This window comes from Hymenobacter sp. 102 (genome assembly GCF_049949205.1).
Taxonomy (GTDB): domain Bacteria; phylum Bacteroidota; class Bacteroidia; order Cytophagales; family Hymenobacteraceae; genus Hymenobacter.
In genome coordinates, this window is the sequence record NZ_CP188172.1 from 3447501 (window position 1) to 3504971 (window position 57471).

The 57471-nt window shown below is 59.8% G+C and carries 48 protein-coding genes and 2 rRNA genes (2 of these 50 running past the window's edge); 29 read left to right on the forward strand and 21 right to left on the reverse strand.

Going from position 1 to position 57471, the window contains the following annotated elements; genetic code table 11:
- A 23S ribosomal RNA gene (locus tag ACN19L_RS14800) occupies nt 1-2254 on the forward strand (it extends 653 nt beyond the left edge of the window).
- A 92-nt stretch (nt 2255-2346) separates the two neighbouring features.
- A 5S ribosomal RNA gene (rrf, locus tag ACN19L_RS14805) occupies nt 2347-2458 on the forward strand.
- 386 nt (nt 2459-2844) lie between these two features.
- On the opposite strand, the gene ACN19L_RS14810 is transcribed toward rrf, so the two are convergent.
- The 5 genes from ACN19L_RS14810 to ACN19L_RS14830 all read right to left on the reverse strand — a co-directional run bounded on the left by ACN19L_RS14810 (nt 2845) and on the right by ACN19L_RS14830 (nt 10883).
- Nucleotides 2845-4125, reverse strand: coding sequence for a M16 family metallopeptidase (locus ACN19L_RS14810; RefSeq protein ID WP_426490261.1), 1281 nt, complete (start codon nt 4123-4125; stop codon nt 2845-2847).
- A gap of 13 nt (nt 4126-4138) precedes the next feature.
- Nucleotides 4139-5344 carry a type IX secretion system outer membrane channel protein PorV gene (gene porV / locus ACN19L_RS14815; RefSeq protein WP_426490262.1) on the reverse strand — a complete coding sequence of 402 codons (1206 nt, stop codon included), beginning with the start codon at nt 5342-5344 and terminating at the stop codon, nt 4139-4141.
- A gap of 46 nt (nt 5345-5390) precedes the next feature.
- Nucleotides 5391-9320, reverse strand: a complete 3930-nt coding sequence (gene porU, locus ACN19L_RS14820; protein WP_426490263.1) for a type IX secretion system sortase PorU — start codon at nt 9318-9320, stop codon at nt 5391-5393.
- A gap of 156 nt (nt 9321-9476) precedes the next feature.
- Nucleotides 9477-10178, reverse strand: a complete 702-nt coding sequence (gene pssA / locus ACN19L_RS14825) for a CDP-diacylglycerol--serine O-phosphatidyltransferase (RefSeq protein WP_426490264.1) — start codon at nt 10176-10178, stop codon at nt 9477-9479.
- A gap of 69 nt (nt 10179-10247) precedes the next feature.
- Nucleotides 10248-10883, reverse strand: coding sequence for an MBL fold metallo-hydrolase (locus tag ACN19L_RS14830; RefSeq protein WP_426490265.1), 636 nt, complete (start codon nt 10881-10883; stop codon nt 10248-10250).
- A gap of 156 nt (nt 10884-11039) precedes the next feature.
- Between ACN19L_RS14830 and ACN19L_RS14835 the strand changes: the two genes are divergently transcribed.
- The 7 genes from ACN19L_RS14835 to ccsA all read left to right on the forward strand — a co-directional run bounded on the left by ACN19L_RS14835 (nt 11040) and on the right by ccsA (nt 20525).
- Nucleotides 11040-12155, forward strand: a complete 1116-nt coding sequence (locus tag ACN19L_RS14835; protein ID WP_426490266.1) for an NAD(P)/FAD-dependent oxidoreductase — start codon at nt 11040-11042, stop codon at nt 12153-12155.
- Nucleotides 12156-12165: 10 nt separating this feature from the next.
- Nucleotides 12166-15468: a hypothetical protein gene (locus ACN19L_RS14840; protein ID WP_426490267.1), complete on the forward strand. Its 3303-nt coding sequence runs from the start codon at nt 12166-12168 to the stop codon at nt 15466-15468.
- Nucleotides 15469-15658: 190 nt separating this feature from the next.
- Nucleotides 15659-16300, forward strand: coding sequence for a heme exporter protein CcmB (locus tag ACN19L_RS14845; RefSeq protein WP_426493591.1), 642 nt, complete (start codon nt 15659-15661; stop codon nt 16298-16300).
- 83 nt (nt 16301-16383) lie between these two features.
- Entirely contained in the window at nt 16384-17055 is a 672-nt protein-coding gene (locus ACN19L_RS14850; protein ID WP_426490268.1) for a cytochrome c biogenesis protein, read from the forward strand.
- Nucleotides 17036-17275 (forward strand): CcmD family protein, encoded by a 240-nt coding sequence (locus ACN19L_RS14855; RefSeq protein WP_426490269.1) that lies wholly within the window; start codon nt 17036-17038, stop codon nt 17273-17275. Before ACN19L_RS14850 ends, ACN19L_RS14855 begins: the two co-directional genes overlap by 20 nt.
- A 111-nt stretch (nt 17276-17386) precedes the next feature.
- A complete protein-coding gene (locus tag ACN19L_RS14860; protein ID WP_426490270.1) occupies nt 17387-17815 on the forward strand; it encodes a cytochrome c maturation protein CcmE in 429 nt (142 codons plus the stop codon).
- Between the two features lie 118 nt (nt 17816-17933).
- Nucleotides 17934-20525 (forward strand): cytochrome c biogenesis protein CcsA, encoded by a 2592-nt coding sequence (gene ccsA, locus ACN19L_RS14865; RefSeq protein ID WP_426490271.1) that lies wholly within the window; start codon nt 17934-17936, stop codon nt 20523-20525.
- Between the two features lie 389 nt (nt 20526-20914).
- On the opposite strand, the gene ACN19L_RS14870 is transcribed toward ccsA, so the two are convergent.
- Nucleotides 20915-23692 carry a T9SS type A sorting domain-containing protein gene (locus ACN19L_RS14870; RefSeq protein WP_426490272.1) on the reverse strand — a complete coding sequence of 926 codons (2778 nt, stop codon included), beginning with the start codon at nt 23690-23692 and terminating at the stop codon, nt 20915-20917.
- A 159-nt stretch (nt 23693-23851) separates the two neighbouring features.
- Here ACN19L_RS14870 and ACN19L_RS14875 point away from each other — a divergent pair, with 159 nt between their 5' ends.
- The 8 genes from ACN19L_RS14875 to ACN19L_RS14910 all read left to right on the forward strand — a co-directional run bounded on the left by ACN19L_RS14875 (nt 23852) and on the right by ACN19L_RS14910 (nt 30104).
- Nucleotides 23852-24679, forward strand: coding sequence for a Rossmann-like and DUF2520 domain-containing protein (locus ACN19L_RS14875; RefSeq protein WP_426490273.1), 828 nt, complete (start codon nt 23852-23854; stop codon nt 24677-24679).
- A 64-nt stretch (nt 24680-24743) separates the two neighbouring features.
- Nucleotides 24744-25073 carry a 2Fe-2S iron-sulfur cluster-binding protein gene (locus ACN19L_RS14880; protein ID WP_426490274.1) on the forward strand — a complete coding sequence of 110 codons (330 nt, stop codon included), beginning with the start codon at nt 24744-24746 and terminating at the stop codon, nt 25071-25073.
- Between the two features lie 109 nt (nt 25074-25182).
- Entirely contained in the window at nt 25183-25419 is a 237-nt protein-coding gene (gene iscX, locus ACN19L_RS14885) for a Fe-S cluster assembly protein IscX (protein ID WP_125421745.1), read from the forward strand.
- A gap of 84 nt (nt 25420-25503) precedes the next feature.
- Nucleotides 25504-26007, forward strand: a complete 504-nt coding sequence (locus ACN19L_RS14890) for a KdsC family phosphatase (RefSeq protein WP_426490275.1) — start codon at nt 25504-25506, stop codon at nt 26005-26007.
- A 138-nt stretch (nt 26008-26145) separates the two neighbouring features.
- Nucleotides 26146-26340 (forward strand): cold-shock protein, encoded by a 195-nt coding sequence (locus ACN19L_RS14895; RefSeq protein WP_044511773.1) that lies wholly within the window; start codon nt 26146-26148, stop codon nt 26338-26340.
- 129 nt (nt 26341-26469) lie between these two features.
- The gene (locus tag ACN19L_RS14900; RefSeq protein ID WP_426490276.1) at nt 26470-27396 is read left to right on the forward strand and encodes a geranylgeranylglycerol-phosphate geranylgeranyltransferase; all 927 of its coding nucleotides are present in this window, start codon (nt 26470-26472) and stop codon (nt 27394-27396) included.
- A gap of 153 nt (nt 27397-27549) precedes the next feature.
- Entirely contained in the window at nt 27550-28818 is a 1269-nt protein-coding gene (locus ACN19L_RS14905) for a BamA/TamA family outer membrane protein (RefSeq protein WP_426490277.1), read from the forward strand.
- Nucleotides 28819-28955: 137 nt separating this feature from the next.
- Nucleotides 28956-30104, forward strand: a complete 1149-nt coding sequence (locus ACN19L_RS14910; protein ID WP_426490278.1) for a glycosyltransferase — start codon at nt 28956-28958, stop codon at nt 30102-30104.
- A gap of 1 nt (nt 30105) precedes the next feature.
- Here ACN19L_RS14910 and ACN19L_RS14915 read toward each other — a convergent pair whose 3' ends face one another.
- Genes ACN19L_RS14915 through ACN19L_RS14925 form a run of 3 tightly spaced genes read right to left on the reverse strand, consistent with a single transcriptional unit; the run spans nt 30106 to nt 32684 of the window.
- Complete coding sequence (locus ACN19L_RS14915) at nt 30106-30711, reverse strand: SAM-dependent methyltransferase (RefSeq protein WP_426490279.1); 606 nt, start codon at nt 30709-30711, stop codon at nt 30106-30108.
- Nucleotides 30712-30728: 17 nt separating this feature from the next.
- Nucleotides 30729-31472 carry a PIG-L deacetylase family protein gene (locus tag ACN19L_RS14920; protein ID WP_426490280.1) on the reverse strand — a complete coding sequence of 248 codons (744 nt, stop codon included), beginning with the start codon at nt 31470-31472 and terminating at the stop codon, nt 30729-30731.
- A gap of 48 nt (nt 31473-31520) precedes the next feature.
- The gene (locus ACN19L_RS14925) at nt 31521-32684 is read right to left on the reverse strand and encodes an acyl-CoA dehydrogenase family protein (protein ID WP_426490281.1); all 1164 of its coding nucleotides are present in this window, start codon (nt 32682-32684) and stop codon (nt 31521-31523) included.
- Between the two features lie 160 nt (nt 32685-32844).
- Here ACN19L_RS14925 and purH point away from each other — a divergent pair, with 160 nt between their 5' ends.
- On the forward strand, nt 32845-34380 hold the full coding sequence (purH, locus tag ACN19L_RS14930) for a bifunctional phosphoribosylaminoimidazolecarboxamide formyltransferase/IMP cyclohydrolase (RefSeq protein ID WP_426490282.1): 1536 nt from the start codon (nt 32845-32847) through the stop codon (nt 34378-34380).
- A gap of 98 nt (nt 34381-34478) precedes the next feature.
- Here purH and ACN19L_RS14935 read toward each other — a convergent pair whose 3' ends face one another.
- A complete protein-coding gene (locus tag ACN19L_RS14935) occupies nt 34479-34799 on the reverse strand; it encodes a PKD domain-containing protein (RefSeq protein WP_426490283.1) in 321 nt (106 codons plus the stop codon).
- A 368-nt stretch (nt 34800-35167) separates the two neighbouring features.
- Between ACN19L_RS14935 and ACN19L_RS14940 the strand changes: the two genes are divergently transcribed.
- The 5 genes from ACN19L_RS14940 to rodA all read left to right on the forward strand — a co-directional run bounded on the left by ACN19L_RS14940 (nt 35168) and on the right by rodA (nt 41080).
- The gene (locus tag ACN19L_RS14940; RefSeq protein WP_426490284.1) at nt 35168-36193 is read left to right on the forward strand and encodes a rod shape-determining protein; all 1026 of its coding nucleotides are present in this window, start codon (nt 35168-35170) and stop codon (nt 36191-36193) included.
- Between the two features lie 89 nt (nt 36194-36282).
- Nucleotides 36283-37209, forward strand: coding sequence for a rod shape-determining protein MreC (gene mreC, locus ACN19L_RS14945; RefSeq protein WP_426490285.1), 927 nt, complete (start codon nt 36283-36285; stop codon nt 37207-37209).
- Entirely contained in the window at nt 37206-37742 is a 537-nt protein-coding gene (locus ACN19L_RS14950) for a hypothetical protein (protein WP_426490286.1), read from the forward strand. Before mreC ends, ACN19L_RS14950 begins: the two co-directional genes overlap by 4 nt.
- Before the next feature lie 77 nt (nt 37743-37819).
- Nucleotides 37820-39658: a penicillin-binding protein 2 gene (gene mrdA, locus ACN19L_RS14955; protein WP_426490287.1), complete on the forward strand. Its 1839-nt coding sequence runs from the start codon at nt 37820-37822 to the stop codon at nt 39656-39658.
- A gap of 123 nt (nt 39659-39781) precedes the next feature.
- Nucleotides 39782-41080: a rod shape-determining protein RodA gene (gene rodA / locus ACN19L_RS14960; protein WP_426490288.1), complete on the forward strand. Its 1299-nt coding sequence runs from the start codon at nt 39782-39784 to the stop codon at nt 41078-41080.
- Between the two features lie 87 nt (nt 41081-41167).
- On the opposite strand, the gene ACN19L_RS14965 is transcribed toward rodA, so the two are convergent.
- Together ACN19L_RS14965 and ACN19L_RS14970 are read right to left on the reverse strand one after the other, a co-directional pair.
- On the reverse strand, nt 41168-42220 hold the full coding sequence (locus ACN19L_RS14965) for a hypothetical protein (RefSeq protein WP_426490289.1): 1053 nt from the start codon (nt 42218-42220) through the stop codon (nt 41168-41170).
- Nucleotides 42221-42303: 83 nt separating this feature from the next.
- Nucleotides 42304-43512, reverse strand: coding sequence for a hypothetical protein (locus tag ACN19L_RS14970; protein ID WP_426490290.1), 1209 nt, complete (start codon nt 43510-43512; stop codon nt 42304-42306).
- Nucleotides 43513-43547: 35 nt separating this feature from the next.
- On the opposite strand from ACN19L_RS14970, the gene ACN19L_RS14975 reads away from it, so the two are divergent.
- The 5 genes from ACN19L_RS14975 to recO all read left to right on the forward strand — a co-directional run bounded on the left by ACN19L_RS14975 (nt 43548) and on the right by recO (nt 48451).
- A complete protein-coding gene (locus tag ACN19L_RS14975; protein WP_426490291.1) occupies nt 43548-43868 on the forward strand; it encodes a 2Fe-2S iron-sulfur cluster-binding protein in 321 nt (106 codons plus the stop codon).
- A 305-nt stretch (nt 43869-44173) separates the two neighbouring features.
- Nucleotides 44174-44356 carry a hypothetical protein gene (locus tag ACN19L_RS14980; protein WP_426490292.1) on the forward strand — a complete coding sequence of 61 codons (183 nt, stop codon included), beginning with the start codon at nt 44174-44176 and terminating at the stop codon, nt 44354-44356.
- Between the two features lie 107 nt (nt 44357-44463).
- Nucleotides 44464-45093 (forward strand): thymidine kinase, encoded by a 630-nt coding sequence (locus ACN19L_RS14985; protein WP_426490293.1) that lies wholly within the window; start codon nt 44464-44466, stop codon nt 45091-45093.
- A 162-nt stretch (nt 45094-45255) separates the two neighbouring features.
- On the forward strand, nt 45256-47604 hold the full coding sequence (locus ACN19L_RS14990) for a T9SS type A sorting domain-containing protein (RefSeq protein ID WP_426490294.1): 2349 nt from the start codon (nt 45256-45258) through the stop codon (nt 47602-47604).
- Between the two features lie 121 nt (nt 47605-47725).
- Nucleotides 47726-48451, forward strand: a complete 726-nt coding sequence (recO, locus tag ACN19L_RS14995) for a DNA repair protein RecO (RefSeq protein WP_426490295.1) — start codon at nt 47726-47728, stop codon at nt 48449-48451.
- Between the two features lie 70 nt (nt 48452-48521).
- Here recO and ACN19L_RS15000 read toward each other — a convergent pair whose 3' ends face one another.
- The 7 genes from ACN19L_RS15000 to ACN19L_RS15030 form a co-directional block, all read right to left on the reverse strand.
- Nucleotides 48522-49496, reverse strand: a complete 975-nt coding sequence (locus ACN19L_RS15000) for an FKBP-type peptidyl-prolyl cis-trans isomerase (RefSeq protein WP_426490296.1) — start codon at nt 49494-49496, stop codon at nt 48522-48524.
- Nucleotides 49497-49614: 118 nt separating this feature from the next.
- Nucleotides 49615-50061 carry an FKBP-type peptidyl-prolyl cis-trans isomerase gene (locus ACN19L_RS15005; protein ID WP_426493592.1) on the reverse strand — a complete coding sequence of 149 codons (447 nt, stop codon included), beginning with the start codon at nt 50059-50061 and terminating at the stop codon, nt 49615-49617.
- Between the two features lie 59 nt (nt 50062-50120).
- A complete protein-coding gene (locus ACN19L_RS15010; protein WP_426490297.1) occupies nt 50121-50666 on the reverse strand; it encodes an FKBP-type peptidyl-prolyl cis-trans isomerase in 546 nt (181 codons plus the stop codon).
- Nucleotides 50667-50702: 36 nt separating this feature from the next.
- Complete coding sequence (locus tag ACN19L_RS15015; protein ID WP_426490298.1) at nt 50703-51188, reverse strand: FKBP-type peptidyl-prolyl cis-trans isomerase; 486 nt, start codon at nt 51186-51188, stop codon at nt 50703-50705.
- 30 nt (nt 51189-51218) lie between these two features.
- Nucleotides 51219-51740: an FKBP-type peptidyl-prolyl cis-trans isomerase gene (locus ACN19L_RS15020; protein ID WP_426490299.1), complete on the reverse strand. Its 522-nt coding sequence runs from the start codon at nt 51738-51740 to the stop codon at nt 51219-51221.
- 106 nt (nt 51741-51846) lie between these two features.
- Nucleotides 51847-52896 carry an FKBP-type peptidyl-prolyl cis-trans isomerase gene (locus tag ACN19L_RS15025; protein ID WP_426490300.1) on the reverse strand — a complete coding sequence of 350 codons (1050 nt, stop codon included), beginning with the start codon at nt 52894-52896 and terminating at the stop codon, nt 51847-51849.
- 50 nt (nt 52897-52946) lie between these two features.
- A complete protein-coding gene (locus tag ACN19L_RS15030) occupies nt 52947-53990 on the reverse strand; it encodes a DHH family phosphoesterase (protein ID WP_426490301.1) in 1044 nt (347 codons plus the stop codon).
- Nucleotides 53991-54350: 360 nt separating this feature from the next.
- Here ACN19L_RS15030 and ACN19L_RS15035 point away from each other — a divergent pair, with 360 nt between their 5' ends.
- The gene (locus ACN19L_RS15035; RefSeq protein ID WP_125421833.1) at nt 54351-54770 is read left to right on the forward strand and encodes a nucleoside-diphosphate kinase; all 420 of its coding nucleotides are present in this window, start codon (nt 54351-54353) and stop codon (nt 54768-54770) included.
- 215 nt (nt 54771-54985) lie between these two features.
- On the opposite strand, the gene ACN19L_RS15040 is transcribed toward ACN19L_RS15035, so the two are convergent.
- A complete protein-coding gene (locus tag ACN19L_RS15040; RefSeq protein WP_426490302.1) occupies nt 54986-56281 on the reverse strand; it encodes a nucleoside permease in 1296 nt (431 codons plus the stop codon).
- 166 nt (nt 56282-56447) lie between these two features.
- Nucleotides 56448-57471, reverse strand: the 3' portion of a protein-coding gene (locus ACN19L_RS15045) for an alkene reductase (RefSeq protein WP_426490303.1). The gene runs 86 nt beyond the window's last position; 1024 of the gene's 1110 nt are visible here — the last part of the coding sequence; its start codon lies off the right edge, out of view — the gene reads right to left on this strand; it ends in the stop codon at nt 56448-56450.

Below are 57471 nucleotides of genomic sequence, written 5' to 3' on the forward strand. Positions count from 1 at the left end.
AGTCATGGAGCCGCAGCGAAAGCGAGTCTGAATAGGGCGCAGAGTCAGAGGGGGTAGACGCGAAACTTTGTGATCTACCCATGAGCAGGTTGAAGGTTGGGTAACACCAACTGGAGGACCGAACCAGTTTCCGTTGAAAAGGATTTGGATGACTTGTGGGTAGGGGTGAAAGGCCAATCAAACTGAGAAATAGCTCGTACTCCCCGAAATGTATTTAGGTACAGCGTCGAGGTGGAGTCAGCGGGAGGTAGAGCTACCGATAGGACTAGGGGGTGTCACAGCCTACCGAATCCTGACGAACTCCGAATGCCCGTTGATATACTCGGCAGTGAGGCTTGGGGTGCTAAGGTCCCAGGCCGAGAGGGAAAGAACCCAGACCATCCGCTAAGGTCCCTAAATTCGGACTAAGTTGAACAAAGGAGGTCCACTTGCTTTGACAGCCAGGAGGTTGGCTTGGAAGCAGCCATTCCTTTAAAGAGTGCGTAACAGCTCACTGGTCGAGCGAGAGGGCATCGATAATACACGGGCATCAAGTCCGGTACCGAAGCGATGGATTTGCCTTATGGGCAAGTGGTAGGGGAGCATTCTCATCAGCGGTGAAGGTGCGTCGTCAGGCGAGCTGGAGCGGTGAGAAAAGCAAATGTAGGCATGAGTAACGATAAGGCGGGTGAGAAACCCGCCCCCCGATAGACTAAGGTTTCCTGCTCAACGCTAATCGGAGCAGGGTTAGTCGGGACCTAAGGCTACGCCGAGAGGCTACGTCGATGGACAGCTGGTTGATATTCCAGCACCTAGTATTTGGAGTGATGCAGTGACGCAGAAGTGAAAGCACCGCGGGCGGACGGAAGTGCCCGTTAAAGCGTGTAGGTATAGCTAGAGTAGTTAAGTACGCTCTGGTTGCTGAAACGTGATAGTACCTAGCGGCCTCGGCCAATGGGATAGTGTGCCTAATCAGACTGCCAAGAAAACCTGCTAAGCGTTTACTGAATGCTAGCCCGTACCGCAAACCGACACAGGTAGTCAAGGAGAGTATCCTGAGGGGCTCGAGTGAATCATGGCCAAGGAACTCGGCAAAATGGTCCTGTAACTTCGGGAGAAGGGACGCTTCCTTGCAGCAATGCAAGAAGCCGCAGTGAAAAGGCCCAGGCGACTGTTTAACAAAAACACATGGCTTTGCGAACGCGTAAGCGGAAGTATAAGGCCTGACACCTGCCCGGTGCCGGAAGGTTAAGAGGGGAACTTAGCGCAAGCGAAGGTTTGAATCGAAGCCCCGGTAAACGGCGGCCGTAACTATAACGGTCCTAAGGTAGCGAAATTCCTTGTCGGGTAAGTTCCGACCTGCACGAATGGTGTAACGATCTGGGCGCTGTCTCAGCCATGAGCTCGGTGAAATTGTAGTCTCGGTGAAGATGCCGAGTACCCGCCACGGGACGGAAAGACCCCGTGCACCTTTACTATAGGTTGACATTGATGCTGGACAACACATGTGTAGGATAGGTGGGAGACTGTGAGCCCGGGCCGCCAGGTCTGGGGGAGTCAACGTTGAAATACCACCCTTGTGTTGTTTGGCACCTAATCTGGAAAACGGAGACAGTGTCTGCTGGGTAGTTTGACTGGGGTGGTCGCCTCCAAAAAAGTATCGGAGGCTTTCAAAGGTCTGCTCAATCCGCTTGGTAACCGGATGTAGAGCGCAATAGCAGAAGCAGGCTTGACTGTGAGGCCTACAAGCCGAGCAGGGTCGAAAGACGGATATAGTGATCCGGTGGTTCCGCATGGAAGGGCCATCGCTCAAAGGATAAAAGGTACGCCGGGGATAACAGGCTGATCTCCCCCAAGAGCTCATATCGACGGGGAGGTTTGGCACCTCGATGTCGGCTCGTCACGTCCTGGGGCTGGAGAAGGTCCCAAGGGTTCGGCTGTTCGCCGATTAAAGTGGCACGCGAGCTGGGTTCAGAACGTCGTGAGACAGTTCGGTCCCTATCTGTGGTGGGCGTGGGAAATTTGACAGGACCTGACTTTAGTACGAGAGGACCGAGTTGGACCAGCCGCTCGTGCACCGGTTGTGACGCCAGTTGCAGCGCCGGGTAGCGACGCTGGGATGAGATAAGCGCTGAAAGCATCTAAGTGCGAAACTCACCTGAAGATGAGATTTCCGATTATAAGAGCCGTTCGAGACGAGGACGTTGATAGGCCCCAGGTGTAGAGCGCGGAATCGCACAGCCGAGGGGTACTAAGGGCTCGAACACTTCTGCAGGATACAGCTCACTACCGCTGCTTTGTTTGTCTCGCCCTCTATGTTGAATATGACAGCCGTGTTCAGGTAACTGAACAGTGTGCTGCGCTGCTAATGGTGGCTTTAGCCCGGGTGTTCACCTCTTTCCATTCCGAACAGAGTCGTTAAGCCCCGGAGCGCCTATGGTACTGCCTTCACCGGTGGGAGAGTCGGTCGCCGCCAACCTTTTAGCACACGCGAGCCCCGCGCATTGCTGGTCCCCCTCGGGCCCCGCAACTGCTGCGGGGCTCGCTGCGTTTACCCCCCCCCTGCCGCACCCCAACACCCCGAATATGGTAGGAATAGGTTTGTGGCCATGATAAGGCGGATGCCGTAGTCGGCTTGAGATCAGACCACTGACTCAAGTGGTCTGACAGGAGCTTAAGGGCCGTATAGTATTTGACAGAGGCTCCTTACATAGAGTTTCTGACAAAACCAGATGCCAGCATCTTAAGAGATGCTTCAGCCACGTAATGCAGCGTTGTGTTGAAGCTTTATTAGAAGCATTTAACAAGAAGCCCGCGCAGTACAGACTGCGCGGGCTTCTTGTTAAGTGGGGTGCCTCTATCTGGTTAGTTAGCCGGGCCAGCAATTACCTGAGTCATCACCGTTGGTGTTAAGTATTGCTGCGCTAGGCGACGGAGTGTTTCGGCATCGACATGCTGAATATTGGTTAAGAAGTCGGTATAGTAGGTTGGGGTGAGGTTGAGAAAAAGTAAATTTTTGTATTTGTCGCATTGCTCAAATACAGTGCTCAGTTCATTGGCAAACTTTCCAGCCATATAGTTCTTGACGGTTCGCAGTTCGGCTTCGGGGATGAGCTCTTGCTGTAGCCGGTACAACTCATGGTGTATTTCTTGAATGGCTGCCTCTGCACTAGCGCCGTTCACATCAGACCCAATAACAAAGCTGGTGGCGTGCTCACGCGGGCCGATGCTGGCGTAGATACCGTACGTGAGACCTTTGTCTTCCCGGATATTTTTCATCAGCCGGGAGCCAAAATATCCACCTAGCACTTTCACTAGTACCTGAAGGTGGTGGGCGTGCTCATCCGTCAGAGGGGGCCAGAGCCGGCCAATGCGAAGTGAGGCCTGCAGGCTGCCATCAACCGGTACGTAGGTGGTGCGCACTGCGGGTACAAGAGAGGGAGTATCCACTTCCAACGCTGGCAGCGTAAGTGGCGGCACGGCCCCGAAGAATTTCTGCAACAACTCTTCATCAGCTACATTGATATCACCGCAGAGGAATAGTTCAGCACTGCTGAGCTGGTAGGCCAACTGGTGGAAATTCTGCAGCTGTAGGGAAGTTATTTGCTGGAATGTCTCTTCGTTGAACTTCTGCCCATACGGGTGATGCGCACCAAATACATCCGCCGAGAACTGTTCAGCAGCCAAGTAGCTTGTTTTCTGCCGCTCTACGCGCACGTTCTGAATGGTGCGGGTTTTGAGCTGGGACAGCTCGGCTTCGGGAAAGGTAGGTTCGGTGAGCACATCCATAACCAGTGGCAGCAGACTGGCCAGATGCCGGGTCAGGCAATAGAGCGTGAGCGTAGCCCGATCAAAGCCCTGTTCACATTCCAACGAGGCCCCGTAGAAGGCTACCTCATCGGCAATCTGGCGGGCGGTGCGGTTACGGGTGCCTTCCAGCAGCATACGGGCAGTAAGTAGAGAAATACCGGAGGCTGGCTCAGCCCATTTTCCAGCTTTCACTACTACCTGTAGCCGAACGACCGGCTGGGCGTTGTTGCGAAGAACATGCAGGCGGGCTCCATTCGGGAGCAAAAACACGTCAGCCGCGGGCAGCGTAACGCTGGCCAGCGGCTGAACGGGAGGAGCGACTGTGCGGTCGAGCATCAATAAGGAGGAGTTAATTGGTCGGGCTGTCGGAGCCACCAAAGGCTTCGCTAAGCTCGTTGAAGTTAAAGTGCAGTGATACGCGTAATGTTTGCGCGAGAGGATTGGCTTTGGAGTTGGGCACCAGATAGGTGCCATCGATACCGAACACCTGATATCGTACGCCAGCCCCAAAGCTCAGGTATTGCCGGTCACCCTTCATCGGGTTTTCGTAGAAATAGCCCGCGCGAACCATCAGCAGGTCGTTGTAGGAATACTCAACACCCGCGGAAAGGTTGATTTCCTTCAACTCTTCCTTAAAGCCCCCGGGGGCGTCGCTGAAGGAGCTGGTGATGCCGCGCACGATGCCGTAGCCTGCGCGCCTCTCGTTTTCCTCTACCACCGCAGGCCGCGTGCGGTCATCGGTGGGGTCGTTTTTATCATAGTATGGCGACGGTACAAGCAGCTTATTAGCGTCCACCGTCAGGGTGAGCTTATTGTAGGCGTCCAACTCTTTGGTAATAGCCGTGCCCAGCTTCAGGTTAGTGGGTAAAAAGTCAGCCTGGTTAGGATCAGTATAGGTAATCTTGTTGCCGATATTGGACACGGCTGCGCCGAAGGCCAAGCCGTAGTCACCAGCACCAATGCTCAAGTCAGTATTATAGTAGGCGCCAAGGTCAACGGCAATGGCGTTGGCCGGATTAGAATCGACGTTGGCGGCCCCGCCGGTAAGATTGGAGCGAATGTAGCGGGCGTTGATGCCTACCCCGAATTTGTCGCTGAGCTTCTGGCCGTAACCAATAGTCAGAGCGTATTCCTTGGGGTTGAAAGTGCCGTTAGGCGCGTTGTTCGCATCACGGTAATCAATCTGACCCAAATCAAAGTACATCAGGTTGGCCGACAAGGTAGCCCGCTCTCCGATTTTGCTGGTGCCGCTGAGGTATGCCAAGCCCATGTCGTTGGAAATGCTGGCCAGCCAGGGCGTGTACGATACGGCCGCGCTGTGCTGGTAGCGCACGAAGCCCAGCTTGCCGGGGTTGTAATAGCCGGCATTGGCGTCGGGGCTAATGGCTACACCGGCCTCGCCCAATGCCGAGGAGCGACCATCGGGGCTGATCGTGAGAATGGGCACGGCGGTGGTAATGGCATTGACCCGGCTCTGAGCATGAGTGGCAGTAGCTGCGAGACCAAGCAGGCCAGGTAGCAGAACAGAGCGCAAGGACAGTTTCGGCAGTGTCATAGACGGGAAAAAGGGTTGGAGGCGGAAGGTAGGCGAAAAGCTGCAGTTAATTCAGCAGCACTAGTTTTTCGTATTTGGAGGTAGTGGATGTGGCCCCGCCGTTGAGGGAGAGAGTGCGTACGCTCACGCGGTACACGTACACGCCCCGGGCCAGCTGGTCCTGGTATTCGTCGCGGCCGTCCCAGCTGATGGCGGACACGTGCGAGCCGCTACCGAGGGCCGTAGCCTGCAGGGTGCGTACCAGCTTACCAGAAACGGTAAAAATCTGCACTTGGATGTCGAGGTCTTCGCCCTGGCGGTTATGGTCGAAATGAAAGGTGGTATTCCGGGCGAATGGGTTGGGGTAATTCAGTACGTGCTGCAAGGCCAGTTTCTCGGTGGGAGCGGCCACAAACTCAATGGTGTGCTCCGCCGAATTGTTCCACGTATCCCAAGCCTTCACGCGCAGCTCGTGGGGGCCGGCGGTCAGGTCCTTGAACTTATACTCCACGCGGCCCACCTGAAAGCTGTCGGTTTTGGCCGTGTAGAAAGAGTTCAGGATGGTGACCTTGCTGGCATCCCCATCAAGGGTGGCCGTCAGGTCGTGGCCGATGCCGGTACCGGCGGTATTGATGCCGCTTTCGTCGCGCAGGGTGCCCAGCAGCGTGGTAGTCAGGCCCGTCATTCCCCCAAATACAAACTGCTCATTATCCATAAACAGCCGGATGCGGGGCGGAATGGTGTCGCGGAAGGCGAGGGGGGAAGCGTCGCCCACACCCACCAGCTGCTGCCCGTGGGCGTCGGTGCGGGTGGTGTTGTCAGCGGCGTAAAGGCTGATTTTGCCCAGCCCCACGTTGTAGTTGATGTCCTTGGGTACTACAAACTGCACCTTAAACTGCCCGTTACGCACGGTAGCCGGGCCATCGTACAGCACGTTTTCCCGGAGCGTTACCGGCACCGGATCCGATTCGTTGCCCAGCGTGCGGGTGGTAATTTTCTTCTCAAACACCTGCACGTTGGCCGTGCCGTTGAATGTGGTATTCACCCGGCCCGCCCGGCGAATTTCCCCGCGCAACTCCACCTGCTGCAAGGCCTTCAGCGTATCGGTTTGGGTGGCCGCTTTGCCATTAATGGCTGTTACCGCGGCTTCCTGCTCCGGGTACGCCAGCCGCATGGACGGGTCGCCGAGCAGGGCGTAGTTGCGGTTGTTGTCGCCGGCCACGGCAATATTTTTGGCCATGCGGCAGATGTCGCCGATGCGGGGCATGGAACCGTCGGCGCGGGGCTTGAACAGGTCGTTGAAGAACTCGATGGCCAGGGCCTGGTTTTTATCGGCGTACACCACGCGGGTGGTGGTCAGCAAGCCAATAGCCCCGCCGCTGATGTCCGTCAGGGCAATTTCCCCGGCTGAGGTAAACTCGGGGTTATCATAGGTGCTGAAGTCGCAGGTGCCCGTGAACAGAAAAGGCAGCGAAGTCGAATTCTGCAACCGTAAAATAGAGGTGTTGGTCAGAATAGACTCATCGGCCCACTTGGCGGGGCCACCATGCCCGATGTAATTAATGAGTAGGGAGCCTTTTTCGAAGGCCTCATCCACGGCTTTTTCTGCGGCGGGCGAACTGGCACCGGAAGCAACAATGGTTTGCGGAAACAGGTCGAGGTACTGCTTGTACACGTTGTAGCTGCGGGCCGTGCGTAGGGTATCCAGCGGATTAGCCAGCTGGTCGCTGTAATACGTGAACAGGTTGCCGTCGCCATCATCGGCCACGAACGAAAGGCGGTTGCGCCACTTCCCGAAGCCGGCTACAGCATCGTAGCCAATGAGCTTATCCACGGTGTTCAGGGCCATGGCGGCGGTGCGCACCGGCAGGCGACCCACGGCCACATCCATCAGCTCGGAGCTGGTGTTGGGCAGCCACGCACCCTCGTTATCATCGAGCAGGCCATAGTAGTCGTCGGAGGAATACGTAAGACCCAGGCTACTCGGGCGGGTACCCATCACTAGGTCAAAGCCTTCCACCGACTCATATACCGGCACGAAGTTCTGGTTGATTTTATCGGCGTTACGGGGGAACCGGTCCTTCCACCAGGCGGGCAGCTGGGTGAGGTCATTGGTCGGGTCGGCCTTATAATCGTAGGAGGCGTCGCCGAACAGCAGCAGATACTGGCGTCGGCCGGCGGTGTTCCGGTCATACACCATCTTCATCAAGTCGCGGATGGCGGACACATCCTGCCCGCCCGAGCCGAACTCATTGTACACCTGGGAGGTGGTTACTACCTGCACCGTCAGCCCATCGTGGGCGGCCCGGTGGGCTGCCAGCTTGTTGGCAGCGGCCAGAAAAGCGGGATGCGTGAGAATTACCAGCTCCAGCTTCCCATCCAGGTTGAGGGCGTGCAGATTCTGGTTGGGCACCCGGCCGAAGCCCCGGGGGGCCAGGAAGCTGTTGCCCGCAAACGCCACGTACTCGCGCACCGAGTCGGTACGAGCCAGGAAGGTGCCGGCCGCGTGCTGCACCAGGGTCGGGCGGCGCGGGTTGGTAACGTCCCAGATGGTCGTGCCGGCCGCTGCGTTGCCCAGTTCAAACTGACTAACCGCGCCGGGAGCCACGTTGCTTAATGAGCGGAATTCCAGCTGACTACCACTAAAACGAAGCTGCCGCAAAGCATTCAACTCCAGATAATCCAGGAAGCCCGTAGAAGCCGGGTCGGAGCCGGGAGTGTACGTCAGGCTGACTTTGACATCAGTTGGCGCGGTAGCCGGGACCGGGTAGGTAAGCTCCGACAGATTGGTATTGGCTTTCTCGGGGTAGCAACCGAAGCCGCCGGTACAGGAAAAGCCGGGCACTACCTGCGTGGCGGTGCCCTGGCCGTTGATGCTGGTTTGGAACGTAGTGGCGTTGGGGGAGGCCGCCACTACTGAGGAAGTAACGCGGGCCAACGAACCGGGCACCAGATCGGCCACCGGAAACGAAAAATCCCGCTGGAGGCCGGCGGTCGTGGAGAACTGCTCTCCCACCCATACCCGGCCCGACTTAGCAACGTTCAGCAATTCCCGCTCATAGAACTGCCGCTCAGCAAACGTGGTAATCCGGGCCGAAGCCGCGCCACTCACGGTGGCGGCGGGCACTACGCGGCGGCCGGGGCCTGTACCCACGGTTACAAAGTAGTAGGCCGTGTCGGCGTACGGGTTCTGCTGGTGGCGAAAAAAAGCCGACTGGCCTTCCCGGGCCCAGGTGTGCGGGCCCCGGGCATAAAACAGGAAATACTCGTTCTCGTCGAAGGTGGGGTTGGCGTCGCCGACGAACTGGATGGAATTTTCCACCAAATCATCGGGGCGGTAGGCACTGTTGGCCTGGGGCAGGGTCCCCATGGCATTGCCGTATAGCCGCAGGCGGCTGGGGTCGAGACTCTGCACATTCAGGCCCAGGCTGCTGAGAACAGCCCGGTCAAGCTTATAAATTCCGCTGCTGGCCACGCCCAGCTTAAACCACTCGCCTTGGCTAAGGACGGAGGCGCGGGCGTAGCTGCGGCTGGCCGTGCTTCGGAAAGCAGTCGGCAAATAGGCGTAGCTAAAGGAAACCAGCTTCTCGGGCTGACCGGTCTGGGGGTTGCGACGCAGAGGACGGAGGGAGAGTAGCGTGACAGGCTGCCGATTTTCCTGGCCGGTAATCAGCTCCACAGCCGGCGTGGTCGGCAGGGCCGCCAGGTCCAGCTGCCGGGCTTCGGCGGTGGGCACAGCCTCGTACACGGCATCCTGCAACTGGCCCTCGGCGGCGGCGCTGGGTAGCCGCATCTGGAAGGTACCCACCTGTTGCCCGGTGCGGAAAGAGGCCCCGCGGAACGACGGTACCCGGCGCTGCTGACCCCGGATGGCTACCGGCTCAGTGCCCGTCCAGGTGATGCGCGCCCGAACCACCTGCGTTGACTGTGCCTGCGCGCCTAAACCGGCCACACTGAGTGCCCATAGCGCAAGTAACCGGAACGTAGAAAAACGCATACGCAATACAGCAACGGAAAAACAACAGGTCAGAGGCGTAACAGACAGCTACGCCGCACAGTTCAGCCCTTGGTATGTAACTGCCAAAACCAGGGATTATTGCTGCCTGCAGCACAAAAAAACACCGGTTCGGCAGCCAGGGCCAGCCCGCATGGGTTAGGACTTAATAATCGGCTTGGCCGGGTTCAGCACCGAAAGCAGCACGTACAGCAGAATAATTACCGGAATGGCCGCCGCCCACAGCCCCAGTAGCAGGCCCAGGCTCAGCAACAGGAAGATAAACCGCACCTGATTATCCTGCCAGCGAAAAGATTTGAATTTCAGTGCGAACAGTGGCAGCTCGGCCACCAATAGCCCCGACAACCCCAGCGTGAGTGCCAGCAGCACCCAGGGAGTGAGAATAAAAGGGCTGAGGGCAAACCGGTCGTTGGCCAGAATCAGGGGTAGAGAAGCTACCACCAGCGTGCAGGCTGGGGTAGGTAACCCAATAAACGACTCCGACTGGCGGGTATCGTTGTTGAACTTTGCCAGGCGCAGGGCTGAGAATACCGTTACGATAAAGCCAGCATAAGGTAGCCAGGTGGGCAGGTCGGCACCGCTTTGCGTGAGCAGGGCGTACAGGAAAGCGCCTGGCACTACCCCAAACGATACTACGTCGGCCAGGGAGTCCAAGTCCTTGCCGATGGGAGAGGACACGTGCAGGGCCCGGGCCAGCAGCCCATCGAAAAAATCAAATACGGCGGACAGTACTACAAAGTAGGCCCCCAGCTCCAGGTTGCCGGCGAAAATCTGACACAGCGCCACGCAGCCTGAAAACAGGTTCAGGCAGGTAACAGCATTCGGAAGATGTTTTTTCAAGGATAGAAGCGTTAACGGCTCAGATTAAGAAGAAAACCCGGCGGCGGGATATGGCGGCAGCCTGGGGCGTTACTGCAGAAACGGGTTGCTGCGCCGCTCCTCGCCTACGGTAGTGGCCGGGCCGTGGCCGGGATACACCACCGTTTCGTCGGGTAGAGTAAATAGCGCCGTCCGGATGCTGCGGATGAGCGTGGCGTAGTCGCCGCCGGGCAGGTCGGTGCGGCCGATGCTGCCCCGGAACAGCACGTCGCCCCCGATGACTACCCCGGAGGGCGCGTGGTAGAACACCACGTGGCCAGGAGCGTGGCCGGGGGCAAACCGCACTTCCAGCTCCGTTTCGCCGAACCGCACCGGTTCTCCGGCCGTCAGAAAGCCCGTGGGCTCAGCCGGCGTGTAGTGTGGAAAGCCGTAGCTGGGCGCGTAGGCCGGTACCGAGCGGAGCGTGCTCAAATCAGCCTCATGAATCAGAAAAGGCACTTGATAAGTATCCAGCACAAACTGATTGCCAAATACGTGGTCGATGTGGCAGTGCGTGTTCAGCAGTAGCACTACCTGCAGCCCTTGGTCGGTAATGAACTGCCGCAGGGCCTGCTGCTCGGCTTTCTCGTAGCAACCGGGGTCTACCACCACGCACTGCCCGGTGGCATCGTGCAGCAGGTAGGTGTTTTCAGAAAAGGCGTTGAAGGTAAATCCGGAAACCGTCATAAAAAGAAAGAAACGAAGAACGGGCACCGCCCGCCCGCAATTGCGTGGGTAAGTTACGCAACACTACCGACGTGGGGCCGCCCCGGTTCCGACAGCGGCGGCCACCGCCCGCGAGGCCGCTACCATGCGTGCCACCAAATCCCTACCTTGCCTCCCATGATGCGCGTTGATTACATTCTGGTGGGCTACGGAATTGCGGGAGCCGCGCTGGCGGCCGAGCTACGGGCGCGCCACCGGCAGGTGCTGGTGCTGGATGCGCCCCAGCCCGATTCGGCCTCCCGGGTAGCGGCCGGCCTCATGAATCCGGTGGCTGGTAAGCGGTTTGCTCTGGCCTGGCGGGCTGAGGAGTTGCTGGCGGCGGCTATACCCTTCTACCGGGCGCAAGAGGAGCGGCTGCGGGTGCCCATTCTGCAAGAGCTGCCCATTCTGAAGCTGTTCTCTTCGGTGCAGGAGCAGAACTCCGTGCTGGCCCGCAGCGCCGACCAGCCCTGGCGGCCGTTTGTGCAGGAAGCCACCGGTGAGCTGCCGGTGCTGCCCGGCGTAGAACAGGAATTTGGCGGCCTCTGCATTCGGGGTGGGGGCTACGTGCTGGTGGAAGAGCTGCTGACCCGGCTTACCGCCCTGGGCCGGCAGGAAGGATGGCTCCGGCACGAAACTTTTGACTGGGGCCGGCTTGTTGCCGATGCATCCGGTGGCTTCCTCTATAACGGGCATGACGGGCAGATACACGCCCGCCACGTCATCAGCTGTGAGGGAGCAGCAGCCGTACACAATCCTTATTTTAACTGGTTGCCCCTCACCCCCAACCAGGGCGAGGTGCTGACGGTAGAATGTCCGGAGATGCCGGCAGGTGCCGTGCTCAACAAAGGCGCGTACGTGGTGCCGCTGGCTGGCGGGCAGCTGCGGGTAGGGGCCACCTACCGCTGGCCGCCCTTCGCAGCGGGTACCACGCCCGAAGCCCGCGCCGAGCTGGTGCAGCGCCTGCAGGCCATTACCCGCTTGCCCTTCCGTGTAACGGAGCAGCGTGCGGGCGTGCGGCCCGCCGTGCGCGACCGGAAACCGCTGCTGGGTACCCACCCGGAAACGCCGGGCGTACATATTTTCAACGGGTTCGGCTCAAAAGGAGTGATGATGGCTCCCCGGCTGGCCCAACTAATGGCCGACTGGCTGGAAAATGACGTAGAGCCCTGGCCCGAAGTCAATATCCGGCGTTATTTTTCGTTGTATCCGTCCGCGCCGGCGGCGGCTGATTCCTCCGTATTTCGCTCCTGACTTTCTGTATATGAGGCACGTGTCCTTTCTTTTCCGGCCCCGCGTGAGTGGGCCGGCTGGCCTGGCGGCTTTGCTGCTGAGCGGGTTGCTGGTGGGTGGTCGGGCGCAGGCCCAAACGGCGCAGGAGCCGTTCGGGCGGGTGCGCATTCAGTACAAGGAGTTTCAGTGGCAGCAGCTGAGCACCCAGAACTTCAACATCTACTACTACGCCGGGGGCGAAAGTAATGCCCGGCACGCGGCGGAATATGCCGAGAAAGAGCTGCAGCGTATTACCGGGCTCATTGGCTACTACCCCTATTCTAAAACCACCATCATGCTCTACAACTCCGTCGGCGACCTGCGGCAGAGCAACGTGGGGCTTTCGGCGGATAAGTACGAAACCGGTGGCGAAACCTCGCTGCTACGCCTGACCAAGGTGCAGATTGCCTTCCAGGGCCAACAGACCCGCTTCAAGCAGGATTTGAGCAACCGCATCACGCAGGTATTGCTCAACGACATGATGTACGGGGGCTCCCTGAAAGAAGTAATTCAGAGTACCTACCTGCTGCAGCTGCCCAACTGGTTTATCAGCGGAGCCTCGGCGTACGCCGCGCAGGGCTGGAGCGTGGAGATGGACAACTACATGCGCACCATGACCAAAGAGTACGAGGGCAACCGGACGGCTCCGTTCTTTTTGCGCAACCCGGAGTTGGCCGGCCAAAGCATGTGGAACTACATTGCAGAGCGCTACGGCTATACCAGCATTCAGAACATTCTGAATCTGACGCGCATCACCCGCGACGTGGAAGTGGGCATCAGTTCCTCGCTGAATGTGCCCTATAAAGTATTCCTGAAGGACTGGCTGGGCTACTACCGCCAGCTGAACGCCCAACCCCAGACGCCCTACCAGGAGTTTGCCGACAATACCAGCGTAACCAGCCGCAACCGCCGGGCAGTGGTGTACAGCCAGCCGGTACTGAGCCCCAACGGGCAGCACCTGGCTTTTGTGCAGAACGACCAGGGCCGCTACCGGGTGCTGGTAATGGATAAGAATGGAAAAGACCGCACCAAAATTCACCGGGGCGGCTACAAAACCCCCGACCAGCAGGTGGAAACCCGCCTGCCGGTGCTGGCGTGGCGCGGCAACGGGCAGGTGGCGGTGGTGGAGGAAAGCAAGGGCCAGCTGACTCTGCAGCTCCGGGAGGCTAACGGGGGCGTGCCCAACATGCTGGCCCGCCTGAAAAGCCTGCTGCCAACCTTCGGGCGAAGCAACTCCCTGTTCGGGCAGTTCTCGCAGGTGACGGATATCAGCTACTCGCCCGATGGCAAGTCGTTGGTATTTAGTGGGGTGCGCAACGGGCAGAACGATATCTACCTGCTGCGGGCCGGTACCCGCACACCCGAAAAGCTCACGAACGACGTGTTTGATGACGTGGAGCCAACCTTCCTGCCGGGCGGGGCGGGCATCGTGTTCAGCTCCAACCGCTGGCTGGATTCGGCCGGTACGGCCAAGGGCAGCTTCAGCGCCGTAGTCAATAATTTTGACCTGTATCTGTATCACCTGGACGGGCGGGCTCAGCCGATAGAAATGCTGGCCAACACCATTTCCAACGAAGGGCGGCCCCGGGCGCTGTCCGATTCGGAAGTGCTGTACGTGAGTGAGGAAAGCGGGGTCCGGAGCCTGTACCGCCTCCCGCTGGCCACCCGGCAGCAGCAGCCAGTAACCAGCTTCCTGGCTGACATCAAGGATTACGACTACAACGCAACCAGCGGAACCCTGGCCGTGGTGGGGACGGAAGACGGGCGCGAAAATGTGTACCTCTACCCCAGCTACCCGCTGCCCACTGACCTAAAACTGTACAAAACGGCCCGTCAGGAAACCCTGGAAGACCGCTCGAAGCCGGCTAAAGCGGCAGCACCCAACCGACCGGGACCTACCGTGGCCAATGCGGCCCAGCAGGAAGGCCAGCCCGCTGCCGCTCCGGCACCCGCTCCGGCCCGGCGGCCGGATACCCGCGCTGTGGATACCAACGAGTACCAGTTTGACGAGGACATCCCGGCTTCCCGGGCCACGCCTGCCACGCCCAAGCGGCGTCCAGCCACCGTAGTAGCCCTGCCCCAGGCTGCTCCTGCCGAAGCGGCTACTCTCAGCGGCCCCTACCGCTACGATACGCGCTTCAGCATCGATAATGTAGTGTCCACGCTCTACTCCGACCCCTTGCTGGGCCTGGGCCTGCTAGGGCAGGTGAACATGTCGGATATGATGGAAAATCACCGGATTCAGGCCGGTATCTTCGCTCTCACCGACCTGCGCACCAGCAATATATTTGCTGAGTACACGAACCTGAAACACCGCTACGACTGGAGCGTCCGGTACCAGAAGCAGGCTTACTTTGTGCAGGGCCAGCAGGCAAACCGGGTGCGTTACGGTCGCCATGAGATTTCGCCCACGCTGGCTTATCCGCTTACTCACAACCTGAGCGTGCGCCTGGGGCCCCGCTTCGTAACAGTAAGCCGTAAAGATTACGGTGACCTGACCAATTCCCAGGACCAGACCAACAACTACCTGGGCGGGGAGGGCGAACTGGTATTTGACAACTCCGTTTCGACGGGCGTGAACATGTTGCAGGGTACCCGCATGAAAGCCGGCATCACGCGCCTGAACGATATATCGGGCAATAACACCAGCTTCACCAAGATCTTCATTGATCTGCGCCACTACCAGAAAATACACCGGCAGCTGATCTGGGCCAACCGAGCCAGCTTCGGGCAGTATATCGGGGGCGGCACTGCCCAGCCGTTCTTCCGCCTGGGCGGCATGGATAACTGGCTGAATTACGACTACAACGACAGTCAGTTCATTACGGCTGATAAAGCCCCGGCAGTAGATCCTACTCAGCTGGACCCCACGCAGATGTTTTACCAGCAGTTTGTGACCAACCTGCGCGGTTTTGATTACAGCAAGCGGATCGGACAGAAATACGTGCTGTTCAACTCAGAGCTGCGCCTGCCTATCGTGCAGTACCTTTCCCGGCGGCCAATCGAGTCCGGCTTCTTTCGTAATCTGCAGCTGACGGCCTTCGGGGATATGGGTACCACGTATTCGGGGGCCAACCCGTTCAGCGTGAACAATTCCAACAACACCCGGCCCGTGTCGGAGGGGGCTTTCAACGTCACCGTCATCAACTTTACCAATCCTATGCTGTACGGCTACGGAGTGGGCATGCGCACCACCATGCTGGGCTTCTACGCGAAGGGCGACCTGGCCTGGGGCCGGGAGCAATACAGCACCAAAGGTCCTAAGCTGTATGTAACTCTGGGCTACGATTTCTAACTGTCCGACCCGCGTCAGACGTGCACTCAGCCGGTTTCCCTGCCAGGAAAACCGGCTGAATTGTTTCAGAACCATGAGTTGCAGACTATTCCGGTTGGGGTAGGGGCTAATCCGGGAGTTGGGTTGTATCTTTGCGGTCCTGTTTACCAGCCGTGTTGCCGTGACGCTTCTGAGCGAAATTTGGGTACTGATACAGAAGGACTTCCGCCTGGAGTGGCGGCAGCGTGCGGCCCTGAACGGGATGCTCCTGTACGTAAGCAGCACCGTATTCGTGTGTTACCTGAGCTTCTCCTCGCGCGGGGGGCAGCTGCCGGCCCCGGCCTGGAATGCCCTGTTCTGGATTGTACTGCTGTTTTCGGCCGTAAATGCCGTGGCCAAGGGCTTTCTGCAGGAAAGCCGGGGCCGGATGCTGTATTACTACACGCTGGTGCGGCCTCAGGCCGTTATTCTGGCCAAAATAGCCTATAACGCGCTGTTGCTGCTGGGGCTGGCGCTGGTGGCACTGCTGCTGTACTCGGTAGTACTGGGCAACCCGGTGCATAACGTGCCGCTGTTTGTGGGCAACGTGCTGCTGGGCGCGCTGGGCTTTGCCAGCACGCTCACGCTGGTATCGGGCATTGCGGCCAAAGCCACCAACAGCAGCACGCTGATGGCGGTGCTGGGCTTCCCGCTGATGGTGCCCATGCTGCTGCTGCTCATCAAAGTATCAAAAAACGCGCTGGATGGTTTAGAGTTTGAAGCCAGCCAAAGTGCGTTGCTGACCCTGGTAGCCCTGAACATGATTGTTGGGGCGGTATCCTACCTGTTGTTTCCTTTTCTATGGAGGAGCTAGAAGTCAGAAGCTGGAAGATAGGGGATGTATATCGACTCCTGACTCCCGGCTCTTAGCTCCTAGCTCCTAACTCCTAACTCCTCATGAAAAAAAACTGGTGGAAAGCCCTGAGTGTGGTGCTGCTGCTGTACGTGGCAGTGGCGGGCCTGCTTATGCCGGTGCCCCGACTGGCTATCCTGAACGAGAGTATCCGGAATCTGTACTTCCATGTGCCTATGTGGTTTGGGATGACATTCATCCTGTTGGCCTCGGTGTACTACTCGGTACGTTACCTGCGTACCCCCACGCCGGAATTGGATATTCAGGCCCACGAATCGGCCCGCACGGGTATTCTGATGGGGTTTGTGGGCTTGGCTACCGGCAGCATCTGGGCCAAGTACACCTGGGGCGAGTGGTGGACCAACGACCCCAAGCTGAACGGAGCGGCCATTGCCATGCTCATCTACGGGGCTTATCTGGTGCTGCGCTCCTCCTTCACCGATGAGCAGCAGCGGGCCCGGGTATCGGCCATCTACAACATTTTTGCCTTTGCTACGGCCATGCCGCTGTTTTACATTTTGCCCCGCCTGACGGATTCGTTGCACCCCGGGGCGGGCGGCAACCCGGCCTTCGCCAAATACGACCTTGATAGCAACATGCGGCTGGTATTCTACCCGGCCGTGATTGGCTGGACGCTGCTGGCGTTCTGGCTGGCCCAGCTGGCCAGTCGCGTTTCCCTGCTCAAACTCAAAGTATATGAAAAACAGCTTGCGTAAGCTTCGGCCCCTGCTGGCCCTGCTGGTGGCTCTGGTGCTGCCCGTACTGCGCGTAGCGGCCCAACCGGCTGACCAGCCCGAAATGGCCGATGCCCTGCGCCAAAACGGTAAAATTTACGTGGTGGTGGCCGTTATTGCCGTGGTATTAGGGGGCCTGCTGTTCTTCCTGATTTCGCTGGACCGGCGCTTGTCGCGCCTGGAAAAGGAGGTACAGGAATAATGCCATGTAACGCCGTCAATTCCTGCTGAAAGAACGGCACCTTTCCGGCGCATCTTGTTGTTCTAAATGACCTTTGGCCCTGAAACTTGGGCCGCCCGTTGCAGTACCGACATGAAAAAAGCACACATTTTCGTCATGGCCATTATTGCCATGGCAATCAGCATCATCGTGAGTACCGCCGGTGATGCCAGCGTGTACGTTTCTTTTAAAGAAGCCCGGGAACGGGCCGCTGATGGCAACCTCACCAAGGTGCACGTGGTAGGCCGCCTGCCCCGCGACGGGGCCCAAAACATTCTGGGCCTGGAATACAACCCCACCGTCGACCCCAACTATTTTGCTTTCACGCTGGTGGATACTAACCGGATTGCCCAGCGTGTGGTGTACTTCAACCCCAAGCCCCAGGATTTCGACAAGTCGGAGCAGGTGGTCATTACCGGAGCCATGCGCAACAACACCTTCGTAGCCGACAAGATTCTGCTGAAGTGCCCCTCCAAATACGTGGAGAAGGATATCAAAGGCGCTACGGCCTCGGTAAATTAGGCTGCGGCCTGCTTGCTCCAACTTCCCGTTTTTCTTCTGCGGCCTCCCCTCATGCGCAGTTCAAACATTTTCAGCAGAGAAGCATTGTAGGCTTAGCTGGTGATTTAACTGAAAATCAATGCTTAACACCCTTATCGGCGACGCGGGGCACCTGAGTGTCATAGTAGCGTTTGTGGCGGCCACGGTGGCAGCGTATTCCTATTACAAAGCCGGCCAGGGCCGCGCCCTCGGCGATACTGACGCCGGTTGGCTGCGGCTGGGCCGGGGTGCCTTTCTGGTGCACAGCCTGGCGGTAGTATCCGTTATTGCCTGCCTGTTCGGCATCATCCACGGCCACCGCTACGAGTACTACTACGCCTGGAGCCACAGCAGCAACCACCTGCCGGTGTACTACATGATTTCCTGCTTCTGGGAAGGGCAGGAGGGCAGTTTTCTGCTCTGGATTTTCTGGCATGTGTGCATTGGCCTGGTGCTGATGCGCTACGGCCGCCGCTGGGAAGCTCCGGTCATGGCCGTGTTTGCCGGCGTGCAGCTGTTCCTCACGTCCATGATTCTGGGCGTAGTGCTGGGCGACCTGAAAATTGGTTCCTCGCCGTTTATCCTGCTGCGCGACTTCATGCCTGACCTGCCGGTGTGGAAAACCAACCCCAACTTCGTACCCAAGGATGGTACCGGCCTGAACGCTTTGCTCCAGAACTACTGGATGGTGATTCACCCGCCTACCTTGTTCCTGGGTTTCGCCCTTACGCTGGTACCCTTTGCCTATGCCGTAGCCGGCCTCTGGAAGGGTGAGCTGACCAAGTGGACCAAGCCGGCGCTGCGCTGGTCGTTGTGGGGCGGCATGGTGCTGGGCGTGGGTATCGTAATGGGTGCGTACTGGGCCTACGAAACGCTGAACTTTGGTGGCTACTGGAACTGGGACCCGGTAGAAAACGCCGTGTACATTCCGTGGCTGGTGCTGGTAGCCTCCCTGCACGGGCTGGTGCTCTGGCAGCGTAGCCGCACGGCTTTGCGTACCAGCTTCGTGCTGGTTATTGCCACCTTCCTGTTGGTACTCTACGCTACGTTCCTTACCCGCTCAGGCGTGCTGGGCAATGCCTCCGTACACTCGTTTACCGACCTGGGCCTGTCGGGCCAGCTGATCATCTACCTGGGGGCCTTCGTGGTGCTGGCTATTGGGCTGCTGGTGTGGCGCTGGAAGCAGATTCCGGTGTCGGAAAAAGAGTTAACTACCTACAACGCCGAGCTGTGGGTGTTTGTGGGGGCTACGGTGCTATGCCTGGGCGCGTTTCAGGTACTGTTCACTACCAGCATTCCGGTGTACAACGCTTTCATGGGCTTCCTGGGCGTGAAAACCAATATTGCTCTGCCCGCCGACCAGATTGCCCACTACACCAAGTTCCAGCTGTGGATGGGCGTGGGTGTGGCCTTCTTTTCGGGCCTGGCCCAGCTGATGTGGTGGCAGAAAAACGACAAATCCAGTCTGTCCAACACGCTTACGGTTCCGGCCATCCTGTCCTTACTCATTGCGGCCCTCGTGATTCTGCTGGTGCAATATTTTGGTCACAAAATGAGCATTACGTACATCGTGCTGCTGACCACGGCCCTGTTTGGGGTGCTGGCCAACCTGAGCATGGTGTTTACGCTGGTAAAGCGCAAGGCCAGTCTTTCGGGCGGGGGGGTAGCCCACATGGGTATTGCCCTGATGCTGCTGGGTGTGCTGGCCTCGGCCGGTTACTCCAACATCATCAGCCAGAACGTATCGGGCCTGCTGTACTCCCGCGAGTTCGACCAGACTACCAACCAGGATAACGTGCTGCTGTGGCGCAACGACCCCGCCCCGATGGGCAAGTACGAGGTGCGCTATACCGGCCAGTTCTGGGACGTTCCCGGCGTGCCCGGTTACGTGGATAAGCAACTGCTCTACCGCACCGCCGACGAGTACAAGACCCTGGCCCGCGCCGACATCAAGCGCGGCGACAAAGTGTACTACAAAGCCGGCGACACGGTAGAAATTAACCCCGAAAACACTTACTACCGCGTCGAGTACAAGGATAAGAAGTCGGGCGACACGTTTACGCTGTATCCCCGGGCGCAGGTGAACGAGGAAATGGGCGGCCTGCTGGCCTCGCCCGATATCAAGAAGTTTGCTGACCACGACATTTACTCCCACATCAGCGCGGTGCCGCCGGTGGACCAGGAGAAAGACTGGAGTGAGGTAAAAGAGCACGTGCTGAGCGTGGGGGACACCATCTACCTCAACGACTACTTTGCCGTGTTCCGGGCCGTGGAGCCCGCCCACCAGACGGCCGGGCTGGGCCTACAGAAGGGCGACCTGGCCATTCAGGGCGACTTCCTGGTGTACGGGGAGAAGAAGCAGTACCACGTACACCCCGTGTTTGTAGTGCGCAACCGCATGATTGGCCGCGTGCCCGATGAGGTAGAAGACCTGGGCCTGCGTCTGAGCTTCCTGAACGTGGATACCCAGAAAGCCAAGTTCACCTTCGGCGTGAGCACCACCCAAAAGGACTACATCATCCTAAAGGCCGTGGAGAAACCCTTCATCAACCTGCTCTGGAGCGGTACGCTGCTCATGGCCCTGGGATTCGGCATGGCCCTCTACAAGCGTCGCCACGAAGCGGAAGGGGCGGAAGCTGCTCCGGCTGCGCCGCAGAAAGTGCAAAAAGCAAAGCCCCGGCAGGTAGCGTAAACTAGCGTTGCTGCAATACAAAAAAGCTCTGACGCCTGCGTTAGAGCTTTTTTTATGCGAGGCTATTGAGTCAGGGAGTTGTGAAAAGTAGCATACTGTCACGCGGAGGCGAAACCGAATTATCCCGCGCACTGACGTTGTAATGGTAATTCAGTGTCAGCGTACCGAATGCTTTGGCTACGCCTCCGGCTGATATATCTCTGCTTTCTGAACTGATATCTGGCTCCGACTGGTAGGGTCGTCAAACGGCGGGCATGACGAATGCTCAGCTACACTGCGGATGCAGGCTTTCATGTCGAATACACCTCAGGCCAATGGATCGTGCAATCCATCAAACAATAAAAAAAGGGCAGCCAAGTGGCTGCCCTTTTTCGTGGAAGAAGTAGTGCTTACTTCTGGATGGCGATGTTGCGCATCATGTACTCGGCACCGTTTTTCACCTTCACCATGTACATGCCGTTCGACAGCTTCGACAGATCCAGCTGGTTGGTCATGTTGTCGCGGATGGTGGCGGTGTGCACGCGCTGACCCAGCGTATTATACACTTCTACCAGCAGGCCGCCTTTTGCGTTGGCCCCGTTTACCTCCACCGTCAGGCTACCGGCCGTGGGGTTCGGGAACAGGCTGATGGCGCGTACCATAGCCGGCGAAGAAGCCGTAACCGTGGAAATGCTGATGTCGTCGAGGTACATATTGAACTGGTCGGCGGCGCTGTACACGTGGAAGCCAACGTAGTAGTTACCCGTGGTAGCCGGCGTGATGGGCAGCACCTGACCAGCGGCCGTGCCACCCGTAGAGAGGGTGAACGTGGTGTTGGTGATGTTCTCGTTTCTCCAGAGCGTGTTGGTCTGGCTGGCGGCGTTGGCGGCAGTGCCGTATTTCACTTCCAGTTTCTCTGAGGTGCCATCAACGGCGGCCTTGTATTTGAAGGAGAGCTGGTATGTGGAGCCCGCCCGCAGGAACAGGGCCGGCGTGTACACCCAGTCATCGGCGGCGGCGGCAGCGTTGTACACGTAGCGCAGCTGGTTGGGGGCCGAAGCCGCGGCTCCGCTGTTCGCATCGGAGCCAATTACTGCCCAGGTGCGGTTGTCGTTGTTGTCGTTGGATACGGTAATGCCGCAGGGCAGGGTACCGGCCGTTACGCCGTCAAACCCTTCCGAATAGGGGAAAGCCGTGATGATGGGGGGCTGGCACACGGTGGTGAACTGCGTGGGGCCCGACAACGAGCTTTGGTCCGTAGCGCCGCAGTTGGAGCGGATGTACACGTCGTACGTCACGCCTGAAGTAAGGCCGGTGAGGTTGATGGGCGACGTGGCAGCCGATATGCTGGTGCCGCCAGTTGCGGGGTTGAAGCCGCGCGGGCCGTAGATAACCGTGTAGCCGGTGCCGTTGGCAACGCCCGTGAAGGATACAGCGGCGCTGGTGGCCGTAACGCTGCCCACAGAAATAGCCGTAGGGGCAAAGCAGGTAGGTACCGGGGCCAGCGTAGCATCAAGCGCTAGGCGAGTACGCAGGGTAGTGGCATTGACGGGCGTCCACGCTCCGCCGCTGGTCTGGAAATAAAATGTATTGGTGCGCAGCGGTTCTTCAAACTGATAAGCCACGCCCACGCTGCCGGATACTTCCTGCAGAGCTACGTAAAAATCACCCGATACCAAGGGGTTCGGTACCGGAATGGTCACGGTGCCGGCAGTGGCCGGGCGGCTTAGCACGCCCGAGGTGTAGAGTACCGCGCCCGGTGCGCCGTTGGCGCCGGTAGCATCCAGCACCACTACCCGGTAGGTAGAGGTAGTACCGGCACTGGCCAGGAAGGTTGCTCTCACCTGGCTGAGGCTGGCGGCCTGAGCGTTTTTGTACTTAACAGCCAGACTGCCGCCGGGATTAGCAGCTGATACACCTACTGACCCAAAAAATGCTTGGGTAGCATCAACGTACGCTACCTGGTCGGTGGTTACCTGCTGGGTGTAGGGCAGGGAGTTGTTGCTGTTGTCGTCGTCGGCCGGTACGCTTACCGTCAGGTTGTTGGTACCCTGGGCCAGCGTGCTGGGGTAGGCATCAAACGTAACCAGTTGCGTGGCCCCGGGAGCCAGCGTGGCAATGGTTTTGGTGCTGGTGAAGGTGTTAGCGCCGCTTACCGTTAGGGTTACCGGTATGTTGGTGAGGGCATTGGTGCCGCTGTTGGTTACGGCTGTGGCAACCGTGTGCGGCAGCGAGTTGGGAACGGCCAGCTTGCCCAGCGTATGAATGGTAGCTACCGAGGCATCGTTAGGCTGCGCCGCCCGGAAGCGGTACGTGCGGCCGGCGTCGGGCAGAACGGCATTTTGGGCAGCGTGGGCGGCGTAGTACCCAGTATTATTTATTACTACGACATTCTGGAATACGGTAGAACTCCAGGCCGCCGTACCATTTTTAGAGGTCAGGCTCAAATCAGCCGGGTCATTGGAGCTGCCTTTAAGACCTGTTAGAAAGAACTGAGTAGTGGCCGGGTTGCCGGAGCTGGTCCAGGTACCGTACACAAACTCAATGTTGTTGGTGCCCTCATACAGCTTCACCTGAAACTGCATGGTCCGGAACTGCGACGGTACCGGATTCGCGCCGGTGATGGCCTTGTCGCTCAGGTTCTCGAATTGAATTGTGCAGACCCGGCTGCCGGCCGCGCCGGTGGTGGACACCCGAAACTCAGTGGGGGAAGCCGTTTGGTCGGCCGCGCCCGTAAGGTCAACCCCGGTGGCGGGTCCGATTACGTTCTGATCAGTGTTGTTGATCAGGATATTCACATCATTAGCTGCGGTGGCTGGCGTAGCTCCCAGCTTAATGAAGCCGTTGGTGTTGAGCGTAAACTGCGTGAACGTGGCCCCGTTGTAAGAAAACGAAAATCCGATGTCCTGCGCGGCCGAGCTGGCATCATCCAGGTTGGCCGTGGAAATGACGGTGCCCGCAGTGCCCAGGTCGGTGTAGGTACCAGCCACATTTTGCGCCCGGCCCGAGGTATAGGGCAGTGCCGTAATGCGTTGCGCCACCGGAGGGGCACTCAGTTCCAGCTGCTGGTGCTGCCGCGAAACAACGGGGCGCTGCTGGGCGTGTGCAGTCCAGCTGAGCCCCAGTAGCCCGGCCAAACCAAGCAGGCGCCAGTGGTTGCCAGTGGGAGTAGGGTAAGCGTGCTTCATAGAGAAAAAAAGAAAAATGTAGGTTCGCACTGAACGGGCTGGTAATCCAGTCCGGGAAGAAGGCAACAATATGGCAAACATTGGTGGGATTAGTTGTAAAATTTGCACAAAATCAAAGAAACAGCTCTTTCTTCTTCAGCTTAACAGCCAATCCGGGATATGAATAGACAACCCGTTAAACCGGTCGGGGTAGTGCTGTTGGGCACCGGTAAAGTGGCCTGGCATTTGGTGCCCGCGCTGCAGAGCGGGGGGCACCGGGTACTGGGCGTCTGGAGCCGAACACCAGCCTCCGCTGAAGCACTGGGGGCAGCCTTCGGGGTACCCGTACTGCCCGACTTAAACTCCCTGCCCCCCGCCGACATGTATCTACTGCCCCTGCCCGATGCGGCGGTACCGGAAGTAGTGGCGGCGGCCCGGTTCCCAGTGAGGGCGTTGGTGGTGCATACGGCCGGGGCACTGCCCCTGAGTGTATTTGCCGCTTACCCAACTATCCGGGGCGGGGTACTGTACCCCTTGCAGACTTTCAGTCCTGGCCGGCAGATTCATTGGGCTACCGTGCCACTGTGCCTGGAAGCAGCCGACCCGACCGGGCTGACCATGCTTCGGCAGGTGGCCGCCTCGCTGAGCCAGGATGTGCGGGAACTTACCTCCGCGCAACGGCTGCAGCTGCACATAGCGGCCGTGTGGGCCAGCAACTTTCCCAACCACCTGCTGGGTATCAGCCACGCCTTGCTGGCGGAGGCGGGCCTGCCCTGGGAGCTGCTGCACCCACTCATCCGCGAAACCGTGGAAAAAGCCCTGGTCCAACCGCCTTTCACGGCCCAGACCGGGCCCGCGCTGCGCCAAGATGCGGGCACCCTGGCCCGGCACGAAGCGGGGTTGGCTGACCACGCCCAATGGCAACTGCTCTATCAGCAGCTCAGCGCCAGTATTCAGCGTACCGCTCAGGAAACACGCGGAAACAATCCGCCCGGCAAGCAGCTTTGATTCGGGGGGGCGCGTGCTTACCTTTGCACCCGCATTTTTGCCCCGTTCTACCTAGTATTCCGACGTGAAAGCCGTAAACATCACCTTCAAGTTTCAGGACGGTCAGCCCGACCAGACGCACGTGGCCGCCGAAGGCGAATCGGTGCTGGACGTGGCCCTCAACAACGACATTCAGCTGCAGCACAACTGCGGCGGCGTATGTGGCTGCAGCACCTGTCACGTGTATATTCTGCAGGGCGAAGACGACCTGCCCGAAATTTCGGACAAGGAAGAGGATTTCATTGACCGGGCAGTTAATCCCCGCATCAACTCCCGGCTGGGCTGTCAGTGCGTAGTGCAGGGCAACCAGGATATTGTGGTGCAGATTCCGCCGCAGGAGTTTCTGGGTCACTAATTTTTAAATGTGCTGAATGTGAGCAATGTGGTAGATGTGATAAATCTGTTTTGCCCGTTGAAGCCCCGCACATTCACCGCATTATTCACATTCCACACATTGAATCAGAATGAATCATTTCGAGCCCCCCATCAAGTGGAGCGACCATGAGGATATTGCCATGGCGCTGTACGAGAAGTTCGGCGACGACTTCAACGAAGCAAAAATTTATCGTATCCGCTTCACCGAGTTGCTGGAGTGGGTGCTGAGCCTGCCCAACTTTGAGGGTACCCGCGAGCAGGCCAACGAGGGCCACCTGGAGCAGATCCAGGCTAAATGGGTGTACGAGTGGCGCGACAACCAATAGTCTGACGTAGTATTCCTTCCTGGCTGAGTAGCTACGCGCCCCACATCGGGGCTGCGCGGTTACTCAGCCGCGTTTTCATTGCCTATGCCTTCCATACTGCCCACGCCCGACTTATCCGCCATTAAAGTGTTCATCTTCGATGTAGATGGCGTGCTGACTGATGGGACGCTGCTGGCCCTGAACTCCGGCGAGCAGGCCCGTACGTTCCATATCCGCGACGGGTACGCCGTGCGCCATGCACTGCGTAAGGGGTACCGGGTGGCTATTATATCGGGTCGGGAAGAGGAAGGCGTGCGCAAGCGGCTGGAGTCGCTGGACGTGCGCGACATTTACCTGGGTGTGGATGACAAGATGAAAATCTTCAACAACTACCTCAACACCTATCACCTGGAGCCCGCCGCCATAGCCTACATGGGCGACGATATGCCCGATATAGAGGTAATGTGCCGCTGTGCCGTGGCTGCCTGCCCTGCCGATGCTGCCACTGATGTGCGCGCCATCAGCAACTACACCGCTGCGCTTCCTGGGGGGCATGGTGCCGTACGCGAGCTGATTGAAGCCGTTATGAAGCAGCAGCAAACCTGGTAGCTCCACAGCCAACGGCTGGAGCCGCCCGGTACAGGGCGGCTGCTGACCCCGCTTGCGCACCGCGTGAGCGGGGTTGTGCTTTTCTAAAATCCCTCTATATTTACCCCAACCATCATCAACTCCATTTCTTTCACTTTCATGAAAACAGGAACCGTAAAATTCTATAATGAGTCGAAGGGCTACGGCTTCATTACGGAAGACGGCACGAAGGAAGATTTCTTCGTCCATGTTACCGGCCTTAACGGGGGCCAGATTCAGCAGAATGACCGCGTGGAGTTTGACACTCAGGAAGGCCGTAAAGGTGTTAATGCGGTAAATGTGAAGAAACTGTAAGCTATAGGTTTACGCAGGTTTTTTAGCACAACAAGAAAGCCTCTTCCGATATCGGGAGAGGCTTTCTTGTGCTGGCTGCGGCCAGGTAATGCATCTTTGCAGGCGCTGCCGCTTAGTGATTTCTCCCTCATGTCTCACCCGCCCGAGTTTCCTGCTGATACCCACCCTGCTCCCGGGGGCGGAACGGCCGCGCCGGAGGCGGGCAACTGGCGGAGCCTGGCCCGGCTGATTCGGCTGCCCAACCTGCTTATCATGGCCCTGTGTCTCCTGCTGGTGCGGGCTTGCCTGCTGCTGCCGGGTGCTCCGGGGCGGCAGGTGCTGGCCCCTGGTTTTGGGGCACTGGTGCTGGCCGCGCTGTGTATCGGGGCCGCTGGCTACATCATCAATGATTATTACGATGTGAAGATTGACGCCATCAACCGGCCGGGCAAGCTGGTAGTGGGCCGGGCCGTGAACCGCCGCCACGCCATGCTGGCGCATCTGGTACTGTCGGGGGTAGGCGTGGGGCTGAGCGGGCTGCTGTCGCCGTTGCTGGGCGTGGTCAATCTGGCGTCGGCGGTGCTGCTGTGGGGCTATTCCGTGCGGTTTAAGCGGGTGGCGCTGGTGGGCAACGTAAGCATTGCGCTGCTCACGGCTGCTCTGGTGCTGCTACCCGAGCTACAGGCCCGCACCGGGCATCAGGCCGTGTGGGGCTACGCGCTGGCTGCCTTTTTGCTAACCGTGGTGCGGGAAATTGTGAAGGATGTGGAGGATATGCGCGGGGATGCCCAGCACGACTGCCGCACGCTGCCCATTGTGTGGGGCGTACCGCGCACCAAATGGGTAGCCGGATTTTTTCTGGCGTGTTTGGTGCTGCTGGTTGCCGGGGCCGCGTACCGGCTGGCACTGGACCACCGCTGGCTGCCCGCCGGCTGGCTGCTGGTGCTGGTGCTGGCACCGCTGGTGGGGCTGGGGTACCGCCTGCGCCGCGCCGACCGCCGCCGGCACTTTGCCCATCTTAGTGCCTGGTGCAAATGGGTGATGCTGGCCGGGGTACTGTCGATGCTGTGGCTGTAGCCGCTGGTGGGAGTGGCCATTCGACAACCGTAGGCTCAACTGTTGCGTTAGGGGGCTACGGGGCCGCGCCCTGCGGAAGGCACTGTTCCTTTGCGCCAAGAGCGGCGGCCACCGGCACCTCCATCCACCATTCTGTCCCCAAGCCATCAACGTATGCGCTTCTTCTACCCGCTGCTGGCGCTAGGTGCGCTGGCTGCTCCGGCTGCCCAGGCGCAGTCGGCCGCTCCGGCCTCGCCCGAGCCCGCCGAGTTAGTCGCTTCGGCTGCTCCGCTTACCACCTCCGACGCCGAAACCCCCACGGCCGGCGCCCCGCTCGGCCTCACCAGGGCCCTGGCTCCCAAAGCCGCCAAGTTCAAGCTCACCCCTTCTGACCCGGATAAGCCCAGCTTTATTCCGGTACCCATTGCCTTTTACCAGCAGGAAACTGGGTTTGCCGGTGGAGCAGCTATTCTGCCGGTGTGGCGTTTTGGCACAGATACCACCGTGCGCAAGTCCAACGCCCGTCTCATTGCCTGGATTTCGCAGAAAAAGCAGACCACCGTGCAGCTCACGCACACCATCTTCACCAAGGAGGAGAAATTCTACTTCTCGGGTGAGCTGAGCTACTATGATCTGGCCTTTAACTATTACGGCCGGGGTAATGAAACCAGCAAGGCCGATGAATCACACATCCAGTATCCACTATGGGTGTTTGATGAAAAAGTGCTGAAAAAAGTAGTGCCCAATCTGTTTGTAGGGGTACGTTACCGCCTCACCGATTTGGGCGAGGTAAAGCTTAAAGACCAGGAAGGCAACCCCGCTTCCTACTATACCATTCCGGAAAAGCAGCGCGCCGGCTACACCACCTCGGGCGTGGGGCCGGCCCTGCTCTACGACGGCCGCGACAACGTGCTGGCTACCTACCGGGGTAACTTTGTGGATGCGCACGTGCTGTTTGCGGGGAAAGGCCTGGGCAGTGACTATAATTTCACGCGCTACATGGTGGATGCTCGTCACTTCAACCCGCTGTTTGGCTCCAACAATACCATTCTGGCGCTGCAGTTTCTGGGTCAGTACCATACCGGCTCAGTACCATTCCGGGAGTGGGGCGGCATGGGGGCCACGCTGGGCGGCTCGCTTTATAACAACGCTTACCTGATGCGGGGCATATACGAAGCCCGCTACCGGGACCGGCAGTTTACCACGGCCCAGGCTGAAATTCGGCAGAAACTGTTCTGGCGCATTGATGGGGCGGTGTTCGGGGCCGTGGGCGAGGTAGCCCCAGCCCTGAGCGACTACACTTTCGACGGGCTGAAATATGCCGGTGGGGTAGGGGCCCGGTTCCGCTTCAACCGCCGCGACCGGCTCAACATCCGCCTCGACTACGGGGTGGGCTCCGGGGGTAACTCGGGTATCATCTTCGCCGTGGGTGAGGCATTCTAGCCCGCGTTTTCTCGTTCTCTTCACGCAGTTCCCCAAAGCTATTCGCTTTGGGGAATTGTGCTTTTTAAGCTCGTCAGTGCGGTTTTTTTTGGCGGTGTCTTGTCTGATACCGTGGCGTTATGCGTAGGAAGCTCTGCATGTCCCACGCCGCTCCCCTTCGTTTTCACTCTACCTCGTCTGCAGGCTCTGCCAGCAGCTCCTTGTGGCAACTGGCACCGCCACCGGCTCCCCAACTGTTTGCCAGTGTTATTATTCCGGCCAAGGACGAAGCCGCGACAATCCTCGCGGCTCTGGCGGCCCTGGCCGCGCAGGTTGATGAGCAGGGGCACCCGTTGCCTCCGGATAATTTTGAGGTGCTGGTGCTAGCCAATAACTGCCAGGATGCCACGGCCCAACTGGCCCGGGAGTTTGGGGCGCGCCACCCACAACTTGCGCTGCACGTAGCCGAAACAACATTGCCCAAAACAGAAGCTCACGTGGGTAGAGCCCGGCAGTTGTTGATGGATGAGGCCTGTCGGCGGCTGGAGCAGGCCGGGCAACCTACCTGCTTTATTGCCAGCACCGATGCCGATACGCAGGTAGCCCCTACCTGGCTAACTGCCACGAAAACCGCACTAGCTGCCGGGGCCGATGCCGTTGGCGGCCGGATTCTGATGCGTGATGCCGTGCCGGGCTGCCCGGTGCGTCGGCGACAATTGCAGGATGCTACCTACCAGCTGCTGCAAACCCAGTTGGAAGAAGTTCTTGACCCCATCCCGCATGACCCCTGGCCCCGGCACCACCAGCACTTCGGAGCAAGTATTGCCATAACTACGGCAGCCTACCGCCGGGTAGGAGGACTGCCGGCAGTGCCTTACCTGGAGGATGAGGCGCTGTATCAGGCACTTCTTCAGCACGATTTGCGAGTGCGCCACAGTGCCGCTGTACGGGTGCATACCTCCGCCCGGCAGCAGGGCCGGGTAGCAGTGGGGCTTTCCTGGCAGTTGCAGGAATGGGGGCGAATGGGCCAGCAGGAGCCGTTAGTACCCCACCCGGCTGGAGTGGCAGCCGAGCTCCGCCGCAGGCGTAGCTTGCGAATCGCCTGGCAATGTGCGCATGGGTTAGATACAAATATGCAGGCCGTTCCCGAGGAGTGCCGGGAGTTGGTTCAGGCCGCCACTGGCTACTCCACCTTCGGGGCATTCTGGAATTGGGCCAAGCAGCAAAGCCTCACCGAACACGTAGTGTTGCCCCTGAGTCAGGCAACGCAGGAGTTGCGGCGGCTGCTGACCGCATTGCGGAACTGAATCATGCATTCCGTTCCAGTACATCCAGCCGGTAAGTAGCCGCGCGCTGGCTAATCAACTGGCGGAATGGGCCGGTGGGCTGCGCTTGGCTTAGAAAAAACTCGTGCACGTCATCCCCGGTGAGGGGATAGTCGTGCACGGGCGGGGTCCAGTGAACCAGCACCACGTGTCCGCCGGGGCGTACCGCTGCCAGAATCTTCTCGCGGGCCGTTTGCAGATCTTCAGGGCTCCAATAGTACCCGACTTCCGACACCACCAGCAAATCAAACTGCTGAGCCGGAAATTCTTCAGGCACCCGCATCAACTCAAAGGTTACCTGGGGCAAGTGCGCGCACCGTTGACGGGCCTTATCGAGGGCGGCGGCGGCTACATCCACGGCCAGCAAGTGCGCGCAATAGGGAGCCAGTTGCGCCGTGAGTACGCCCAACGAGCAGCCAATTTCAAATGCATGGGTATAGTGAGCCCGCGGCAGAGCGGCTACGGTTGCGGCGTATTTTTCCTGCTCGTACTCGCTGGTTTCAAAATTCCAGGGGTCCTCATTCGCTCGGTACACCTCATCGAAATAGGTAGGCGGAAGCGTATGCGGTTGATTGGGATTCGGCTGCATGGAGCAAATAAAAAGGGTTAAGCAGGGGCAGTTTCCAGGTACACTTCCTGCGGGCGGGCGAAGTGAGCCAGCATAGAGGGAGTCAGCGTGAAACCAGTGGGGTCGTCATCAATGGGCGAGCCGGGCAGTTGAGAATGGTGCGCAGCAATGGCCAGCTGCTTTTGAGCCAGCACCGGGCTGATATCGAGTTGCCAGCCCTCCACTTCGCCCGGCTGGGGCAGGTCGGCGGGGGCAGCCCGTTCCCAGGCCCACACCACGTACTCCAGCACCCGGGGCGCAGGGCGCAGGGTATCCACGGCCGCCTGCACCAGCGCCGTCGTGGCGCGGTGGTCGGGGTGCGGGTCGCGGCGCCAGGGTACCAGCACGGTGGCCGGTTGGGTAGCCGTCAGAAACTCGGTGAGGGCCTGAACGGCCGCCTGCCCGGCGGTATCGGTGGGCAGGGGTACCGCGCCGTCGGGCAAATCGAGGCATAGCAGTGCCTCAGCTGGTATGTGCAACGCGGTGAGGGCCGTACGCAGCTCCTGCTGGCGCAGCTGCCGCCGGGCCTCCGCCGGAAACCGGCGGGAATTGGGGTGCGACATGGTGCCGTCGCTCATCAGCACGCACCACACGGGCTGGCCCGCCTGCCGCAGCAGAGCCAGCAGTCCCCCGCAGCCCAACGATTCGTCATCGGGGTGCGGGGCTACCACCACGGTGGAACCCAGGCTGGCAGCTGCGGCCGGGGGCAATACGGGGTAATCGGTTACGGCAAAAGCAGACATGAGGGCAGACAAGGTGTGGTACTTCCTACGCAGCGCCGGCGGGAGCGGCTACATTTCCCACAATTGACAGGCCGGCCCGGGGCGCTCCAGCACGTAGCGGCCGGCGTCGGCCAGGGCGGCATCGGGGGCGGGCTGGCGCAGGTAGTGCGTCAGGTCGCGGTGCAGGCGCTCAAAGGGCTCGGGCCGCAACAGCCCCCGGGCGCCCACGCACCGCTCGGCCAGTGGCAGCACCTGCAAACAGATGGCCTCCAGGGCCGAGCGCACGAGGTTGGCGTGGGCCACGGTAGTATCGGCGTCGAGTTCGGCGGAAGGGCGGGCGGCTACGTCGGCGGCAGCGCGCAGCCAGTGCTGGCCGCTGGCCACCAGCAGCCCCATTTCTCCCAGACGCTGGCGTTGGTAAGGGTCGTCGGTGCGGCCCAGCTGCTGCAAAAAACGGCGGGTTTCGTCGAACACGGCTTCGGCCCCACCCAGCTGCACGGCCGCAAACCGGATGGCCCCGCCGCTAAACCAGGGCTGCCGGTAGTAGTCGCCGGGCTGGCCCAGCAGGTCGTCGTCGGTTACTTCGAGGCCAGTAAAATCAACTCCGAAGCTGGCCGACGCCCGCATGCCCAGCGGCTGCCAGAACTCGGGCTGGTACTGCGGCACCTGCTCGTCGGCGGGCAGAATCAGCATCTGCCAGCCCCCATCGGGTCGCGCCGCCGTGAGCAATGGGCGCGTAACGGAGCCGGCCCCGGAGGCAAAGGTTTTGCGCCCGTGCAGGCGGTAGCGCCCTTCGCCCAGCGGCTCCAGGTGAACCCCGTCCTGCGCCTGCGTATTCCACACCCCAAACAAATGCCCCTGCCGGGCGTCGTCGGCCCAGCGGCGCACCTGCGCCGCCTGCCCAAAGCGCTGCAGCAGCTGCAGGGCATTCACGTGGCCCTCGTACAGGCGGCCCACGGCCAGGTTGCCCCGCCCAATGTGGCGCAGCGTGCTCAGCAGGGCCTGCGTGGCCGCCGGCTCGTGGAGGCCCGCGCCGCCCAGCGCCGCGGGCAGCGGGGCCGTGAGCAGCCCGGCCGCGCGCAGCCAGCTGAACTCCTGGGTAGGGAAGTGGCCTTCCACATCGGTGGCGGGAGCCTGGGCAAAGAGGCGCGGGGCCAGGGCAGCAGCAGCCGTTTCGGCCGTGGCCGGGGTAGCAGGGAGTGGGAGGACCGGAGCGGGGTAGGGCAGGGGCATAGCAAGGAGAAAAAGGACGGACGCCAGCCGGCTATACGGCGGGCGGCGGGCCGGGGCTGCCTGGGCGGGTAGCGCGTCAGTTAATAATTCCGTAACAACGGCCCGGCGGGTGGTGCCTACCTTCGCGCAGCATTACACTTTCCACGTAGCCCCGTTTGCCATGTCGCAGCCCATTCGCTCCGCCCTTGTTTCCGTGTATTACAAAGACCGTCTGGAACCGTTGGTAGCACTGCTGAAGGAGCACGGCGTAACCATCTACTCCACCGGCGGCACCCAGCAGTTTATTGAGGAACAGGGCGCACCCGTAACCGCCGTTGAAAGCCTCACGGGCTTCCCGGCCGTGTTCGGGGGCCGCGTCAAAACCCTGCACCCTACCGTATTCGGCGGTATTCTCCACCGCCGTCACGAAGCCGGCGACCTGCAGGAAGCCGAGCAGCACCAAATTCCGCCCATCGACCTGGTGATTGTGGACCTGTACCCCTTCGAGGAAACCGTGGCCTCGGGTGCCCCCGAGCAGGATGTTATCGAGAAGATTGACATCGGCGGTATCTCCCTGCTGCGGGCTGCGGCCAAAAACTTCCGCGACGTGCTGGTAGTCAGCTCCCGCGACCAGTACGCGGCCGTAACCGAGCTACTGCGGGCCAAAGGCTGCGCCACCGACCTGGAGGACCGCCGCCACTACGCTGCCGCCGCCTTCGAGGCCACCTCGCACTACGACACCCACATTTTCCGGTACATGGCCCAGGGTACCGAGCTGAGCGGCACGGCCCTGAAGCTCTCCGAAAAGCCCGCCACCCCGCTGCGCTACGGCGAAAACCCCCACCAGGCCGGCACTTTCTACGGCGACCTGTCGGCCCTGTTCGACCAGCTCCACGGCAAGCAGCTCAGCTACAATAACCTGGTGGATGTGGACGCGGCCGTGCTGCTGATGCAGGAGTTTCAGGCCGACGGCCCCGCCGCCTGCGCCATTCTCAAGCACACCAACGCCTGCGGCGTGGCCCAGGCCGACAGCCTGCACCAGGCCTACCTCAACGCCCTCAGCTGCGACCCGGTATCGGCGTTTGGTGGGGTGATTATCGTGAACAAGCCAGTGGATGCCGCCACGGCCGAGGAGCTGAACAAGCTGTTCTTCGAGGTGCTGATTGCCCCGGAGTTTGAGGCGGATGCCCTGCCCATTCTGCAAAGCAAGAAAAACCGCATCCTGCTGCGCCAAAAGCCAGTGCAGTTCCCCACCAAGCAAGTGAAAACCCTGCTGAACGGCGTGATTGAGCAGGATTTTGATAAAGTAGTGGAAGGCGCCGCCGATTTCCGCACCGTGACCTCGTCGGCCCCCTCCGCCGACGAGGTAGCCGCCCTGGAGTTTGCCCTGAAAGTGTGCAAGCACACCAAGAGCAACACCATCGTGCTGGCCCGGGCCGGCCAGCTGCTCGCCTCGGGGGTGGGCCAGACCTCCCGCGTGGATGCCCTGCGCCAGGCCATCGAAAAAGCCCGCAGCTTCGGCTTCGACCTGCAAGGAGCCGTTATGGCCTCCGATGCCTTCTTCCCCTTCCCCGACTGCGTGGAAATTGCCGGCGAAGCCGGCATCCGCGCCGTGGTGCAGCCCGGCGGCTCCATTAAGGACCAGGACAGCATCGACGCCTGCAACCGTTTGGGCATGGCCATGGTGCTCACCGGGGTACGGCACTTCAAGCACTAACCTGCGGGCACCGTAAGCAAACAGCAACGGCCGGCTACCCAATCCAAGGTAGCCGGCCGTTGCTGTTTGCTTACGGTGCCCGCAGGCAGTTCTGGCCGTTACTGAACAATAACCACCTGTTTGGTGGTGCTGGCCGAGTTATCGTCGTTTTTGGCCGTAAGCTTAATGGTGAACGTACCGGCGGCGTTGTATTTATGGTTGGTCTTGATGCCCGTGTCGCTCGAGCCATCTCCCCACTCCCACACAAAAGAGGTGGCTTCCGTGCTGCAGCCGGCATTCACCTCCACAGTTTCATTGACTTTGGAGCTGGGAATTCCTTTCTCAATGGTGAAGCAGGCTTCGGGTTTTTTGCCGCAGCTTGCCAGCCCCAGGCCGATGACCAAAGATCCGAAGGCGTAGGCGAGGAAATGAGCTTTCATGAAAAAATCAAAAATGGTGAGCAGTAAAGCTACCAACTTTTTTCTTTGGACAAACCCCAGATAATCTCCACTATGGTCAGTGGGAATAGAGTGGGTTGATTAGTATATAGTACCAGTTGATGACGTGTTGTTTAAAAATGTTGAAATATGATTTAAGAAATAAAACTGGAGGCATTATGAGCAGCTGGCAACTGGCTGTACACTAAATAAGAGTGAGAAATATCATATACGGCACTGAGTAGCGTTATAGCAGCCGACGGCGTGGCAGCGCGCAGAAACTCAGGCTGCAGCTTCGCCGAAACTTGCTTACTTTTGCCCCACTTTTAACGGGTGCAACCAGCCCGTTCTCATCCACTTGCCGTTACTCGATGGGTTTCTTCAATTTTCTGACCAGCGACATAGCCATTGACCTGGGCACGGCCAACACGCTCATCATTCACAACGATAAAATCGTGGTGGATGAGCCGAGCATCATTGCAAAAGACCGCACTACCAATAAAGTAATTGCCGTGGGTCGGCAGGCGCAGCAGATGCACGAGAAGACCCACGACAATATCAAAACCATTCGCCCGCTGAAGGACGGCGTAATTGCCGACTTCCATGCCGCGGAGGAGATGATTAAGGGGCTCATCAAGATGATTGATACCCGCACCCGCCTGTTTCAGCCCTCCCACCGCATGGTTATCTGCATTCCGAGCGGCATTACGGAGGTAGAAAAGCGCGCCGTGCGTGACTCGGCTGAACACGCCGGGGCCAAGGAGGTGTGGATGATTCAGGAGCCGATGGCCGCCGCCATTGGCATCGGTATCGACGTAGAGCAGCCCGTGGGCTCCATGATTATCGACATCGGAGGGGGTACCACCGAAATTGCGGTAATTGCCCTGTCGGGTATCGTGTGCGACCAGAGCATCAAAACCGCCGGCGACGTATTCAACCAGGATATTCTGGACTACATGCGCCGCCAGCACAATCTGCTCATTGGCGAGCGTTCTGCCGAGCGCATCAAGATTGAAGTAGGCGCGGCCCTCACCGAGCTGGAGCAGACCCCGCCCGATTTCGAGGTGCGCGGCCGCGACCTGATGACCGGTATTCCGAAGGTTATCAAAGTAACCTCCTCCGAAATCGCCATTGCCCTGGATAAGTCGGTAGCCAAGATTGAGGAAGCCGTCCTGAAGGCCCTGGAGATTTCGCCGCCCGAGCTGTCGGCCGACATCTACGAAAACGGGATTCATCTGACCGGTGGTGGCGCCTTGCTGCGCGGGCTGGACAAGCGCCTGGCCGCTAAAACCAAGCTGCCCATTCACATTGCCGAGGACCCGCTGCGCGCCGTAGTGCGCGGCACCGGGGCCGCCATCAAAAACATCCAGGCCTTCCGCAGCGTCCTGCTGACGTAAGGAGTTATGAGTGATGAATGATGAGTTATGACCCGGTTTCAGCCAATTCATAACTCATCATTCATCACTTATAACTCACAATTCCCCACATGAATAACCTGCTCAATTTTCTGTTTCGCTACCGGGGCATTCTGGTATTTGCGATGCTGGAAGTAGTGAGCTTGTACCTGCTGGTGCGCAACAGCTCCTACCAGCGGGCGGCCTTCTTCAACTCAGCTAATGCCTACGTGGGACAGGTGCTGGATTGGCGCACGCAGGTGCAGGAGTATTTCCGGCTGGTTGATGTGAACCGGGAGCTGATGAACGAAAATGCCCGCCTGCGCCAGCAGCTATACCCCCCCGACCTGAGCCGCCGCCAGGCCGATTCCCTGCCCGTGAGCAAGGACAGCGTAACGCAGGCCCGCCTGGCTTTGCTGGGCCGCCCCGATTCGCTGCTGCTGGGCCTGCGCCAACTGGCCGCCCACGACCCGGATTACCCGCTGATTCCGGCCCGGGTGGTGAGCAGCACCCAGCGCCGGGTAGATAATTACCTGACGTTGAATGTGGGCACCGTCAACGGGATAAAGCCCGGTATGGGGGTCGTTTCGGCCGAGGGTGTGGTGGGCCGCGTAAAGGTAGCCTCGGAGCACTACACTACTATTACCTCGGTATTGCACTCTAAAACGGCCATTTCAGCCCGCATTCAGCGCGACGGTACCATTGGCACTATCCGCTGGCTGGGCGACGACCCTACTCATGTATTGCTCGATAATGTGCCCCGCCAGAACAAGCTGGTGCGCGGCGATACGGTGGTGACCTCCGGCTACAACGCTGTATTTCCCGAGGGAGTGCGCATCGGCACCATTGAGTCGTTTGTGAAGGAGCCGGACAAGAACTTCTGGACGGTGCAGGTGCGGCTGGCCGTGGATTTCTCGCGCCTCACCTACGTGTACCTGGTAACCAGCCGCCCTAAGGCCGAGCGGGATACGGTAGAAGCCCGCGCTGGTATCAAACCTGAAGCGGAGGAACGACCATGAGAGGCGGCGTACTGGAAATACTGTGGCAGGCCATCCAGGGCATCGTGTACCTGGCCCTGTACGTGCTGCTCATCAGCGGCACCGACTTCGTGCTGTTCAACCTGGGCTGGTGCCTGATTTACCTGGGTTTCCTGCTGTTTCTGCCCATCAACACGCCCGTGGTGGTGCAACTGCTGCTGGGCTTTCTCACGGGCATTACCCTGGATACCGTATTTGATACCGGCGGCGTACACGCTGCCGCTGCTGTGCTGCTCATGTATCTGCGGCCTTGGGTGTTGCGCCTGCTCACCCCCCGCGACGGGTACGACGCTCAGGATTCGGTGAACATTCATCAGATGGGCTGGCAATGGATGGTGGTGTACCTGGCCATGCTGGTAACTATGCACCACGTGGCATTTTTTCTGCTCGAACTGGGTTCTTTCCGCGTGCCGGGCATTACGCTGGCCAAAATTGTGGTGAGCACGCTCTACACTGGCCTCACGCTGCTGATTATTCAGTTGGTGTTCTTTCCCACGCGGCGGCGGAGCCGGTAGGTGCTCAGCACTTCCTGAAGTATCTTTGTAGTTCCGATGAGAGCATCGGAACTCATTTCTTTTCAGACTTTTCCGCTTTGCAATACCTTGAAGGCCGCAAGTACGTAGTTCAGGCAATCTTCCTGACCGTCGCGCTGGTGTTTGCGGCACGCCTTTTCTACATCCAGGTGCTGGATGGCAGCTACAAGCTGGCCGCCGACCGCAACACGCTTCAGCGGATTGTGCAGACGCCCTATCGGGGGCTGATTTACGACCGCAAAGGCCAAATTCTGGTGCAGAACACCCCGGTGTACGACCTGATGGTGGTGCCCCGCGAGGTGAAGCAGCTGGATACCACCCGTTTTTGCCAGCTGCTACAATTGCCCGTAGAGGAAGTGCGCGAGGCCCTGAAGGCCGCCAAAGCCTTCAGCCGCGTGAAAGCCTCCCCGCTGGTGCAGAACCTGAGCACGCCCGAGTTGGCCGCCATTCAGGACAACCTCATTGATTTTCCGGGCTTCAGCGTGAAGGCCCGCATGGCGCGCTCCTACAACACCCACAGCATGGCTCACGCCCTGGGCTACGTGGGGGCCATCACGCCGGCCTTTCTGGAGAAGCCCAAGTTTGCCAAGTACCAGCCCGGCGAGTTTCTGGGCATTACGGGGCTGGAATCCTACTACGAGGATAAGCTCATGGGCCGGCGCGGCGTGCAGTACCGCATGGTGAACGTGCGCGGTATTGAGAAGGGCGCGTTCCGGGGCGGCGAGTTCGATACGCTGTCGGTAGCCGGGCAGGATTTGCACCTGAGTCTCGACTCGGAACTGCAGGAATACGCTGAGAAGCTGATGGCCGGCAAGCGGGGCTCGGTGGTAGCCCTCGACCCTAAAACCGGCGAAATCCTGGTGTTTGTGTCGGCCCCGATGTTCGACCCCGCCACGCTGTCGGGCAAGGGCATGGGCAACCGCTACATGGAGCTGCTGAATAACCCCGAGCGGCCCCTGTTCAACCGGCCCCTGATGGCCACCTACCCGCCCGGCTCTACCTTTAAGCTGGTGAACGAGCTGGTGGCCCTGCAGATGGGCGTGGTAACGCCGCAAACCCCGTTTCCGTGCAACTGGAAGCTGGTGCGCTGCACCCACCGCCACGAGTACCCCAGCAACGTGGGCATTGCCATCAAGAACAGCTGCAACCCCTACTTCTACCAGGTGATGCGCACCGCCGTGATGCGGGGCCGCTCTACCAACCGCTTCGAAGATGCCCGCCTGGGCCTGGCCGAGTGGCGGCGGCAGGTGATGAAGTTTGGGCTGGGGGAAAAGCTGGGCGTAGATATGAGCCAGGAAAAAAAGGGCCTGATTCCGTCATCTGACTTCTACGACAAGCGTAACGGCTACCACCGCTGGAACTTCCGCACAGTGTACTCACTCAGCATTGGGCAGGGCGAGGTAGGGATTACGGGCCTGCAGATGGCCAACGTAATGGCTACCATTGCCAACCGGGGCTGGTACTATACGCCGCACTTTGTGAAGGGCATCGGGCAGGGTGGGCCGCTGCCGCAGTTTCAGGTAAAGCACACCGTAGGTGTTGATCCTATTCATTTCGAGGAAATTATTCCGGGTATGCAGGGCGTGGTGGATGGCCGCGGCGGCACTGGTAGCGCCGCCAGTCTGCTCGACGTGGGTATTTCGGTGGCGGGCAAAACCGGTACCGTGCAAAATCCCCACGGCGACGACCACGCCACCTTCGCCGCCTTTGCCCCGGCCGAAGACCCCAAGATTGCCATTGTCGTGTTCATCGAAAACGCCGGATTCGGGGGCAGCTCGGCTGCTCCGCTGGCTTCGCTGGTCATGGAAAAATACCTGCGCGGCAAAGTGGCCCCCTGGCGGCACCGCTGGGAAGAGTGGCTGCCCGGCCCCGCCGAACGATTTGTGAAACACCATTGAGTTGTTTGAGAACGTCATGCTGAGCGGAGCCGAAGCATCTCTACCTCTGGCTAATTTTTTTGATTACCTCCGGTAGAGATGCTTCGGCTTCGCTCAGCATGACGCGCCACTTTTATCTCTTTTATGTCAACTTCTCCTGCCCGTTATAGCCGCAGCATTGATTGGGTAACGGTACTCATCTACCTACTTATGGTGGGAGTGGGCTGGCTGAACGTGTATGCAGCTAGTTATTCGCCCGATGCCCCGGCTAACCCGTTGAGCAGCCTGGGCTTTTCGGAGCTCATGGCTTATGACTGGTTTAAACAGATACTGTGGGTGGCTACGGCCGTGGTGCTCATTGTAATCTTGTTGGTTATCAATTATAAAGCCTACGATACCTTCGCCTTCGTGCTCTACGGCGGCATGATTGTGCTGCTGATTATCACGCCGTTTATTGCCCGGCCAATCGGGGGCTCCCGCTCTTGGCTGGAGCTGGGGCCGATGCGCCTGCAACCGGCCGAGTTTGCCAAGTTTATAACGGCGCTGGCGGCCTCACGCTACATGGCCAGCATCAACCTGCGCCAACAGAACTTCCGCGACCAGCTGGTGCTGGCGGGCCTGACGCTGCTGCCCCCGCTGCTCATCCTGGCCGCCAACGAAACGGGCCAGGCCCTGGTGTTTGCCGCTTTCCTGCTGGCGTATTTTCGGGAAGGCATGTCGCCGCTGATTCTGGTAATTCTGGCTGCCGGTGGCATTATCCTGATTCTGGCGCTGCTGGTGCCCAAGCTGTGGCTGGTAGGAACGTTTACCGCAATGCTGGTGGGGGCGTTTGCGTTCAACTCCAAGCTCTGGCGCCACCATTTGCCCTTGTCGCTGAGCGTGTGGGCGGTGGTGATTGGCATGGTGTTCGGCGTGGATTTTTTCTTCAACAACGTACTGCAGCCTCACCAGCGCAAGCGCATCGAAGTACTCATCAACCCCTCCGCCGACCCGTTGGGCGTGGGCTGGAACGTCACGCAGTCGAAAATTGCCATTGGCTCGGGCGGTTTTGCGGGTAAAGGATTCCTGCAGGGCACGCAAACCAAATTCGACTTCGTGCCGGCCCAGAGCACCGATTTCATCTTCTGCACGGTAGGAGAGGAATGGGGCTGGCTGGGTACCACGGTTACCATCGTGCTGTTTATGGTGCTGCTGGCGCGCATCGTGTACGTGGCCGAGCGGCAGAAATCGGTGTTCGGGCGCACGTACGGGTACTGCGTGGCCAGCATCATCTTCTTCCACTTCTGCGTGAACATCGGCATGACGATTGGGCTGGCGCCGGTGGTGGGCATTCCGCTGCCCTTCTTCAGCTACGGCGGCTCTTCCCTCTGGTCGTTTACTACGCTGCTGTTCATTCTGCTGGCCATTGATGCCTACCGCAAGCAGGACCTGGAGCGGTATTAGGAGGAATAAACAACGGGCGGATAAACAATTGGCCTGCCCGTTCCGCGCACCGAGCGGGGGTGCATTGCCTTACTCAGCCGGTGTGCTTCACTCGTGGGGGCTAAGATCTTTCGTCCCGCTTAGCCAGCTCAGCCAGGGGTCGAAGGTAAGGAGCCGGGCAAGGGCCACGGCCGCCACGGGAGCCGCCAGGTAGCCCATCCGGCCCAAGTCGCCGGAGAGCAGCATGTGGATGGCTACAATTAGTATCAGCCAGCCAGCCGGCCAGCCCAAGGCCGGCAGCCACTGCCGCCGGCTGGCCGCGCTGCGCAGCCCCGCCAGCAGCACCAAGCTGAAAAACCCAAAAATGCTGAAGATTTCGCCCAGTCCCTTTACTGACAGCAGCCGCCGTAAAGAGTACACCAGGTTCTCAATGTGAGCCAGGGCATTGTGCACGCTGGCGGTAGCTGGTACCCCGAGGCGGGCATCAATCCAGGAGCGAAGGGCCAGGGCCCCCGCCGCGCCGGCCAACAGCCACGCCAGCTGAGCGGGCCACTTCAGAGCCGCCCGCCCGTAGAGCAGCAGCCAGGGCACCAAAAAAACAAACGACTCCTTGGCCTGGAAGCCCAGCAGCAGGGCCACTGCCACTGCCGGCCCCGAGTGGCTGCGGACTCCATAAAATGCCAGCGCAAATACCAGCATATACAGGCTGTCTACCAGCGGTAAGCCGGCCATGTACACGGCCCAGCGGCTGACCAGCACGGCCGCTACGGCCAACGCCGCCGCCGCCGGAGCAGCCCCGTAGAGCAGGCACGTCCGAAACAGGAGCAGCCCCACGCCGGCCATCAGTAAGCAGTTTACCACGTAGAAAGCCAGCCGGAGTGGCCACTCAGAAGCAGCACGCTGGGGCCAGATGCGGGCATAGGCCTGTTCCAGCGGCCAGGCTGCTACGGCGGCCACGGCGGGTACCAGCACCCGGTAGCGCCGCGTAATGTTTACCCCCTCAAACTCGCCCCGCGCCAGGCTCAGGTAGCTGCGGGTATCCAGGGAGTGTGAGTAATCATAGTGCACGTACATGGTGTAGGCCGGGCCGGCCACCAGCCCCAGTGCCAGCACGTACACCACCAGCCACCGGGGCCAGCGCAGCGAAAAAGCAGTTGACATAGGCTGCAAGGTAGGGCCTAAACGCAACGCCGCCGACTGCGAAGAGGGCAGTCGGCGGCAGAGAATCACGAATGCAGAGTCGGTTACCCGTTAAACTTCCGGTCGATAAGCTTGACGAGCTTGGCCACGTGCTCATCCTTGCGCACCCACTGGTATTTATCGGCCAGGTCCTCCGTCACGTAGCGCCGGGCCAGCTCGGCGCTGGGCAGCGTATCGAGGTGCTGAATGGCGGCGTGGTATTCCATATTCTCTCCGTTGAACAGCTCATTGATGAAGCTGAACCGCTGGTTAATGGAAATTGCCTCCCGCAACGACTCCACCCGGGGTGCTTTGTCGGCCAGGGTAGCGGCCCGATCCTGGCGGAGGGTTTCGCTGAGGCTGGGGGCAGCCGTTTGTTCCGCTTTCAGCTTCTGGTACAGCGGCACGCTGCCGGCTACCGGCTCAGCAGCGGGCGGTGCTGGCTGCACCGGGGCCGCTGCCCGCTCCGCCGGGGCGGCTGGCTGCGCTGGCGGAAGCGGGGTGGGCGCCGGGACAGCGGAAGCGGGGCTTACTTCTTCCGAAATCAACTCCGGAGCGGGTGCCGGGCCGGCCGGCTCCGGAGCTGGTTCTGGAACTGGTTCCGGAGCGGGAGCGGCGGCCGGGGCCGGCTCCTCGTCAGGTCGGGCCTCGTGAAGTTCAGCTTCGGTAAGCGGGAGCAGGGCGTTGAACTGATCTACTACGCCAGCTACTGGGTGTAGCTGGGGCTGATTAGACTCGCAATGCAGCCGGAACCGGCTGAGAAGGTAATCCCGCTCCTGTTCCTGGCCGGCTGGCAGCGTGCCCAGGAATGCTTCAAATACCGGCTTGTTGAAATCGAGGTAACGCAGGGCCTCCCGCAGCTTCTCGGGCGTGCAGGCATTCTGCTCACCGAGCAGCTTGCGGGCAAAGGTTTCGGTGGGGTCGAGGCAGCCGGTGAGCGTGTCCGTAATGGCGGTAGCCAGTAGGGGCTCGAAAGCCGGCCGGCTGATTTTAATGCGGCGTGACAGGACGTTCATGAACTGCGTGAGAGCCTGACGCACATCGGCATCCTCGAAATCAAAGTACGGGCTGCGCAGCTGGGCCATTTCCTCCGTCCACTGATGCAGTAGCTGCTGCACCACAAACAGGTTTACCTGCCGGATGGGTGTGAAGCGCAGCACCGCCGGGCCATCGAGTGTAGCAGTAGGGCGGGCACCGAAGTACTGGTCGCAGAGCAGGGCGGCCAGCAGCCGGCCGTATTGTTCACGCTTGGCGTAACTATATTGGGTCTTCATTGAAAGCCTGTTTCCAGCGGGCAAGTTAGGGAAAGATGCCCACTCTACTGATTGAAAATCTGCCCTCCGGTGCTATTACGGCACCCTCCGGCGCCACGCTGCTGGCCGCCATTCAGGCTGCCGGCCACGATTGGCTGCACGCCTGCGGGGCCCGGGGGCGCTGCACTACCTGCCGGGTGCAGGTGCTCGGCGGATTCGACCTCCTAACGCCCCTTACCGCCGCTGAGTTGCGTTACCGGGAAGCTGGCCGCCTGCTGCCCGATGAGCGCCTCACCTGCCAGGCCCGGCTGTCTGAGGGCTTCGTTACGGCCCGCGTACCCCAGGCCACCCAACTCCCGCATGTGCAGTACCTATGAGGCTCCCGCGCCAGCATCGGCACTTGTACCAGCAGGTGCCTTATACCCGGCCTGCTTTTTCCTGGACGGCACAACTCCTGAAAACCATTGGGTTTTCTTTGATTTTTGGCATGGTGGGCCTCTTACATCCCTTTATCCGGCGTCGGCACCCCGCCCTCGCTTCCTGGGAGGAGTACAAAGCAGCGTTGCCCGCAACTGTTTTAGTCTGGGTGCTCGGTACTGCAATAGTTGCTTACTTGCATATGGTGCGCGAATACCAGCTTCCGCGCACTACGCATCAGTGGGTAGGACGTTTTCCGGTGCGCATGAAATCGTACGTGTTGAAGAACTACTGGCTGGAATTTACGCCCGACGATACGCACCGGGTACCGGTAGCGCCCGACCTGTACACGCGGATACAACCGGGTGATATGGTGGAGGTGACGTACGACGATGAATTTGAATTGCAACGTGTAGTCCGGATAGCCAGCTCACAATCAACTGGCTAGAAAAATAGCGGTGCCCGAATACACAAAACGGGGTTGGAGCGAACCGCCTGAACACCGTACTTTGAAGGATACTCACCCGCTTTTTTCGCCGCAACGTCTCCTGGTCTATGTTCATCGAACCCCGCGTTATTACGGGCTCCGGCGTGGCACGCCGGGGCTGGATTGAGGTAGTGTGCGGCTCCATGTTTTCGGGTAAAACGGAGGAGTTGATCCGCCGGCTGAACCGGGCCAAAATTGCCCGCCAGCACGTGGAAATCTTTAAGCCGGCGCTGGATACCCGCTACCACGCTGAGGATGTAGTATCGCATAACCAGAACAGTATCCGCTCCACGCCGGTACCGGTGGCCCAGGAGATGCTGCTGCTGGCCGCCGGCTGCGACGTGGTGGGCGTAGACGAAGCCCAGTTCTTTGATGAGTCGTTGGTGGAAGTGTGCGTGCAGCTGGCCAACCGGGGCACCCGCGTCATCGTGGCCGGGCTGGATATGGACTTTCAGGGCCAGCCGTTCGGGCCCATGCCTGCCCTGATGGCTGTAGCCGAGTTTGTAACCAAAGTGCACGCCATTTGCGTGTGCTGCGGCGAGTTAGCCTCCTACTCCTTCCGCGTAACGGCTTCCGAGGATAAAATTCTGCTGGGCGAAACCGACGCGTACGAAGCCCGCTGCCGGGTGTGCTTTCAGGAAGGCATGAAGGAAAAAACCACTGAGCCAGCCGCGGAGAAAGTGCTGCGGGGCGCGTAGGTGGGGGCGAGCTGTAGAAAAGAACAACTACTGCCGCGCCAGCTGGCTCCGGCTGCCGGATGCCTGCCCCTATCATGGGCCCCGGGTGCCGCCGCATGTTGCACTAAAGCCCGGTCGGCGGCGTTATCTTGCCACTTTCCCGTCACGAGCCATCTGCTGCCCATGATTTCAGTACTACGCCTGCTGCGTGGAGCCTGCCTTGCGGCCTTCCTGCTATCTGCCGCCACTGCTCCGGCCCAGGACCCCGTAGGGTACGGCGACTGGCAGCTGCACCTGCCTGCCAACCAGGCCCGGGCTCTGGCTGAGGTGGATAGCCGGGTGTACGTAGCCGCCGAAAACGCCTTTTTCTACTTTGATAAGAATCTGAATACCACCCAGCTGCTCTCCCGGCGGGATGGGCTGAATGACGTGGGCGTGAGTGCGCTGGCCTACGACTCGGTGAGCCAGCAGCTGCTTATTGCGTACCGCAGCACCAACCTGGATATCCTGCGGCTGCGGGATGGGGCCATCCTCAACCTCAACGACATTACCCGCAAGGAAATCAGCGGTACCAAAACCATCAACCACATTTATCTGAACGCCCGCCGGGCTTACCTGGCTACCAGCTTTGGAATTGTGGTGGTGGATATGGACCGGCGCGAAATCCGGGACTCCTACACCAACATCGGGCCGGCGGGGGCGGTGGTGCAGGTGTACGCTACGGCCGTGGCCAACGGCACCCTGTTTGCGGCTACCTCCAACGGACTGATGCGCACCAGCCTCAGTGCCAACCCCCTCGACTACCGTAACTGGACCACCGACCTGCCCGCCCGCCCCGACAATCCGTACCGGACGCTGGCCGTGCAGGACGGGCGGGTGGTGGCCGGCATCAACGGCGAGCGGCTGGTGACGTACGTGCCCGGCAGCGGCTGGCAAACCGTGGCCGGGGCTCCGGCCGGTGTGCCGTATCGGCTGCTGACGCCCTCACGGGCGGGGCTGCTGATTACCGATAATCGCCAGGTGACGTTGCTGAACCTGACAACCGGCGTTGTAAGCCGGGTACTTCGGCCCGCTCAGCTGCAGAACCCCCAGGCCGCGCTGCGTAGCCGCGACGGATCCTTTTACCTGGCCGACTATGGCAACGGACTGCTGAAAACCACCGATGGCAGCCAGGCCGAGCAATTCATCACCAACGCGCCCGCCTACGCCCAGGGATTCAGCGTGCTGGCCGATGCTCGTTCCGGCAAGGTGAACCTGTTTACCGGGGGCTACGGCGAAAATTATTTGCAGCAAGGATTCCGCCGCGGGTTTGCGGAGTATTTCGAGGGCCGCTGGACGAACATCAATACCGCCACGCAACCCAGCCCGAGCCAGTACCCCAATGTGCAGGATCCGTCGCGGGGCGTGCGCACACCCGATGGTACGCTGTACGTGGGTAGCTACGGCAACGGGGTGCTGGAATGGAAAGGCCCCGGCGAGTTTCGGTTGTTCAACCCTACCAACAATCAGCCTAATCCGCTGAAAAGTGCTATTTCCGACCTGAATTTCACCCGCGTGCCCGATCTGACTACTGATGCGGAGGGCAACGTATGGGTGCTCAACCGCCACCAGATTGCGGGTCAATCGGGCCTGTATATGTTCAACCCTGCCAGCGGAGTATGGCAGGTGCAGGCCTATTTCAGCGGTAGTGAAAACCTGGAGCGTGTGGTGGTAGATGATGCCGGCACCGTATGGGTCACCGGCAGCCGCCGCAGCGGTACGGGCACGGTAGCCTACCAGCCTGCCACCAAAGAAGTGCGCTACTTCACGGAGGCAGTGGGCTTCAACAACACTACCATGAGTATGCGCGAGGCCTACGATATTGTGAAGGACCGCACCGGCAATATTTGGGTGGCCACGGATAAAGGCCCGGTGGTGTTCAACGATGCGGCCAGTGCTTTCGCCCCCAGCCTGAACCTGCAGTTTAGTTTGCCGTATGTGCGCCGCGGCGACGGTACCGGCTTTCCGGCCCTGTCCAACGAGCGGGTGCGGGCTATTGCCGTGGATGGGGGTAACCGCAAGTGGTTTGGTACCGACCGGGGCCTGTGGCTCTTCAGTGCCGATGCCAGCGAAGCCCTACTCCACTTCACCACCGCCAACAGCCCGCTTCCTTCCAACCAGATTGTGGACGTGGAGGTGAACGACAAAACCGGGGAAGTATTCGTGGTGACCGACGCCGGCACCGTTGCTTACCGCGGCGACGCCACCGTAACCGAGGGCAAGCCCAGCTGTGCCAAAGTGTTTCCGAACCCCGTACGCACCGATTTTTCGGGCCAGGTGGGCATTACCGGGCTGGCCAACAATGGCTACGTCAAAATCACCGACGTGACGGGGAAGCTGGTGTACCAGACCCGGGCCAACGGCGGAGCCGTGACCTGGAACCTGCAGGACTACAACGGCCGCCGGGTGCAGTCGGGCGTGTACCTGGTCCTGTCGTCGGACGCGGACGGCAAGAACGGCTGCGTGAGCAAAATAGCGGTGGTGGAACGGTAGGAAAAGTGCGGCCGTAAAAATTAAAAGCCTGCCCGCATTGTTATGCAGGTTCACTGGTCCGGCGGCTGTCAGCAGCTACGGCCGGTCCGTTGCCTAGCCTTTCCATCTTACCCGATTCCGTATGCTCATCAAAACCCGGGGCATTGTACTGAGTTACCTGCGCTACCGCGAAACCAGCATCATTGCCCGCGTGTACACCGAGCGGCTGGGGCTGCAGAGCTATATCGTAAACGGCGTCCGCAAGGCCAAGCCGCCCGGGCGCATTGCCCTGTTCCAGCCCTTCACTTTGCTTGATCTGGTGGCCTACACCTCCCGCAATGGCGGCCTCACCCGACTGTCGGAGTACCGCTGCTCCGAGCCTTTCCGGACGCTGCCCTACGATGTGCGTAAGAGCAGCGTCGCGCTGTTTTTATCCGAAATTGTGGGTCGGGTATTGCAGGAGGAAGAGGAGAACGAGCCGCTGTTCACGTTCCTGCACGATGCCATGCTCCGCTTTGATCAGCAGGAGGCGGGCTTCGAGAACTTTGCCCTGGAGTTTCTGCTGCAGCTCAGTCACTACCTGGGCTTCGGGCCGGAAACCGGTGAGGAAATTACCTCCCAGGTAGCGTTTGCCTCGGAAGGCGGTAATCCTTCGGTGGGCAGCCGTGGCCCGGCGGCACTACGTTTTCGGGAGTTTGAGGAGCACTTTGATGCGCTGCTGCATCAGCCCGCAGCGGCGGCCATTCCCAATGGGCGGGTGCGCCGGGAACTGCTCGATGTGCTGATCCGCTACTACCAGCTCCACGTCGAGCACCTCGGCGACATTCGTTCGTTGGCCGTGCTGTCAGAGGTACTGGCGGAGCTATAGGTGGAGTAGGTGGTTTCTGGTTGGGTGGTTAGACGTATTCAACCACCCAACCAGAAACCACCTACTCCACCTACTTTACTCCCACCAGCTCCACGTTAAAGCGCAGGATGCTGTTTGGTGGAATATCGGCCCCGGCGCCGCGGGGGCCATAGGCCAGGGCTGACGGAATCAGCAGCACGGCTTTTGAGCCTTTCGGCAGCAGCGCAATGCCCTGGTCCCAACCCGGAATTACCTGGCCCTGGCCCAGCGGAAATTCGATGGGCTTATTGCCGTTGCGCGCGGAAGCATCGAAAACCTTTCCGCTGAGCAGCATGCCCGTGTACAGCACCGCTACCGTTTGCCCGGCCTTGGGCTTGGCTCCCGTGCCGGCTTTGGTGATGACGTAGTACAGGCCGCTGGGCGTTTTGAGGCCTTTCAGCTTGTTCTGTTTCAGATACGCCTGAATCTGGGCGTCTTCTTTCAGGGCCCGTGCGGCGGCCTGCTTTTTGGCTTCAGCCTGGGCCCGGGCCTGTTCCTGCTGGAAATCCTGCATGGCCTGCGCCTGCGTCTGAATTTTCTCGGCCCGGGCCAGCACCGTGAGCGTGGAGCCCGCCCGGCGGATAAACGGCGGTACCGGCTGCCGGAACGACTTGGCAAACACCGTATCCAGGTTCAGCCGGAACACGCCCGAGTCGCCGGGCTGCAGCAGGGACAGAGCTTCCTCCACGGTGCCCTGCTGCTGCCGCCGCAGCGTATCCAGCGGGATGCGCACGGGCTGGTTGCGGTTCTGGCGGCGGGAGTGCATCAGCACCGAATCAGTGGCCGTGCGAAACTGCAGGTGGGCACTTAGTATCTGGCCCACACGCGCCGGGTAGGTGGCGTCGCCGGTGGGCGGCAGGGCCGGGCGCAGCACGTAGCGGCCATTTTCGAGGTGATAGATGCGGTACTCCAGCCCCGAGCTGAGCCGGTTGAAGGGCGGATTCTGCGCCCCCCCCTGAAACGACAGCAGACCGGCCGCCGCCAGTCCAAGCACTACTACCCCCCGAAATCGAGCAAAACCAGGCATCAGAAAACTACTACGTGTGAAGAAGCGGCAAGATGGCGAGGATAACCGATACTTCCCCGGCCGGCCGCGTGGGCGGATACGTAACCGGCCCATCTCCGTGGCGGAAATGGGCCGGTGGTTATTTTACTTTGAGCACTTCCAGCTCAAAAATCAGGTCGGCATCGGGCGGAATCAGGTAGCGTTTTCCCGCTTCATCATCGGGGTCGAGGCGGCCTTTAGGGCCGTAGGCCAGCGCGGCCGGTATCCAGATGCGCGCCCGGCTTCCGGCCGGCAGCAGCAGCAGCGCCTCATCAAAGCCTTTGATAACGACGCCACGCCCGGCCTTTACCTTCAGCGGTCCGCCCTGCTGCACCGAGGTATCGAAGATGCGCCCATCGGCGGCCAGCAAACCGGTGTAATGCACCGTTACCCGGTCGCCGGGCTGCGCAGGCGTGCCGCTGCCCGGTTGCCGGATGGCGTAGCGCAGGCCCGAAGCCGTAGTAATAGCCCGGCTCAGCAGACTGTCGGTAGTAGCGGGTACGGCGGTAGTGGTAAGGGTTTGCTGGGCATGGCCAGCCAGGGGCATCAAACCCAGAACGGTAATGCCGTAGCGTACTATCCAACCTGAAACCATTGCCGCCAACGCTATTCTACATTCAGAATTTCCATGTCAAACAGTAGCGGCGTATTGGGCCCAATAGAGCCGCTGGTAGCTCCGCCATATGCCAGATATGAAGGAATCAACACCAGCTTTCTGTCACCTTTGCGCATTTGAAGCGTGGCTGTGTTCCATCCCGCAATAACATTACTGCCGCCATTATAGAAAGTGAAGCAGCCACAGGGAGTCCGGTTGTCACTGGACGAGTCGAATACGATACCGTCGTTGGTGGCATCCAGAAACTTCCCCACGTAGTTTGTCGTCACCTTCTGCCCTGCTTTGATAAGCGGATTGGTGGTGGGGCCATCCGTAACGGTCACCAGATAAATGCCCGAGGGGAGGCGGGTGTACTGGCTGCTGCTGATGTTATTGCGGGTGAGATAGGCCTGGATGGTCGCGTCGTCCGTTTTTTTCTGAGCCTCTATCAGCTTAGCCTGCTGCTCATAGATGGAGTCGGAGCCGCAGCCGGTGAGAGAAGATGCCCCAGTCAGCAGCAACGCCAATAAAAGCAGAATGGGAGAAAATGTCTTCATGAGTGCAGAAGCGGCTAAGTGAGGCCGCCGGTAAAGTTATTTGATGGAAACCACCTCTACATCGAAGCGCAGCACGGCATTGGGGCCGATTTTGCCGCTGCCATTGGCCCCGTAGGCCTGGCCCGAAGGAATCAGCAGAATGGCTTTGGAGCCGGTGTTGAGCCGGGTAAACGCCCCGTCCCAACCCGCAATAACGCGGCCCTGCCCCAGCAGAAACGGAAAACCCAACGTGGTAAGGTTGCTGTCAAACACCGTCCCGTCGAGCAGGCTGCCGGTATACAGTACCTTCACAACCTGATTCTTTTTGGCTTTGGGGCCGCTGCCCGGTTGCGTAACGGCAATGTATACCCCCAGCGTATCCTTCTGGAAGCCACTCAGGCCTTTGTCCTTGATGTACTGCTGAATGGTCGTATCATCCTGGGCCACATAGTCAGGGGTGACCTCTTTATCGTCTTTTTTGCAGGCCACCAGCACCGTGAACAGGCTTAGCAGCAGGGAAAAGAATGCAAGGCGGAGTTTCATGGGAAAAAGCGAAATGCGTGAGCCGAAGCGTTACTGAATGGCTTTCACCTCCACGTCGAAGCGCAGCACGGAGGCCGAGGGAATCGGCCCGTTGGCCCGGCCGCCATACCCCAGGGCCGAAGGAATCAGCAGAATGGCCTTCGAACCCACGCGCAGCCGCGAAAACCCAATATCCCAGCCCGGAATTACCTGCCCAAAACCCAGGGAAAAGGCAAATGGCTGATTGCCCCGGCTGGTGGTGGAGTCAAATACTTTATCCGAAGGTACCAAGCTACCCGTGTACAGGGTTGAAACCACCTGGCCGCGGGTAGGCAGCGGACCAGTGCCCGGCTGGGTCACAATGATGACCATGTTCAGGGTATCAATGCGGGTACCAGTAAAGCTGTTGGCTCGGATGTAATCCTGAATAATCTGCTTGTCACGGGCTGAGTAATCCGTGTTGTCGATGGTAAAATCCTCCGTTTTCTGGCAGGATGAGGCCGCCAGGCTGCCCAGCACCAACAGTAACAACGGCAACCAGACCGCCGCGTGGCGGAAATTCTTCTTCTTCATGGGGCAAAGGTAAGCAGGTAGTAGGGGAGAAGAGTCAAAAGCCCCCGGCTCGGTTGCACCGGGTCGGGGGCTTTTGCAAAACGTCAGGCCAGAGCCATTCGTGCCACTATTGGCCTTTCTGCTGCTGTTGCATGGCTTCCAGCTGGCGCTGAATATCTTCCTGGCTGATCTGGGGCTGGGGGGGAGCATTCTTCACGTCCACCAGCTCCACGTCGAAGCGCAGGATGGCGTCGGCCGGAATATCGGCACCGGCGCCGCGCTGCCCGTAGGCCAGCGACGACGGAATCAGCAGCACGGCTTTCGAGCCTTTGTTCAGCATCGGAATGGCTTTGTCCCAGCCCGGAATTACCTGGCCCACGCCAATCGGGAATTCAATGGGTTTACCGTTGTTGGGCGCTTTCTCCGACGAATCGAACTCCTTGCCGTTCTCCAGCAGGGTGCCTTTATACTTCACGGCTACAATCTGACCGGCTTTCGGCTTGGGGCCGGTGCCGGGCGCAGTCACCACGTAGTACACGCCCGAGGGGTCCTTCTGAGCCGTCAGGTTGTTTTTCTTGATGTACTCCTGCAGCTTCACGTCGTCCGCCTTCAACTGCTGGTCGGCGTGCGCCTTCATTTTCGCCTGCTGCTCCACCTGCATCTTCTGCACGTCGGCCATGGCCTCGTCGCGGGTCTGCACTTTGTCCACCTTCACGTACATGGTCATCGTCTTGCCAGCTTTCTGCATAAACGGCGGCACCGGCTGACGGAACGACTTAGCGAAGATGGTATCCACGTTGAAGCGGAACACGGCCGAGTCGCCGGGCTGCAGCAGGCTGATGGCTTCTTCCAGGCCACCGCGCTGCTCCTTGCGGATGGAATCCAGGGGCACCCGTACCGGGAAGCCCATCTGCTGCTTGCGCGAGTTGAACAGGATGGAATCTTTGGCCGTACGGTACTCTACGTGCAGGGCCATAATTTTGCCCACGCGCTCCTTGTAGGTGGCGTCGCCGTCAGCTCCAATTTCGCGGGCATCGTAGCTTTTGCCGTTGCTCTTGAAAACTTTGTATTCGATTCCTGATTTGGTCTTGCTGAAATCACCGCCTTTGTTGCAGGAGGCGAGGCCCAGAACGCCGGCAGCGAGGGCCAGGCTCAAAAAGTTGCGGGTAAAGGACATGAACGGGTTTGCGGGTTAGAAGACAGAATGAGCGCCCAAGTTACACCGAATTATACCGATGGTGCTACCGGGGCCAGCGGGGCCGTAACCAATTGGGTCTGATACTCGGGCAGCAGGCTCAGGAAACGCTCCACCGTGCTGCTTAAAGAATCGTGGCTGATGCCGCCGGCGGCGTTGTGGTGCCCGCCGCCATTAAAGTGGCGGCGCGAAAACTCGCTCACCGAGAAGTCGCCCACCGAGCGGAAGGAAATCTTGACGGCCTGGGTACGGTCAATGAGAATGGCGGCAAACACGATGCCCTCGATGCTGAGCGCAAAGTTTACCAAGCCCTCCGTATCACCGGTTTTAGAATGGTATTGGCGCAGCTCGTCGGCCGTAATGGCAATGTAGGCCGTGTTGTACTCGCGCAGCACCGTGAGCTTGTCCTTCAGCACGAAGCCCAGGAAGCGCAGCCGCTCCTCGGAGTGCGAGTCGTAGATGCGGCGGTGTACATCGGAGAGGTTGATGCCGGCGTTGAGCAGCTCGGCAATAATCAGGTGCACGTTGCGGGAGGTACTGGGGTGGCGGAACGAGCCCGTATCCGTCATGATGCCCGCGTAGAGGCACTCCCCAATGCCCGTGTCAATCAGCGGCTGGTCGCCCAGGTCGCGGATAACCTCAAATACCAGCTCGGCCGTGGCGGCCGCTTTGGGGTTGGAGTAATCCAGTTGCGCAAAATCCTCGGGCTCCTGGTGGTGGTCGATGAGCACCTTGGTACCCTTGGCCTCCCGCACATACTCGCCCAGCTCATTGATGCGGCCCAGACAGCTGAAGTCAAGGCAGAATAGCACCTCGGCCCGCGCAATGATGTCGCGCACCTGAGCGTCGTTCTGGCGGGGCTCGTACACCACTACTTCCTCGTTGCCGGGCATCCAGGCCAGAAAGTTGGGGTAGTCGGAGGGGGTAACCACCGTTACGCTGTGGCCCTTCTTGCGGAGGTAGCCGGCGAGGCCGAGCGAGGAGCCCAGGGCGTCAGCGTCGGGCTTGTGGTGGGTGGTGATGAAAATCTGTCGGGGTTGCGCCAGCAGCTCCTTCAGCTCAGATATTGTGGACATTGCCTACGGGGTAGGTGACTGAATTTCGGTCGGTTAGGCCGCGTACAAAGGCGGCAAAAGTCGGAAATATTCTGGCTTTCAACAAAACAGCTTGCAGAAAGGTGCAGCCGCAATGTAGACGACTGTAAGGTTGCCGGCCGTGGGAATGTTCCGGGGCTGAAAAAATATGAGAAATGTGGAGTTGAATATGAGCAGTGTACTACTCAATGCGCTGACAAAGATGAAAAAAGATGGGTGACCAGCCGGCTGCGGTAAATAGCTCTACCGTATTCCATCAATTCATTCCGTACTTTTGCGGCCGCAAACGCCTGCCGTTTGCACTGCAACAGCATCCATTTCAACCCCAACCATACGAAGCCCATGGCCACGAACCGCACGTTCACGATGATTAAGCCCGATGCTACCCAGGACAACCACATTGGTGGCATCCTGAGCATGATTGAAGAAGGTGGCTTCCGCATCGTAGCCCTGAAAAAAGTACAGCTGACCCCCGAGCGCGCCGGTGAGTTCTACGCCGTACACAAAGAGCGTCCCTTCTACGGCGACCTGGTGAAGTACATGTCGTCGGGCCCCATCGTAGCGGCTATTCTCGAGAAAGACAACGCCGTAGCTGACTTCCGCACCCTGATTGGCGCTACCAACCCCGCCCAGGCCGCCGAAGGCACCATCCGGAAGAAGTACGCCAAGAGCATTGAAGCCAACGCCGTACACGGCTCCGACTCCGACGAAAACGCCAAAATCGAAGGTGACTTCTATTTCACTGCCGACGAGCAATTCTAGGCTCACGGATTGTAGCGGATGAGGGCGGATTAGTCGGATTTTGTAGATGACTGATGAACCTTCCTGCCGCTTAGTTCGCCGACAAAAGCAACAAAAGAGCCTCGCACTAGCTAGTGCGAGGCTCTTTTGTTATCTGAAATCAAGCAGAAACCAGGGGAAATGAATCAACCACAAAATCCGACCAATCCGCCCTCATCCGCTACAATCCGTGAGCTTTAGGCGTTTTCTACGCTCAGAACGGGCTTTACGTGCTCGGCGTCGGCGGTGGCTTCCTGGGGCGTGTGCTTGTGCTTGAACAGGAGCACGAAGAGCACGGCAATAACGAGGGCGTAGGCGGCAAACGTGAGCCAGATGCCCTGCCAGTCCTTGGTTACACCATCGGCGGCGGTGAAGTATTTCTCGATGACGATGCCGCTCACCGAGCTGCCCAGCACGGCCCCGAAACCGTTGGTCATCATCATGAACAGGCCTTGGGCACTGGCCCGGATGCTGGAAGCCGTCTGGGTTTCCACGAACAACGAGCCCGAGATGTTGAAGAAGTCGAAGGCCATGCCGTACACGATGCAGGAAAGGATAACCAGCGTAATGCCGGGGAAATCGGGGGTGCCGAAGGCCAGCAGGCCGAAGCGCAGCACCCAGGCAATCATGCTGAACAGCATTACCTGCTTGATGCCGAAGCGGCGCAGGAAGAACGGAATGGCTAGGATGAACAGGGTTTCCGATACCTGCGAGATGGACATGATGATGGCCGGGTACTTCACGGCAAACGTGTCCTTATAAGCGGGTACTTTGTCGAAATCGTGCAGGAAGGTGTCGCCGTAGGCGTTGGTGAGCTGCAGGGCGGCACCCAGCAGCAGCGCGAACAGGAAGAAGGTGAGCATCTTGGTGTCGCGCAGGAGGGCAAACGACTTCAGGCCCAGCACATCAATCAGCGAGCGGCTGGGCGTGTCTTTGGCCGTGGGCGGGCAGGCCGGCAGCGTGAACGAGTAAATGCCCAGCGCAAAAGCCGCGGCGGCGGCCACGTAGAACTGGCTGGCCGATTTCTCGAATCCCAGCAAACTCACCGTCCACATGGCCACAATGAAGCCGATGGTGCCCCACACCCGGATGGGCGGATAGTCCTTCACCACGTCCAGGCCCTGCCGTTTCAGCACCGAGTACGATACGGCAATGCTGAGAGCCAGCGTGGGCATGTAGAAAATCATGTTCAGCAGAATTACCCAGAAGAAGGTGCCGGGGTCGGCTACCATGGGTACCGTGCATAGCACCACCCCACCCAGAATATGCAGGATGCCGTAGAGTTTCTCGGCATTCACATACTTATCGGCAATGATGCCCATGATGGAGGGCATGAAAATGGAAGCAATGCCCATCGTGGAGAAAATTGCCCCAAACTGCGCCCCCGACCATTGTTTCGTCTGGAACCAGTACGCGCCGATAGTTATCAGCCATGAGCCCCAGATAAAAAACTGCAGGAAGCTCAGAATAGTGAGACGCAACTTGGTACTCATGTAACTACTGTTGGGGAAAAGTGGGGGGACACAATTTGAAACCTAAAGATACAAGAATTCTCTGCGGTGAAAATTCGCCCCAGCGGGCTGTGGAAGTAGCCGGAACGCAAACTGCCCCCCAACCCGAAGGCCGGAGGGCAGCTAAAGCGGCAGGCCGCGTGTGGGCTTAGGCGTGGGCCGTAGCCAGCGCGGGGTAATCGGTGTAGCCCTGGTGGAAGCCTTCGGGGCCGGGGGCGTAGAAGGTGGAGGGGTCGGGCTGGGTAAGCTCGGCACCTTGCTCTAGGCGGGCTACCAGGTCGGGGTTGGCAATAAAGGCGCGGCCAAAGGCCACGAGGTCGGCGCGGCCGCTCTGCAGGTCGGCTTCGGCGCGGTCCACGTCGTAGCCGCCGCTCAGGATGAGCGTGTTGGTGAACTTCTCGCGCAGGCCGGCAATGATGCTGGCCGGCACGGCCGGTGCGCCCATGCTCTCGTGGTTCACGATGTGCAGGTACACCAGGTTCAGCTTTTGCAGCTCGGTGGCCAGGTGCAGGTACAGCGCGTCGATGTCGTCGAAGGTGGGGGCTACGTCGTTGAAGGCACCGTAGGGCGACACGCGGATACCCACGCGCTCGGCCCCGATGGCGGCTACCATGCCCTGGGCAATTTCCAGCACGAAGCGGGCCCGGTTCTCAAAGGAGCCGCCGTACTCGTCGGTGCGCTGGTTGCTCTTGGGGTTCAGGAACTGGTCGATGAGGTAGCCGTTGGCGGCGTGGATTTCTACGCCATCAAAACCAGCCTCCACAGCCAGCTTGGCCGAGTTGATGTACTCCTGCACTACTTCCTTCACCTCGGCGGTGGTTAGCTCGCGCGGGGTGGGCTGGGGCTGCATCTGCTGTTGGTCGGTCCACATATCACCGGCGGCAGCAATGGCCGAGGGAGCTACAATTTCGGCGCCCTCGGGCATGTTCAGCGGGTGCGATACGCGGCCCGTGTGCATCATCTGCACGAAGATATGGCCGCCCTTGGCGTGTACGGCGTCGGTTACCAGCTTCCAGCCGGCTACCTGCTCGGGCGTAAACAGGCCGGGAATGCGGGCATAGCCCAGGCCGTTGGCCGAGGGCGAGGTGCCTTCCGTGACGATAAGGCCAGCCGTGGCGCGCTGGGCGTAATATTCGGCCTCCAGGGGGCCGGGCACGTTGCCCAGGGCGCGG

Coding starts and splice junctions, on each gene's coding strand:
- ACN19L_RS14900 (WP_426490276.1), top strand. CDS start 26,470: ATGTCTCACCCGCCCGAGTTTCCTGCTGATACCCACCCTGCTCCCGGG.
- iscX (WP_125421745.1), top strand. CDS start 25,183: ATGAATCATTTCGAGCCCCCCATCAAGTGGAGCGACCATGAGGATATT.
- rodA (WP_426490288.1), top strand. CDS start 39,782: ATGTCAACTTCTCCTGCCCGTTATAGCCGCAGCATTGATTGGGTAACG.
- ACN19L_RS14860 (WP_426490270.1), top strand. CDS start 17,387: ATGAAAAAAGCACACATTTTCGTCATGGCCATTATTGCCATGGCAATC.
- ACN19L_RS15020 (WP_426490299.1), bottom strand. CDS start 51,740: ATGAAGAAGAAGAATTTCCGCCACGCGGCGGTCTGGTTGCCGTTGTTA.
- ACN19L_RS14940 (WP_426490284.1), top strand. CDS start 35,168: ATGGGTTTCTTCAATTTTCTGACCAGCGACATAGCCATTGACCTGGGC.
- porU (WP_426490263.1), bottom strand. CDS start 9,320: ATGCGTTTTTCTACGTTCCGGTTACTTGCGCTATGGGCACTCAGTGTG.
- ACN19L_RS15025 (WP_426490300.1), bottom strand. CDS start 52,896: ATGTCCTTTACCCGCAACTTTTTGAGCCTGGCCCTCGCTGCCGGCGTT.
- ACN19L_RS14890 (WP_426490275.1), top strand. CDS start 25,504: ATGCCTTCCATACTGCCCACGCCCGACTTATCCGCCATTAAAGTGTTC.
- ACN19L_RS14810 (WP_426490261.1), bottom strand. CDS start 4,125: ATGCTCGACCGCACAGTCGCTCCTCCCGTTCAGCCGCTGGCCAGCGTT.
- ACN19L_RS14985 (WP_426490293.1), top strand. CDS start 44,464: ATGTTCATCGAACCCCGCGTTATTACGGGCTCCGGCGTGGCACGCCGG.
- ACN19L_RS14915 (WP_426490279.1), bottom strand. CDS start 30,711: ATGCAGCCGAATCCCAATCAACCGCATACGCTTCCGCCTACCTATTTC.
- ACN19L_RS14830 (WP_426490265.1), bottom strand. CDS start 10,883: ATGACGGTTTCCGGATTTACCTTCAACGCCTTTTCTGAAAACACCTAC.
- ACN19L_RS14970 (WP_426490290.1), bottom strand. CDS start 43,512: ATGAAGACCCAATATAGTTACGCCAAGCGTGAACAATACGGCCGGCTG.
- ACN19L_RS15035 (WP_125421833.1), top strand. CDS start 54,351: ATGGCCACGAACCGCACGTTCACGATGATTAAGCCCGATGCTACCCAG.
- ACN19L_RS14855 (WP_426490269.1), top strand. CDS start 17,036: ATGAAAAACAGCTTGCGTAAGCTTCGGCCCCTGCTGGCCCTGCTGGTG.
- ACN19L_RS14875 (WP_426490273.1), top strand. CDS start 23,852: ATGAATAGACAACCCGTTAAACCGGTCGGGGTAGTGCTGTTGGGCACC.
- ACN19L_RS14965 (WP_426490289.1), bottom strand. CDS start 42,220: ATGTCAACTGCTTTTTCGCTGCGCTGGCCCCGGTGGCTGGTGGTGTAC.
- ACN19L_RS14910 (WP_426490278.1), top strand. CDS start 28,956: ATGTCCCACGCCGCTCCCCTTCGTTTTCACTCTACCTCGTCTGCAGGC.
- ACN19L_RS14990 (WP_426490294.1), top strand. CDS start 45,256: ATGATTTCAGTACTACGCCTGCTGCGTGGAGCCTGCCTTGCGGCCTTC.
- ccsA (WP_426490271.1), top strand. CDS start 17,934: ATGCTTAACACCCTTATCGGCGACGCGGGGCACCTGAGTGTCATAGTA.
- recO (WP_426490295.1), top strand. CDS start 47,726: ATGCTCATCAAAACCCGGGGCATTGTACTGAGTTACCTGCGCTACCGC.
- porV (WP_426490262.1), bottom strand. CDS start 5,344: ATGACACTGCCGAAACTGTCCTTGCGCTCTGTTCTGCTACCTGGCCTG.
- purH (WP_426490282.1), top strand. CDS start 32,845: ATGTCGCAGCCCATTCGCTCCGCCCTTGTTTCCGTGTATTACAAAGAC.
- ACN19L_RS14980 (WP_426490292.1), top strand. CDS start 44,174: ATGAAATCGTACGTGTTGAAGAACTACTGGCTGGAATTTACGCCCGAC.
- ACN19L_RS15000 (WP_426490296.1), bottom strand. CDS start 49,496: ATGCCTGGTTTTGCTCGATTTCGGGGGGTAGTAGTGCTTGGACTGGCG.
- ACN19L_RS14920 (WP_426490280.1), bottom strand. CDS start 31,472: ATGTCTGCTTTTGCCGTAACCGATTACCCCGTATTGCCCCCGGCCGCA.
- ACN19L_RS15040 (WP_426490302.1), bottom strand. CDS start 56,281: ATGAGTACCAAGTTGCGTCTCACTATTCTGAGCTTCCTGCAGTTTTTT.
- ACN19L_RS14925 (WP_426490281.1), bottom strand. CDS start 32,684: ATGCCCCTGCCCTACCCCGCTCCGGTCCTCCCACTCCCTGCTACCCCG.
- ACN19L_RS14950 (WP_426490286.1), top strand. CDS start 37,206: ATGAGAGGCGGCGTACTGGAAATACTGTGGCAGGCCATCCAGGGCATC.
- mreC (WP_426490285.1), top strand. CDS start 36,283: ATGAATAACCTGCTCAATTTTCTGTTTCGCTACCGGGGCATTCTGGTA.
- ACN19L_RS14850 (WP_426490268.1), top strand. CDS start 16,384: ATGAAAAAAAACTGGTGGAAAGCCCTGAGTGTGGTGCTGCTGCTGTAC.
- ACN19L_RS15005 (WP_426493592.1), bottom strand. CDS start 50,061: ATGCCCCTGGCTGGCCATGCCCAGCAAACCCTTACCACTACCGCCGTA.
- ACN19L_RS14895 (WP_044511773.1), top strand. CDS start 26,146: ATGAAAACAGGAACCGTAAAATTCTATAATGAGTCGAAGGGCTACGGC.
- ACN19L_RS15030 (WP_426490301.1), bottom strand. CDS start 53,990: ATGTCCACAATATCTGAGCTGAAGGAGCTGCTGGCGCAACCCCGACAG.
- ACN19L_RS14840 (WP_426490267.1), top strand. CDS start 12,166: ATGAGGCACGTGTCCTTTCTTTTCCGGCCCCGCGTGAGTGGGCCGGCT.
- ACN19L_RS14905 (WP_426490277.1), top strand. CDS start 27,550: ATGCGCTTCTTCTACCCGCTGCTGGCGCTAGGTGCGCTGGCTGCTCCG.
- ACN19L_RS14835 (WP_426490266.1), top strand. CDS start 11,040: ATGATGCGCGTTGATTACATTCTGGTGGGCTACGGAATTGCGGGAGCC.
- ACN19L_RS15010 (WP_426490297.1), bottom strand. CDS start 50,666: ATGAAGACATTTTCTCCCATTCTGCTTTTATTGGCGTTGCTGCTGACT.
- ACN19L_RS14870 (WP_426490272.1), bottom strand. CDS start 23,692: ATGAAGCACGCTTACCCTACTCCCACTGGCAACCACTGGCGCCTGCTT.
- ACN19L_RS14935 (WP_426490283.1), bottom strand. CDS start 34,799: ATGAAAGCTCATTTCCTCGCCTACGCCTTCGGATCTTTGGTCATCGGC.
- ACN19L_RS15015 (WP_426490298.1), bottom strand. CDS start 51,188: ATGAAACTCCGCCTTGCATTCTTTTCCCTGCTGCTAAGCCTGTTCACG.
- ACN19L_RS14975 (WP_426490291.1), top strand. CDS start 43,548: ATGCCCACTCTACTGATTGAAAATCTGCCCTCCGGTGCTATTACGGCA.